Below are 56157 nucleotides of genomic sequence, written 5' to 3' on the forward strand. Positions count from 1 at the left end.
TTTTTTTGGGGGGGCGGCGGGCGGGGGGGGGGGGGGGGCGGGCGGGGGGGCCGCGGCGCCCCCCCCCCCCCCCCCGGCGGGGGGGCCCCCCCCCCCCCCCCCCCCCCCCCCCCCCCACCTCTCCCCGCAAAGAGCGGGGAGAGGTTAAGGGCGCTCGCGGCGTCCCGTTGAAGTTCGATGGGCCCATGAAGTGAGGGACACACTGCTCGTGCACTCCCTCGCCCCGTTCTTACGGGGAGAGGGTGGGGTGAGGGGCTCTCTCCGCGAACTCGCTTTTAGACGCGTTCGATCTGGCACCGCCAAAACTATTGTGGCATAGACCATCGCGCATCACGGGTGGGGCGCTCTCTCTGCTCGCATCACATTCATCGCCGGAGATATTCATGCGCCGTTCACTCCTCCTCGCCGGGCTTGCCGTTGCGAGCTTCGTTGCCTCCGTTGCGGGCGCCAGCGCGCAGTCCCGGATGGTGCAGGTGGGCGTGCTCGAATGCCGCGGCGGCGCCAGCGTAGGCTTCATCGTGGGATCGGTAACCAATCTCGGCTGCGTGCTGCGCGTCGATGGTTTGCCGGACGACCGTTACGTCGCGACGATCCGCAAGGTGGGCCTCGACCTCGGCATCACCCAGGAAACGGCACTCGCCTGGGGCGTGTTCGCGCCGGTGAACCGGCTCGGCCCGGGCGACCTCGCCGGCACCTACGCCGGTGCGCAGGGCAGCGCATCGGTCGGCGTCGGCCTCGGCGGCAACGTGCTGGTCGGCGGCTCCAATAATTCGATCGCGCTCCAGCCACTCAGCGTGCAGGGCCAGGTCGGCCTCAACGTCGCCGCCGGCCTCGAGAGTCTGGAACTCCACCCGGGCCGTTGACAACTCCCGTGTGCGAATCGCGTCGCTCCGACGCGATTCCGGCAACGACGCACCGCAGCGACGTTTGATGCTTGCCAAATCTCGGGGACGGGCAGAGCATCGGCGTTTGCCGACCCAATCATGGGCCGAGCTCCACACCAAGGAGGCGGCGAATGGGACAAGACGTCAGAAGTCCCCGAGGTCCACGGTGCATCGCGCTGGTGGGCCCTTTCCAAAGCGGTAAAACCACACTTCTCGAAGCCATCCTGGCGCGAACCGGCGCAATCCCGCGCGCCGGCAGCGTCGACGCCGGAACCTCCGTCGGCGACGCCGCGCCAGAGGCCCGTCATCACAAGATGACCGTCGGGCTGACTGCCGTCACCACGAGTTTCATGGGCGACAGCTACACCTTCCTCGATTGTCCCGGTTCCGTCGAATTTGCCCACGACATGCGCGCCGCGCTGCCCGCGGTCGATGCCGCAATCGTGGTCTGCGAAGCCGACGAGAAGAAGCTGCCGCAGCTTCAGATCATTCTGCGCGAGCTGGAAGAACTGAAGATCCCGCGTTTCCTGTTCCTCAACAAGATCGACCGCGCCAACAAGCGCATCCGCGAGACGCTCGAGATACTCCAGCCCGCCTCGCGCGTGCCGCTGGTGCTGCGCCAGATCCCGATCTGGAAGGACGAGCTGATCGAGGGCTTCGTCGATCTCGCGCTGGAGCGTGCGTTCATTTACCGCGAGCACAAGGCCTCCGAAGTCGTCGCGCTCCAAGGCGGCGATCTCGATCGCGAGAAGGAGGCCCGCTTCTCGATGCTGGAGAAGCTCGCCGATCATGACGATGCGCTGATGGAGCAGCTGCTCGAGGACATCCAGCCGCCGCGCGACGCCGTGTTCGACGATCTCGCGCGCGAATTGCGCGACGGGCTGATCTGCCCCGTGCTGCTGGGCGCCGCCGCACGCGAAAACGGCGTGCTGCGTTTGATGAAAGCGCTGCGCCACGAGGCGCCCGGTATCGCGGAGACCGCAAAGCGTCTCGGCGTTCCCGAGACCAGAGACGTCCTCGGCTTCGTCTTCAAGACTCTGCATTCGCAGCACGGCGGCAAGCTCTCGCTGACGCGGATGCTCGCGGGCCATCTCGACGACGGTGCTACGCTGCAATCCTCCTCCGGCGGGGTCAGCCGCATCTCCGGCATCCTCGCCGTCACCGGGGCCTACGACACCAAGCGTGCCGCGGCGGAAGCCGGCGACACGGTGGCGCTCGCTAAGCTCGACCCGATCAAGACCGGCGACACGGTTTCGAACGGCAAGACCCCGCCGGCAGCGCTTGCCGCCAGCGAGCCCACTCCGCCGGTGCTCGCGATCTCGGTTGCGGCCACCGACCGCAAGGACGATGTCAAGCTCGGCCAGGCGCTGATGCGGCTGCACGAGGAGGATCCCTCGCTCGTCTTCGTGATGAACGCCCAGACCCACGACACCGTGCTGTGGGGTCAGGGCGAGATGCACTTGCGCGTCGCGAGCGAGCGGCTGCGCGATCGTTTCGGCGTCAAGGTCGCCTCGCATCCGCCTGCGATCGGCTATCAGGAAACCATCCGCAAGCCGATCGTCCAGCGCGGCCGCCACAAGAAACAGTCCGGCGGGCATGGCCAGTTCGGTGACGTCGTGCTCGACATCAGGCCGCTGCCGCGCGGCGAGGGCTTCAAGTTCGCCGAGAAGGTGGTCGGCGGCGCGGTGCCGCGCAACTACATCGGCGCGGTGGAAGAGGGCGTCGTCGACGGGCTCGCCCGCGGCCCGCTCGGTTTCCCGGTCACCGATTTGCAGGTGACGCTGACCGACGGCTCCTATCACAGCGTCGATTCCTCCGACCTCGCCTTCCGCACGGCGGCGCGGGTCGGGCTCACCGAGGGCCTGCCGCAATGCCAGTCGGTGCTGCTGGAGCCGATCCACGTGGTCGAGATCGTCTGCCCGACCGACGCCACCGCCAAGATCAACGCAATCCTATCGGCACGGCGCGGCCAGATCCTCGGCTTCGACACCCGCGACGGCTGGAGCGGATGGGACTGCGTCCGCGCCATGATGCCGGAAGCCGAGATCGGCGAGTTGATCGTCGAACTGCGCTCGGCCACGGCAGGCGCCGGCAGCTTCACCCGCCAGTTCGACCACATGGCCGAAGTCACGGGGCGCGCCGCCGACCAGATCATCGCCGCGCATCAACACGCGGCGTGATCGGTCTGCCGAAGTAAGGGACGCATCACTCTCTCGCACCCTCTGCCCGTCCTTTACGGGGAGAGGGTGGGGTGAGGGGCTGCCTCCGCGAGTGCGATCTAAATCGTAGACTTGACCAGTCGGATGGACATTCGCCGGTAGCGCCACCGTGGCCTGCCCCTCATCCGGATCGCACCGGACGATGCTTCGCATCGCCGGGGCGATCCGACCTCTCCCCGCGAAAAGGCGGGGAGAGGTTAAGGGCTTGCGCACGGCCTTGAATGATGTATTTTACATCATTGTACATGCTTCAGATATTACTTATAAAGGCTGAAACGTGAGGCCAAGGTGATCACGTCGTTCCAGATGCGGGCAGCGCGCGCGCTGCTCGGCATTGACCAGAGGGCCTTGGCGGAGCTCGCAGGCGTTTCGCTGCCGACCATTCAGCGGATGGAGGCGAGCACCGGCAACGTCCGCGGCGTGGTCGAGACCTTGATGAAGGTGGTCGAAGCCTTTGATCGGGCCGGCGTCGAGCTGATCGGCGAACAGGTGCGCAGCGAAGGCGGCGGACGCGGCGTTCGGCTCAAGGAGCCGGGGCCGCCGCGTCGGGTGGGAGCATGATCCCGCAATGATCATGCTCGGAAGCAGTCTTGACTAACGCACCGTCGCGCCCCGATACGCGGCCGCACGATGCATCGGAGCGTTGTGGGCAGCGGAGCATTTTGCTGAAATGAGCATCACTGGCGAACACGCAGGCAAGCTGCACCAGCTTCGTCGGCCGACCTTTACCGAACTCTATTTGCCAAAGCTCGTCACCGTATGGCGCGAGGGCTACGGCCTAGCGGATTTCCGCGCTGATGTGTTCGCGGGCCTCACGGTCGCGATCGTCGCGCTGCCGCTGTCGATGGCCATCGCGATCGCCTCGGGCGTGACGCCGGACCGCGGACTCTACACCGCCGTCGTCGGCGGCTTCATTGCCTCACTGCTCGGCGGCAGCCGATTCCAGATCGGCGGTCCCGCCGGCGCCTTCATTGTGCTGGTTGCGGCGACCGCCGACCGTCACGGGGTTGATGGCGTGATCCTGGCCACGCTGATGGCGGGCCTGTTCCTGATCGCTGCGGGCTTCCTGCGGGTCGGCACTTATATCAAGTTCATTCCGTATCCTGTGACGGTCGGCTTCACGGCCGGCATCGCCGTCATCATCTTCGCCAGCCAGCTGCGCGATCTCGGCGGGATCACGCTCCTCGCGAAGGAGCCGAGCGAGTTCGTTCCGAAACTGGTCGCGCTCGCCGGGGGCCTGCACACCGTCAATCCGTCGGCCGTCGCGGTCGCGATCGTCAGCATTGCCATCATCGCGGGCCTGCGACGCTGGCTGCCGTCCTGGCCGGGTATCCTGATCGCGGTCGTGCTCGCGGCGGTCGCATGTGCCGTGCTGTCGCTGCCGGTCGAGACCGTCGGCTCGCGCTTCGGCGGCATTCCGCGCGAACTGCCCTCGCCGGCCTTGCCTGCGTTCTCGCTCGCGAAGGCGACCGCCGTGCTGCCGGATGCGATCTCCTTCGCGCTGCTCGCCGCCATCGAATCGCTGCTGTCGGCGGTGGTGGCCGACGGCATGACCGGGCGCCGTCACCGCTCCAATTGCGAGCTGGTGGCGCAAGGCGCCGCCAATGTCGGCGCGGCGCTGTTCGGCGGCATCTGCGTCACCGGGCTGATCGCGCGCACCGCGACCAACATCCGCGCCGGCGCGCGGGGGCCGCTCGCGGGCATGCTGCATTCGGTCTTCCTGCTGCTGTTCATGCTGATCGCAGCGCCGCTCGCGAGCTACATCCCGCTGGCCGCGCTCGCCGCTGTGCTCGTCGTGGTGGCCTGGACCATGGCGGAGAAGCACGAATTCGCGACGCTGCTGCGCTCGTCATGGGGCGATGCCGTCGTGCTGCTCGCAACCTTCCTGCTCACCATCTTCCGCGATCTGACCGAAGGCATTTTGGTCGGCTTCGCGCTTGGCGCGGTCCTGTTCATCCATCGCATGGCGGAAATGACCGGCATCGAGGAACGTTCGCCGCTGGTGGCCGCCGATCGTCCCGACGACGATAATGGCGGGCGCGTGCCCTACGACCCCGCCCTCGCGGTCGATCGCGACGTGCTGGTCTATCGCATCACCGGCGCATTCTTTTTCGGTGCAGCCTCGGCGATCGGCGGCGTGCTCGACGGCATCGCCGACAAGCGCAAGGGATTCGTGGTCGATTTCGCCGCGGTGCCGTTCCTGGATTCGACCGCGGCCAACGTGCTCGGCCGCGTCGCCGCCAAGGCCCACCGCCAGGGCATCCGGCTGTTCATCACGGGGGCATCGCCAACGGTTCGCCGCGCGCTGCTCACCCATGGCGTCACGCCGCCACGCGCCCGCTATCGCGAGACCATCGCGCGTGCGGTCGCCGACATCAAGGGCGGCGCGGCGCACCCCGCGGCCGGTGAGGCGGGCACGACCTGACGCCGAGCCTCTCCCGAGACGCCCGCGCGCTTGACAGGGCCTGCGGGACGCGAAATGGATCGCCTCCGAAACGAACCCAGGGGAGGACGACCGTGACCAAGGCTCCCGCAGCCTGTCTGATCGGATGGCCGGCTGCGCATTCGCGCTCGCCGCTGATCCATCGTTACTGGCTGCGCACGCTCGGGATCGAGGGCGGCTATGTCATCGAGGCGGTTCCACCCGATAATTTGCGCGACTTCGTGCTGCGGCTGTCGCTGCGCGGCTTCGTCGGCGCCAACGTCACCATCCCGCACAAGGAGGGCGTGCTTGAGCTCTCGACGCCCGATGCCCGCGCGCGGGCGGTCGGTGCGGCCAACACGCTGTGGTTTGCGGACGGCGAGCTGCGCTCGACCAACACCGACGTCGAGGGCTTTATCGGCAATCTCGATGCCAGCGCGCCCGGCTGGGACGCAGCCGAAGAGGCGCTGGTGCTCGGCGCCGGCGGCTCCTCGCGCGCCATCGTGTTCGGGTTGCTCGAACGCGGCATCAGCCGCGTGCATCTCGCCAACCGCACCATCGCCCGGGCCGAGATGCTTGCACGCGAGTTCGGGCCGAAGGTGCATCCTGTTGCCTGGGACGGGATCGATGACATCCTGTCGCGTGCAAGACTTCTCGTGAACACGACCTCGCTCGGCATGCACGGTCAGCCTTCACTCGACCTTGACGTGGCGCGCCTGCCGGATGGCGCCGTGATCGCCGATCTCGTCTATGTCCCGCTGGCGACGCCGCTGCTCGCGGCCGCAAAGGCGCGCGGGCTGAAGACCGCCGACGGGCTCGGCATGCTGCTGCATCAGGCGGTCCGCGGCTTCGAGCTGTGGTTCGGCCAGCGGCCGCAGGTCACGGCCGAGCTGCGTGCGCTGGTCGAGGCCGATCTCACAAAGACTTGAGAGAATAGCGCGTAACCTCCGGAGTTCTATGTCCGTAAGGGGACAATAGGGACAATCGGAGACCGTCATGTCTGTTCAACGTGCAACTTTCACACGTCCGCTCATTGCCGTCGCGATGGTGGCCGTCTCGACCCTCTCGGCACTTGCGCAAAGGGCGCCGGTGCCGACGCGCGTCCGCGGCACGATCGAAAGCGTCAATGGCGACACGATGCAGGTCAAGGCGCGCAGCGGCGAGGATGTCAAGCTGCACATCGCCTCCGACGTGAACGTGTCAGGCATTACCAGGATTTCACTTGCCGACATCAAGCCCGGCTCCTTCGTCGGCGCCACCACCGTGCCGGGACCGGACGGCGGCGCGAACGCGGTCGAGGTCCACGTGTTTCCGGAGAGCATGCGCGGCACCGGCGAGGGCTCGCGACCTTATGACCTCAAGCCCAACTCCAGCATGACCAATGCGACCGTGTCGGAGAGCGTGGTCGGCAATGACGGCCATACGCTGCTGGTCAAGTACAAGGACGGCGAGAAGAAGGTGTTCGTCGCCGACAATACGCCGGTGGTGACCTTCGTGCCCGGCGACAAATCCGATCTGAAGGCCGGCGCCAAGGTGATCGCCTTCATGAAGCAGCTGCCGGACGGCTCGTTCGAAACCAACCGCGTCAGCGTCGGCCGCGACGGCCTGACGCCGCCAATGTAAATGGAGACTAACAACATGTCGAAGAGAAGCTGGATATCACGCGTCGGCGCGGCCGCATTCGCCGCCTGCATCGTCACGTCATCCGCCCTGGCGCAGCAGACGCCGACGGTCCGGATCCGCGGCACCATCGAGAGCGTCGACGGCAACACGCTCGGCATCAAGACCCGCGAAGGCAGCGACGTGAAGGTGCGCATGACCGACAACGTCGCCGTCTTCGCGGTGGTGAAGACGTCGTTGTCGGAGATCAAGGACGGCTCCTATATCGGCGTCACCGGCCTGCCCGAGCCCGACGGCACCCAGAAGGCGATCGCGGTGCACATCTTCCCCGAAAACCAGCGCGGCGCGGCCGAAGGTTTTCGTCCCTGGGACGCGCGCGCCAACTCGACCATGACCAACGCCACCGTGGCGCAGACGGTGAAGGGCACCGATGGCCAGAACATCACGGTCAAGTACAAGGACGGCGAGAAGAAAGTCGTGGTGCCTCCGGACACGCCGATCGTCACCTTCGTCGCCAGCGACAAATCCGAGCTCAAGCCCGGCGCCAAGCTGATCATTTTCGGCGCGGTGAAGAAGGACGATGGTTCGCTGGAAGCCAACCGGGTGAACGTCGGTCGCGATGGGGTGACGCCGCCGATGTGAGGAGCGCGCCAAGCGGAGATTTGTAGGGTGGGTTAGGCGAAGCCGTAACCCACCATGCTTCCGCAAATGCGGACCGAAGTTGGTGGGTTACGCTCAGCGACCGCGCTTCGCGCAGCCGCAGAGCTAACCCACCCTACAGCACTGCCGCTGCGGTTCACATCGCAATGATATGTTCGTCGATCTCGTCAATCCTGTTGACGCCGCACAGGCCCATGGTGGTGAGCAGCTCCTTCTGGATGATGTCGATCGCCTTGGCGACGCCGGCCTGGCCGCCGGCGCCCAGGCCATAGGCGTAAGCGCGGCCGATCATGCAGGACTTTGCGCCGAGCGCGAGCGCGCGCATCACGTCTTGACCGGAGCGGATGCCGCCGTCGAACATGATCTCCATCCTGTCACCGACCGCCTCGGCGATCTCGGGCAGCACCTCGATCGATGACGGCGCGCCGTCGAGCTGACGGCCGCCGTGGTTCGATACGACGAGAGCCTGCGCGCCGGTCTTGGCGGCTTCCTCCGCGTCCTCGACGTCCAGAATGCCCTTGATGATCAGCTTGCCCGGCCAGATGCTGCGGACCCACTCGACGTCCTTCCAGTTCAACGACGTGTCGAACTGCGACGCCGTCCACTCGGCGAGGCGATTGAGATCCCCGGTGTTCTTCACATGTCCGGCGATGTTACCGAAGGTGCGGCGCTTGCCCCGGAGCACGCCCGACACCCAGGTCGGCTTGGTGGCAAAGTCGATCAGCTTCGAGAGCGACCATTCCGGCGGAACCGTCATGCCGTTCTTGATGTCGGCGTGGCGCTGGCCGATGACCTGGAGATCGACTGTCAGCACCAGCGCGGAGCATTTCGCCGCGATCGCGCGCTGGATCAGTTCCTTGATGAAGCCGCGGTCCTTCATCACGTAGAGCTGGAACCAGAACGGCTTCTCGACACTGGCCGCGATGTCTTCGATCGAGCAGATCGACATCGTCGACTGCGTGAACGGGATACCGGCGGCTTGCGCGGCGCGGCAGGCATGGATCTCGCCATCGCCATGCTGCATGCCGAGCAGGCCTACCGGCGCGAGTATCAGCGGCATGGTCGAGGGCTCGCCGAGGATCGTGGTCGCGGTGTCGCGTTTGGAGACGTCGACCAGGATGCGCTGGCGGAACTTGATGGCCTGCATGTCATCGCGGTTGGCGCGCAGCGTTTCCTCGGCGTAGGAGCCGCGGTCGCAATAATCGAAAAACGCCTTCGGCACGCGGCGCTGATGCAGTGTGCGAAGATCGTCGATACAGGTGATGTGCTTCATGAACGTTTCCCCGGCCCGTCTTCTATCAAGAGTCTTGTACTGGAAGACTCTTGCATCGGAAGATCGAGGGGTCATCTAGCATGGTTGGATGCACAGCCAAATCGTTTGAAAATCTTTTGGAGGAGGGCGCCATGACCAGGCCGCACACCGGACCGACGCCGGAGGAGATCAAGGAGAAGCATGATCTCGAGGAGGCGCTGGAAGAAGGTCTGGAAGAGACCTTTCCGGGCTCCGATCCCGTCAATGTCACCCAGCCGGCGCCGAGCCGCGGGGACGGCCATGTGAAGCGCTCGGACTAGGCGCGGTTCCGCCCTGTTCCGGCGTCCTCACCGGAAATATAACGTTAACAAGGCGTTATCGGGGCCGGGGTACGTCCGGTTCCGTAATGATTCATCATATTTTTTGAAGCCAAGTTAGCCGCGATGGCTTTATAAGACCTCAGCAAATCAGGGATGCGGGTCCCGCCAGGGCACCCGCAGGTTGTCTTGGGATCCCTGGTTGTCGCGTGGGGGACGATATGAGCCGCAAATATTTCGGGACGGACGGGATCCGGGGCCGCGCCAACGGGCTGATCACGCCGGAGCTCGCGCTCAAGGTCGGCCAAGCCGCAGGCCTGGCGTTTCAGCGCGGTGACCACCGCCACAGGGTCGTGATCGGCAAGGACACCCGCTTGTCCGGCTACATGATCGAATACGCCATGGTTGCGGGCTTCACCTCGGTCGGCATGGATGTGCTGCTGGTCGGCCCGATGCCGACACCGGCGGTCGCGATGCTGACCAAGTCGATGCGCGCCGATCTCGGCGTGATGATCTCCGCGTCGCACAACCTGTTCGAGGACAACGGCATCAAGCTGTTCGGCCCGCAGGGCTTCAAGCTCTCCGACGACGTCGAGAAGCAGATCGAGCAGCTGCTCGACGAGCCCATCGACAAGCGTCTTGCCCAGAGCGCCAGCCTCGGCCGCGCCCGCCGCATCGATGGCGTGCATGATCGCTACATCGAATTCGCCAAGCGCACGCTGCCGCGCGATCTGTCGCTCGACGGCCTGCGCGTCGTGGTCGATTGCGCCAACGGCGCCGCCTACAAGGTGGTACCGGAAGCGCTGTGGGAGCTGGGCGCCGACGTGATTGCGATCGGAGTCGAGCCCGACGGCTTCAACATCAACAAGGAATGCGGCTCCACCTCGCCGGAAGCGCTGTCGAAGAAGGTGCGCGAGATGCGCGCCGACATCGGCATCGCGCTCGACGGTGACGCCGATCGCGTCATCCTGGTCGACGAGCGCGGCCACATCGTCGATGGCGACCAGCTGCTCGCGGTGATCGCGCAGAGCTGGAAGGAAGACGGCCGGCTGTCGCGATCGGGCATCGTCGCCACCGTGATGTCGAACCTCGGGCTCGAGCGCTTCCTCAATGCGCAGGGGCTCGATCTCGTGCGCACGCCGGTCGGCGATCGCTACGTGCTCGAGCAGATGCTGAACGGCGGCTACAATCTCGGCGGCGAGCAGTCCGGCCACATCATCCTGTCCGACTACGCCACCACCGGCGACGGCTTCGTGGCCGCATTGCAGGTGCTTGCCGTGGTGCAGAAGCTGCGCCGGCCGGTGTCGGAAGTCTGCCACCGCTTCGATCCGCTGCCGCAGATTCTGAAGAACGTCCGTCACAAGGGCGGCAAGCCGCTCGACAATTCCGACGTCAAATCGGCGATCTCCGACGGCGAGCAGCGGCTCAACGGCCACGGCCGCCTGCTGATCCGCTCCTCCGGCACCGAGCCGGTGATCCGCGTCATGGGCGAGGGCGAGGATCGCATCCTGGTCGAGGACGTCGTCGACACCATCGTTTCCGCACTCGGGCAGGCCGCGGCCTGAGGCGCATCGCGAAGCACGATCGTAGCCCGGATGGAGCGCAGCGAAATCCGGGATTCGTGCAACGGGCGAACGGCCCCGGATTGCGCTGCGCTCCATCCGGGCTACGAACTCCCTCAGGCGGGAAGAGCGAAGCGCATCCCAGCCATCGACGATTGGCGGTGGATCGCTCGCCGCGCGCAGCGTAACTAGCTTGTCGCGGCAATCTGCCGCGCCGGCCGGGATGCTCCATTGAACAAGCCAGTCGTCGTCTCAGAGGAAGCGCTGACCGAGCCCGTCATCGTCAGCGACGTCGCGCCCGCCGCCAAAAGTGCCGCAGGGCCGGCCTATGTCGTACTTGCCGGCATCAGCTTCTCGCACTTTCTCAACGACACCATGCAGTCGCTGATCGCTTCCGTGTATCCGATCCTGAAGGACACCTACGCACTCGACTTCGCGCAGATCGGCATGATCACGCTGGCCTTCCAGTTCACGGCCTCGCTGCTCCAGCCGGTGGTCGGCCACTACACCGACAAGAAGGCGCAGCCCTATTCGCTGTCGATCGGCATGGCCTCGACCTTCTTCGGTCTGTTGCTGCTCAGTGCCGCCCACCAATATCTCGTCATCCTCGTCGCCGCCGCGCTGGTCGGCCTCGGCTCGGCGGTGTTTCACCCGGAATCGGCGCGCATCGCGCGGCTCGCCTCCGGCGGCCGCTACGGTTTTGCGCAATCGGTGTTCCAGCTCGGCGGCAGTTTTGGCACCTCGATGGGACCGGTGCTCGCCGCGCTCATCGTCGTGCCGTTCGGGCAGGGCAGCATCGCCTGGTTCTCCTCGATCGCCTTCCTCGCGATCCTCATCCTCTGGCGCATCGGCCGCTGGTACGAACCGCAGATCAAGGCGAAGAAGACCGCGGTCGCTCAAGCCCATCCCGACGCGCCGAGCTCGCGTCGCGTCGTCGTTGCGCTCCTCGTGCTGGTCGCGCTGCTGTTCTCGAAACAGCTCTACGTCTCGAGCCTGTCGAGCTACTACATCTTTTATCTGATCGACCGCTTCGGCGTGTCGACGCAAGCCGCGCAGATGTATCTCTTCATTTTCCTCGCCGCGAACGCGGTCGGCGCTTTTCTCGGTGGTCCCCTGGGCGATCGCTTCGGCCGCAAGATCGTGATCTGGATCTCGATCCTGGGGGCGCTGCCGTTCACGCTGGCGCTGCCCTATGCCGGGCTCTATGCGAGCGCGGTGCTATCAGTGATCATCGGCCTGATCATCTCCTCGACGACGTCATCGATCATCGTGTTCGCGCAGGAGCTGGTGCCGCATCGCTTCGGCATGATCTCCGGCGTGTTCTTCGGTGTCGCCTTCGGCATCGGCGGCTTGGGCGCCGCCGTGCTCGGCAAGCTCGCCGACCACACCTCGATCGCGTTCGTCTACCAGGTCTGCGCTTACCTCCCGGCGATCGGCCTGCTTGCGGTGTTCCTGCCCAAGCTGCCGCGGCACGCCCGTTAACATATCCTGTCTTGCTGCAACGCGGCTTCATACATCGTTAGGAAATGCGGCCACGGCGTCGTATTTGCGCTGCATTTTTGCAACGCTCGCGCCGCACGCGCGTGTGCAGTTAGAAAAAATCAACCTTAAAAATTAGGGTTAAGTGGCGCTTAAACATTTGCTGGCATCGTCCGGGCCGTGAGTTTCCAGAACGTGAGGCGCCGTATTTGCCTCACCGGCCAAAAGGACGAAGCCAATGCGTAGCGTTAAGTCTCTCCTTGCCGCGGGTGCGGCAACCCTGATCTCATCGATGGCGTTCGCCGCCGACATGCCGATCGCGGCGCCCCCTCCGATGTACGCGCCCCCGGCTCCGCCCGCCGATTTCGGTGGCTGGTATCTGCGCGGCGACGTCGGCTTCAGCAATCAGAAGACAAGCGATCTCCACTACGGTCGCGAGTCCGCCTATTCGCAGCTCACCTCGTTCAATCAGCAGGCGTCGTTCGACACGGCCGGCATCTTTGGGCTCGGCGCGGGTTACCGGTTCAACAATTGGTTCCGCGCGGACGTGACCGGGCAGTATCGCGGCAATTCGAATTTCAAGGGAACGGATCGTTTCACCGGAACCGCGGGCGGCGTGCCCTACAGCGGGATCGACAATTACAGTGCATCCAAGTCCGAATGGCTGGTGTTGGCGAACGCGTATGTCGACCTGGGCACCTGGTGGTGCATCACGCCGTTCATCGGCGCGGGCGTTGGCGGCGCACGCGTCTCCATCTCGAACTTCACCGACACCGGCATCAACGATCTTGCGTTCTCGACCGCGAGCTTCTCGAGCGCACCGACCGGTTCGAAGTGGAACTTGGCGTGGGCTGCCCACGCGGGTCTCGCATACAAGGTCAATCCCAACCTCGTCCTCGAACTTGCCTATAGCTATGTCGATATGGGTGAGGGGCAAACCGGTGTTTTGTCGACCTACACCGGGGGAACCACGGGCAACGTCTTCAAGTTCAAGGACATCACCTCGCACGACCTGAAGCTCGGCGTGCGCTGGAATCTCGACAGCCCGCCGGCCTACATGCCGCCGCTCGTCACCAAGGGCTGATCGTCAGCCTGATCGGTTAGGATTTCTTAACGGCGCGGGATCATCCCGCGCCGTTTTGCTTTGCGTATTTTTCATGGCGAACGGCGACGAAAGGCTCCGACGCAACCATTGGTTAAGGTTAACGAGCCATGATCACGAGCGAAAGTTCGAGTTCGATGGAGCGTTCGATGCGTAGGCTTTTGTTGGCGGCGGCGATGTTGGGGACGATCTCTGCGGCGCACGCGGCTGATCTCTCTGACCTGCCGATCCTGCGCGGCGGCTTCACAGACGGCTTGAGCAACTCCAACGTCAACTGGCAAGGAAGCTATATCGGCGCCCAGGGAAGCTACGGGACATCCGATATGAATTTCACCGGTTCTACTAGAACTGTTGCGGCTGCCTTGCTTGCCAATACTTCGATCGAAGCCGGTGGACAGGTATCGAGCTGGCCAGTGGGCGGCGGCAAGGTGTCATCACATGGTCATGGCTATGGCGCCTTCGCCGGTTACAACGGGCAATGGGACGATGTCGTGCTCGGCGTCGAGGTCAATTACATACATGGCAAGTTCGGCGGCTCGGCGACCGGCACCATGGGGCGCTCCTTTGTCGATCCTCTGAGTTTTCTGGACGACATCACGTACAAAAGCACGAGCTCGATAGCGATCTCCGATATGGGAACGCTCCGCATTCGCGGCGGCTACGCCGTCGGCTCTTTCTTGCCTTATCTGTTCGGAGGCATTGCACTTGGGCAAGCCAACATCACCAAGACTGCCGAGATCACCGGGACTCAGTTCAACCAGTCGGCGCCCTTTCAAACAATCAATGTCAATCTGTCCGCCACAGATGGTCTCTATAGTCACCTGATCTATGGCTACTCCACCGGTATTGGTGTCGATGCGATGCTGTGTGCAGGCCTGTTTCTGCGGGCGGAGTGGGAATACGTTCGCTTCACGTCATCGGTCGACACCAGCATCAATACCGTCCGCGCCGGTCTCGGCTACAAGTTCTGACGCGCGTGCGCGCCGCCGATTGACAGGCCGCCTCCGTCCTGATGCTCTGTCGCCGAACGCGGGGGCAGCGATGCGGATCTACGGCGATACCAATTCCGGCAATTGTCTGAAGGTGAAGTGGGTCTGCGATAAGCTCGCGCTGCCCTATCAGTGGATCGAGATCGACACTCGCAAGGGCGAAAGCCGCACGCCGCAATTCCTGAGGATGAATGGCGCCGGCCAGGTGCCGACGGTGGCCTTCGACGAAGGTCGCACGCTGGCGCAATCCAATGCCATCATCCGCTATCTCGCGCGCGACAGTGCGCTCATTCCGCGCGATGCCTTCACTGCCGCGAAGATGGACGAATGGCTGTTCTGGGAACAATACAGCCACGAGCCCTATATCGCGGTGTGCCGCTTCCAGCTCGTCTATCTCGGCAGGGACGCCTCCGAGCTCGACCCTGAAAAGGTCAAGCGCGGCTATGCGGCGCTCGATCGCATGGAGCAGCATCTGGCGGCAAGCCGCTTCTTCGCCGGCGATGCAGTTTCGCTCGCCGACGTCTCGCTGCTTGCCTATACGCGCGTCGCGCATGAAGGCGGCTTCGATCTCGGTCGTTATGCCGCCATCCGCCGCTGGATCGGCGAAGCCGAGACCTTTCTCGGGCTTCCCAAGGTGCGTTAGGCGCGCTGAGGCAGGAGTAACTCAATGAACACCGAATCCGTTTCCATTCGTCCCGCGCGCCGTGAGGATGTTGCTGCGATCGTGGCGATGCTCGCCGACGATCATCTCGGGAGCGCACGCGAGCGCGTGGAAGACCCGTTGCCTGCGTCCTATTACGAGGCATTCGCGCGGATCGAGCGCGATCAAAATATCCAGCTCGTAGTTGCCGAGAGCGAGGGCAGGGTGGTCGGCTGCCTGCAGCTCGCGATCCTGCCGGGTCTCAGCTCGCAAGGCGGCTTGCGCGGTTTGCTCGAAGACGTCCGCGTTGCTTCCGATTGCCGCAGCCGCGGCATCGGCGAGCAATTGGCGCAATGGGCGATGACGGAAGCGAAAGCGCGCGGCTGCAATCTCGTCGAACTGCTGACGCATCAGACGCGAACAGATGCGCAGCGCTTCTACAAGCGGCTTGGGTTCACGGCGAGTCACGTCGGCATGACTGTCCGCTTTTGACGCAGCACGCCAATGAGCGTTGCGCGATCAGTGAAATCGGATCGCGCATACGTTCATGTTAAGAGCTGATAAACTACCCGTTCGACGTTCACGTGGAACCAGGAACGAACGGTGCTACGCGAGCGTCTGAAACCGGGCTCGGTCGGTTCGGGGATTTCGATGACAAGCTATTCGATGATCAAGGTCGGCAACGACTACGTCGTGCAGGCCAATGACAAATGCATTTTGAAAGTCGGCAGCCGGCGCCGCGCCGCGCAATTGATCAACGATGCCACGGACTTGTTGAACGCGCTGGCCGTGGTCGAATCCCCTAAAATCGCACCGGAGGCGCCATCATTCGCGCGTGAGGTCCCGGAACTTCCTTGACTGGTCTTCCCGATTCCCGTATCAGCCGCGGCGGGACACCTCCCCCCAACGGGAGGCTTACTATCTGGAAGGGTAGACGATGACTGTAGCGAAGCCCGCTTCGCGGCCGAACGTGCCGCATTTTTCCTCCGGCCCCTGCGCCAAGCGCCCCGGATGGAATGCCCAAAACCTCAAGGACGCAGCGCTCGGCCGTTCGCATCGCGCGAAGGTCGGCAAGACCAAGCTCAAGCTCGCGATCGATTTGACGCGCGAGGTGCTCGAAGTGCCCGCCGATTATCGCATCGGCATCGTGCCGGCGTCCGATACCGGCGCGGTCGAGATGGCACTGTGGTCGATGCTGGGTGCGCGGCCCGTCACCACGCTCGCTTGGGAATCCTTCGGCGAGGGCTGGGTCAGCGACATCGTCAAGGAATTGAAGCTCAAGGACGTCACCAAGCTCAACGCGGCTTACGGTGAACTCCCGGATCTCTCCAAGGTCGATCCGAAGTCCGACGTCGTCTTCACCTGGAACGGCACCACCTCGGGCGTGCGCGTGCCGAACGCCGACTGGATCAGCGCGACCCGCGAAGGCCTGACCATTTGCGACGCCACCTCGGCCGCGTTCGCACAACCCCTCGACTGGGCCAAGCTCGACGTCGTCACCTTCTCCTGGCAGAAGGCGCTCGGCGGCGAAGCCGCGCATGGCATGCTGATCCTGTCGCCCCGCGCGGTGGAGCGGCTCGAAACCTACAAGCCGGCCTGGCCGCTTCCGAAGATTTTCCGCATGACCAAGGGCGGCAAGATCAACGAAGGCATTTTCGTCGGCGAGACCATCAACACGCCGTCGATGCTCTGCGTCGAGGATTATCTCGACGCGCTGACCTGGGCCAAGTCGATCGGCGGCCTGAAGGCGCTGATCGCGCGCGCCGACGCCAACACCAAGGTACTCGCCGACTGGAAGGCGAAGACGCCCTGGATCGACTTCCTCGCCAAGAACGCCGCGATCCGCTCCAACACTTCGGTGTGCCTGAAGTTCACCGATCCCGCGATCACCTCGCTCTCCGAGGACGCGCAGGCCGACTTCTCCAAGAAGCTGGTGGCGCTGGTCGAGAAGGAAGGCGCGGGCTACGACTTCGCCTACTACCGCGATGCGCCCGCCGGCCTGCGGATCTGGTGCGGCGCCACCGTCGAGGCCAGCGATGTCGCGCTGCTGACCCAGTGGATCGACTGGGCTTTTGCCGAGACCAAGGCCGCGCTCGCCAAGGCGGCGTAGGTTTCTTTCTTCGCTTCTCCCCGTAAGAACGGGGGGAGGGAGAAGTGCTCCGAGACATTCATCCAATCCGGTCTAAGGCCCTTCCCTTGAGGAAGGCAGAGGACACATTCCCATGACCAAACCCAAAGTTCTCATTTCCGACGCGCTCTCTCCCGCCGCCGTACAGATCTTCAAAGACCGCGGTGTCGAGGTCGACTTCCAGCCCAACCTCGGCAAGGACAAGGACAAGCTCGCCGAGATCATCGGCAATTACGACGGCCTCGCGATCCGCTCGGCGACCAAGGCGACCGCGAAGATCCTCGAGAAGGCGACCAACCTCAAGGTGATCGGCCGCGCCGGCATCGGCGTCGACAACGTCGAGATTCCCGCCGCCACGGCCAAGGGCATCATCGTGATGAACACGCCGTTCGGCAATTCGATCACGACCGCCGAGCACGCCATCACCCTGATGCTGGCGCTGGCGCGCGAGATTCCGCAGGCGGACGCTTCGACCCAGGCCGGCAAATGGGAGAAGAACCGCTTCATGGGCGTCGAGATCACCGGCAAGGTGCTCGGCGTCGTCGGCTGCGGCAACATCGGCTCGATCGTCGCCGACCGCGCGCTCGGCCTGCGCATGAAGGTGATCGCGTTCGATCCGTTCCTGTCGCCGGAACGCGCCAGGGACATCGGCGTTGAGAAGGTCGAGCTCGACGATCTCTTGAAGCGTGCCGACTTCATCACGCTGCACACCCCGCTGACCGAGAAGACCAAGAACATCATCGACGCATCCGCGATCGCCAAGATGAAGAAGGGCGTGCGCCTGATCAACTGCGCCCGCGGCGGCCTCGTCGACGAGCAGGCCGTGGTCGACGCTTTGAATTCCAAGCACATCGCAGGTGCCGCCTTCGACGTCTTTGTCGAGGAGCCCGCCACCGCGAACGTGCTGTTCGGTCATCCCAACGTGATCTGCACGCCGCATCTCGGCGCGTCCACCACCGAGGCGCAGGAGAACGTCGCACTTCAGGTCGCCGAGCAGATGTCGGATTACCTGCTCACCGGCGCGATCTCGAATGCCGTCAACTTCCCCTCGATCACGGCGGAAGAGGCCCCGAAGCTGAAGCCGTTCATCGCGCTCGCCGAAAAGCTCGGCTCGTTCGCCGGACAGCTGACCGAGAGCGGCATCCTCAAGGTGGAGATCACCTATGAGGGCCACGTCGCCGAGATGAAGATCAAGGCGATCACCTCCGCCGTGCTGTCCGGCCTGCTGCGGCCGATGCTGGGCGAGGTCAACGTCGTCTCCGCGCCCGTCGTCGCCAAGGAGCGCGGCATGGTGGTGGACGAGATCGTCCGCGCCGCCCAGAGCGACTATGAAAGCCTGATCACCGTCACGGTCACCACCGAGCGGCAGGAGCGGTCGGTCTCGGGCACGGTCTATGCCGACGGCAAGCCGCGCCTGGTCGACATCAAGGGCATCCGCGTCGACGCTGAATTTGGCAAGTCGATGATCTACGTGACCAACGAGGACAAGCCGGGCTTCATCGGCAAGTTCGCGAGCCTGCTCGGCGATGCCAAGATCAACATCGCGACCTTCCATCTCGGCCGCGTCGCGCCGGGCTCCGATGCCATCGCACTGATCGAGGTCGACGGTGCCGTGCCGGCGGATCTGCTCGCCAAGGTGCAGGCCCTGCCGCAGGTCAAGCAGGTCAAGGCGCTGACGTTCTGATACGCCGACATATTCCGACCCGCGGAACAACGCCGCCCTCTCGCGAGGGCGGCGTTTTTATTTCTCCCGCGACCGCTGGACATTGTGTACCAATGGCGCCGAGAAGACGTCGACCGACGCTCCGTTCAAAATCGTTCGAAAAGGGAGAAAACAATGCGTGAAGCCGTCATCGTTTCCTATGCACGCACGGGCCTCGCGAAATCCGGCCGCGGCGGGTTCAACATCACCCCGCCGATGTCGCTCGCGGCCCACGCCATCCACCACGCGGTCGACCGCGCCGGCGTCGAGAAGGACTATGTCGAGGATTGCTATCTCGGCAATTGCGCTCATGGCGCGCCGAACATCGGCCGCCAGGCCGCGCTGCTGGCAGGAATGCCGAAATCGACCGGGGGCGTCTCGGTGAACCGGTTCTGCTCGTCCGGTCTCCAGACCATCGCGATGGCCGCCAACTCGATTCGTTCGGACGGTTCCGACTGCATCGTCGCAGGCGGCGTCGAGAGCATCTCGATGCCGGGCGGCGGCACGCCGAAGGAATCGATCGATCCCGAGCTGCTCAAGACGGCGCCGGCGATCTTCATGGCGATGATCGACACCGCCGACATCGTCGCCGAGCGCTACAATCTCAGCCGTGAATATCAGGACGAGTATTCGCTGGAATCGCAGCGCCGCATGGCCGCCGCGCAGCAGGCGGGCAAGTTCAAGGACGAGATCGTTCCGATGAAGACCAAGATGAAAGTGGTCGACAAGGCGACCAAAGCGGAGTCGATCGTCGATTACGTCGTCGACCGCGACGAGTGCAACCGGCCCGAGACCACGCTGGAAGGTCTCGCCAAGCTCGAGCCCGTCAGGGGTCCCGGCAAGTTCGTCACGGCGGGCAACGCCAGCCAGCTGTCGGACGGCGCCGCGGCCGTGGTGCTGATGGAAGCCAAGGACGCGGAGAAGCGCGGCCTCAATCCCATGGGCCGCTTCGTCGCCTGGGCGGCGGCGGGTTGCGAGCCGGACGAGATGGGCATCGGCCCGATCTTTGCCGTGCCGAAGCTGTTGAAGCGTCATGGCCTGAAGATCGACGACATCGATCTGTGGGAGCTCAACGAAGCCTTCGCCAGCCAGTGTCTCTATTCGCGCGACAAGCTCGGCATCGATCCCGACAAGTACAACGTCAACGGCGGCTCGATCGCGATCGGCCACCCGTTCGGCATGACCGGTGCACGTCTCACCGGCCATATCCTCCAGGAAGGCAAGCGCCGCAAGGCCAAATGGGGCGTCGTGACCATGTGCATCGGCGGCGGCCAGGGCGGCGCGGGACTGTTCGAGATTTATAGCTGAGACAGACGACAGGACTGCGAAGGGCACGGCGCCGCAAGCGCCGTGCCCTTTTGTTTGGGCGATTTGTGCTTGTGGGCTCTCTCAACGCGGGTCGTCCCGGGCCTTCGCCGGGACGACGATGTGGCGAAGGCTAAGCCTGCGCCAGCGCCGGTGCGAACACCACCTCGATCAGCGAGCCGGAGTTCGCCGCGCTCTTGATGTTGAACCGGGCGCGGTTGGCTTCGACCAGGGCCTTGGTCAGCGACAGGCTCAGCGCCGAACTGTCCTCGGCGTCGCCGGGCGGTGGCGTCCGGAACGGCTCCATCGCGGCGGCGACTTCGCGCTCGGTAAGGCCATGGCCGGTGTCGCGGATCCGAAGTGCGACCTCGCCGCGGTCGGTGAGGGCGGTCGAGACGATGACCTGGCCGCCGGCGCTGGCGAGCCGGATCGAGTTGGAGATCAGGTTCATGGTGATCTGCCGCATCGCGCGCGCATCCGCGCTCACCTGCGGCAGCGCATGGCCGAGCGAGGTGCGGATGATGATGCGCTCGCGATTGGCCTGCGGCTGCATCACGACCACGCAGGCCTCGACCAGATCGTTGAGGTTGAGGTTGGCGAAGGTGAGGTCGAGCTTGCCGGTCTCGATCCGCGACAGCTCGAGCAGGTCGTCGATGATGGCGATGACGCGCTCGCCGGAGGCGCGGATGTCCTTCATGTACTCGCCGTAGCGCTCGTTGCCGAGCGTGCCGAAGCGTTCCGAAATCATCACCTCCGAAAAGCCGATGATGGCGTTGAGCGGCGTGCGGATCTCGTGGCTGATCCGCGCCAGCATGTCGGCCTTGGCATTGGCCGCGCCGTCGACCAGGCGTCGCGCCTGCGTCAGCTCGCTCTCGCCCTGCTTGCTCTGCGAGAGATCGCGGAACACGGCGAAGAAGTTCGGGCCGTCGGGCCGGGTGCGGCCCATGATCATCGCGAGCGGAATGACGCCGCCCTTCTTCTCGCGCCCCAGCACCTCGCGGCCGTGGTCGAGCAGGCTCGCGATGTCCTGGCTCTTGAGGTTTTCCAGATAGTCGATGACGACATGCTGGCTCTCCGGCGCGAACAGCGTCACCAGATTCTGCTGCATCAGCGTCTCGCCGTCATAGCCGAACAGCGCCTCGGCGCTGCGGTTGCAGGCGTGGATGTTGCCTTCGGCATCGAACATCACGATGCCCTCGGCCGTGGTGTCGAGGATCGCGGCGAGATCTTCCGCGTCCGCCTCGCCGACGTCGGGCTCGGGCGGGAAGGTCTCGGGGACAATGGTCTCTGCGATCACGGTCTCCGCAACGACGGGCGCAGCGGGTGCTGCTTGCGGCAGCGCGCAGATCAGCGCGTGCGCGCTCTCGCCGTCCCAGTCGATCGCGTGCAGATGCGCTTCGGTGGTCGGCAGCGGCGCCTCGCCATTGGCGAGCGTCGCGCTGATCGTGACAGGCGTGCCTGCTTGCGACGTGCTGCTGGCCGCGGAGACACCCGGCTCGACATAGAGCGCATCGAGCCCGCCGGCGTTCTCCAGGGCGCTCAGGCTGGCATAGCCCATGCGCGCGAGAAACGCGGGGTTGGCGTAGAGCAGGCGGTCGAGCCGGTAGATCAGGATGCCTGATGGCAGCAGGTCGAGCAGCGCGCGGTCGCGCGGGCTGTGGCCGTGCGCCGGCGGCGCGGGCGCGCTCAGCCATTCGGCTGGCGTGTGCGGCGTCTCAGACTTGGGCTCGGGCTCCGGCGTCGGCGCTTCGGGCGTGATCTCGGCATCCGGCGGTTCAGCCGATGCCGCGATGGTTTCCTTGTCGCGTTCGAGCCGCTCGGACAATTGCCGGGCAAGCTCGTTGAACGCACTGTTCTCGACCGGCGTCAGCGTCGGCGATCGCGTGTCGCCGGGCGCGCGGAACGGCAGGACATTGGGAGGCGTTTCCACTGGCGTTTCCGGATCGGTTGGATGTGAATTCGCGTCGGTTGCGGGTTCGGGCAGTTCAGCTTCAGGCTCAGGCTCAGGTGCGGGCGGCTCGATCGGCGGAGGCGGCGCCTCTGGCTCGGGTTCGACCATATCGGCGGACAGGCTTTGCGGCGCCTGCGGTTCGGCCAGCAGCTCAAAACGCCTGAGCGCATCGAGCCGGTTGAGGCCATCGAGATCGCGGCAGACGCCAAATCCCCTGAAGCCCGCGAAATTGCGCTCGCCGTCATAAACCGGAAGTCCGGCAAGCTCGACCGGCAGATGCTCGCCGCAATCGACCGGCCAGTTCACGGTGATCCCGGCCCAGGTGTCCTTGCTCGCAAGCGCCTGCGCCACGCGGCTTTCAGGGTCGAGCGCGAATGCGTCGGCGATCTCGTGCCAGGGGCGGTCGAAGCCGGCGGCCGTGCGCGGGCCGATCAGGCGGATGAATTCGTCGGACAGAAGCACAAAGCGGCCCTCTGCATCCACCTTCCAGAGGAAGCGCAGCGGATGCTGACGCGGTGCGGGCGGCTCTTCGTGGCCCGACGGCGGCTCGACCATGCCTGTTACGGTCGGCGCGGCCTGCGGCGACACCATGGCTTCGGCCGAGTTTTCAACCGGAGTTTCTGGCGCGGCCTCGGCCGCTTGCTCGACGGCTTGCTGGATCGAGACGATCTCCGTCACCGGCTCGCGCGCGGGCGGTTCGTGCGCAATCGCCCCGGTGGCTTCCGGCGCGTCCTCGGCAAAGGCGTCGAACAGCGCGATTTCGGATGGCGCATCGTGCGACGGCGCGGCTTGCACATGCTCCGGCACGGCGGCGGGAGCAGGGGGCGGCGCAGGCTCAGGCTGAGCGATGTCTTCGCGCGCCGTGTCTTCAGCAGCCTCGGGTTCGACGTCCACGCTCGCAGCCGCCGCCTGCTGCACCGCAGGCTCGATCAGCGCGACCAGCCCGACATCGGCCCCACTGCCGACCCGCTGCAGCACCATCTGGCCGATGCCGATCGGCGTCTCGGCGCGACCCTGGCGAAGCGCGTCGCTGCGCGCCCGGTCGAGGCCGGCTTCGCCGAGATCGCGGAAGCCGAGCAGGGTGCGGGCCGTTTCGCTGGCGCCGACGAACAGGCCATCGGGCGCGAACGCCGCCATCGGCGTCTTGGCGCCGTCGACGAGACGAAGCAGGCGCTCGACCAGCGGCATGGTGCGCAAGCCCGGGTCCATCGCGGTAACGAGCACAGCGCGGCCGCCATCGGCGAAGTCCAGCCGGGCACAGGCGCAGGTCATCAGCGTGCCGAGCCGCGCGCCGAAGCCGCGCAGCCGTTCGAGCCGGATCGCGCCGTTCGCAGGCAGCCGGCCGGCAAGCCGGATGATCTGGCGGCGGTGGCTGTCGGCGGGGCCGAAAATCTTCTCCGCCAGCGCCGTGGCATTGGCCGCGCCGAACAGTCTTGCCCCGACCGGATTGGCCCAGAGCACGCGCGTGCCGTCGATCGACCAGAGCCAGGCGGGCAGCGGCGAGGTCGCGTGCACGGCCAGCCGGGGATCGCCCACGCCTCGCAACTGGAAATCCGAACTCGTCATCCGACCGGCTTCGCGTCCCGCTTGTGCGCATGGCTGCCGGGAATGGCAGCCTTAAGAAAGGGTTAGTATCGCCCGCAGCCGCGGGCAGGTCCACGTCCCAAGCCTAGGCGCCAAGGCCTAAAGCCGCGATAACCTTAATGTCCCCGACCCCGCAAGGCGTGCCAGCGCTGCATCCGCAGGATTCGCGCGTGGCAAATGGTCAGTCGCATCAACCCGAACTCGCGCCCCACCCAAGCTGCGTTCCCTCCCCCCTTGTGGGGGAGGGCTAGGGAGAGAGGTAAGCCCAGCAAAAGGTGTCAGTCGTAGCCCCGAGGCCCAGAGCGCGACGGACAGAATCCCCGTGTGGCACCCCCCTCCCTGACCCTCCTCCACAAGGGGGAGGGAACGGAGAGAGCGCTGCTGGCCGTCGCAAACCCCCTCAACCACCGGTTCCCCTGCCCGGGAACCTCATCCTCCCCGAGATTAAATTTTGCAATGCACCCTCCAAACCCGTTGCGTTGCACAATGTTGACATTTTAGGCAGCCATGGTCCCCGCGCTGGGCGAGCCATCATTCGTTTCGTGTTTCCAGTCTTCGCACCCGTCACCCGGTTGGCCGGCGGGCGCGCCTGAAGGCTCACTCCGTTTTTTCATTAGTGTGAGGGACAAACCATGACAGGTGCGACTGATCCGTTTTCTGCCTCGATCATTCCGTTCGAGGTCCCCGAGCAGATGCGTGCGTTCGCCGAAAAGGGCGTGTCGCAGGCCCGCGAGAACTACGCCAAGTTCAAGGACGCCGCCGAGACCCACAACGGCACCGTCGAGGCCGTGTTCTCTTCCGCCCACAAGGGCGTGAGCGAATACACCGCCAAGCTGATGGAGTTCGCGAAGGCCAACACCAAGGCCCATCTCGACTTCACCCAGGAGCTGTTCAGCGTGAAGGCGCCGCAGGATGCGTTCGCGCTGTGGACCAACCATTCCAAGGCGCAGCTCGAGACCTTCCAGGCCCAGGCCCGGGAGCTCGCCGAGATCGCCCAGCGCGCTGCCACCGCGGCCGCCGAGCCGATCAAGGCCTCCGCCGCAAAGCTCTACCCCGCCGCCTGATCCGGCGCGGCCGTCTCAATTAAGAAACCCGGGCCTAGAGCCCGGGTTTTGCTTTGGAAATAACCTCGTTCGCGGGACGTTTTGAGGGTGTTGCGGCCTTGCCAAAAACGCCCGTTGCACCTAGTTTCCGCCCCGTCCAGCCCCCCTCGGTGACCGGCCCTATCAAGGGCGCCCCTCGGGCGGCTCGCAAGGATGCAGTTGTAGCTCAGTTGGTTAGAGCGCCTGTCTGTGGAACAGGAGGTCGGTGGTTCGAGCCCACCCAACTGTACCAATGATTCCAACGAACTAGAAGCAGTCACGGTCTGTTCGGATCGCTTTGGGAAGCGATTTTAGGTCGCGCGCACATCCTACATCACCGATCGCCCTACGACTCACGGTAGGATCATCGAGGAGTTGCGCGCATGGGTCCCATTTCCCTTTTTGATAAGTCATTCTTGCAATCCATCAGTCTAGATGAGGCGGTTTGGTTCGATCGATTCTTTTTGCCGGTCGCGTGCCCGATCTTCTTCGTCGAAACGCTGGCCGATCTCGGTAAGGACGCATCCAAGCGGGGGTCCGCCGAATTCTCGGTTGTGAAAGACATCGCTCAAAAGTTTCCTGAAATGGGCGGTTCGCCGTGCGCTTTCCATGTGGACATCGCGACGCAAGATTTGCTTGGCAATCACACACCGTTGGATGGTCGCATCCCTCGATCGGGTGGCCGCCCCGTGCAGAAGGGCGTCGTCTACGAGCTCGGACCAGAAGAACGCGCGTTCAATCGCTGGCAGAAGGGCGAGTTTTTCGATGTTGAGAGGATTGCGGCTGCGGATTGGCGTAAATCACTTTCTGAACTCGATCTCAACAAGGTCGCGAGCGAACTGCGTTCAACCGGCGTCAATGGAAAATCGTGCAAGTCGTTGAATCAAGCACGTGACATGGCGCTGGCGGTAGTCTCGGAGAAGGCGAACGCAATGTCCGTTCTTGCTCTCTCCGCCGCTTTTCTGCACGTGCCACAACATCTTCATCGACCCATAATCGACGCTTGGAAGCGGGACGGGCGACGTCCGTTGAATGTCTATGCGCCCTACGCGGCACACGTTGTTGCCGTAGAGGTGTTTTTTCAGTTCGCGCTCGCTGCGCATCTTATCGACAGCAACAGACCGTCAAACCGTACGGATATCGCCTATCTATTCTATCTTCCTTTCTGCACGCTGTTTATATCTTCCGACAATCTGCATCGCCGAACTGCAGGGCTCTTCATGCGAGACGATCAGGAATTCGTTTGGGGCGTGGACCTCAAGGCAAGTCTTAAGGCTGTGAACTCGCACTTTTTAAAGCTTCCCGAGGGTGTCCGAGAGCAGGGAGTGATGAGCTTCGCGCACGCCCCTCCCGATGGCAACATCGTGGCGGAGCTTTGGGATAGGCATCTGCGTCCAGGCATTCGGACCGAGGTCAAGGAGCCAAGAGAGCCAGATGCGGAGCGTGACGCAGAGCTCGTTAAGCGACTCAAAGAATTCAGCAAACAGCCGACGTTGCCATCTCATCAGGCGACGCACGAAGATGACATGGAGATGATGCCTATCGCGCATTCGGTCCGTCGCAAGCGGGGCAGTTGGTGGCAGGTCCCGAAAAATATGCCGGATCCGGAAGACAACGGATAACTGTAGGAATTACGGTGACAGTGCGGAGTTACGGTGACAGTGCAACTCCGCCTTCGATCTGTCGAGCGTGCCTCCGTTGGCGCCCGGCAACATGATTTGGTGCAGCGTTACCGAAATCACGGAGCTACCTTCCCACTATCCATATTCATTACGTTCTTTGGAATTCCGGCTTGCGTCGCAACCAGACGCCACTTTCTTCTGAATTCGGCCGGGGACCACGGCAATCCATTTGTGTCGCAAATAACTAGCGGGCCCCGATCAGGAAGTTGAGCCCGACTCAGCCTGTCTACAGTGGTATCGGCATAAACAGCCAGCTCCTCCATAATCATCGGGGCACCCTTCAAATCAAATCTGCGCTCCCGCCCGCGCCTGTCGACGGAATGCAGGATGATTTCTTCATCTATATCGGACCAAAGCAAACCTCCCTGCCAGCTTTGTTCGAGCCCCTCGACTGTGCGCCGTACGCACCCCGCGCCGGCTTGCCCAGTGGGTAACCATTCTCCTATGACGGCCTTCTGGTTCAGTCGCAGCTCGAATTGAAAGGCTTGAGCGAGGGCGATCGAATACCAGCCGAAATGTTCGCGTGCACTGGTTCGGACTAGTTCCGCCTGCTCAGGTGACAATGCGGTGCTGCGTGCAGTAGATCTCTCGAATTGCATTTCACTCAATGCATTAGACAGTCGGCGGCATTCTCCGTCTTCAAGAATAATTGCGCCGAAGCGAAATATCACCCGTAGTCGACTGATCAGTGAATGAGCCTTGGCGATCTTACCATTACCAAGCCAGGCCTCATGCCATGCTAACAGGTCGCGAGAACGAATCTTCTTCAAGGAGCAAGTCCCGTGTTCACGCGTGATCTGCGACAGTAGACGTTCGTGCCTTAAGCGCACGCCGTGGCTCAACTTGAGAAAAGAAGATTGCCGATCAGTGCGGTAAGATTCGGTCAGTTCACTTAGTGTGTTCATCATCTGGATGCTCAAGTTCTAAAATAGACTGATAGAACAACTGCGATGATAACGGTCGCCGCAAGAATTCCAAGAACGCCTTCAGCGCGGATTTGAGTACCAAAAAACGTTATGTCGAGTCGTTGCGGATGCCGCATGATGTTTCCTCAATGGGTGTGGGAGTCGAGCGATGCGTCTGATTGGCGGCATTGTTCGGCTGACACGCAACGAAGATTGACGATGAAAATGAATGACAGCAAATTCAATTACTTATGACCACCCGCACACTTGCGCACTCTATGCAGGAGAGCGCTGAAGCACTTCTTGTTCATTTGCTATACTGGTACTGCTTTGAGAAACCTGCAGAATCACCGCGCGGCTTTATTCGCAAGCTGATTTAGTAGCTGACGTTCAGCTACACGCCGCATTCGACCATGTGATAAGTCAATGAGTTAGGATCATGCACGCTCTCTACCGTAGAGCGCGGATGACTGACCAAGCCGGGCGAAAAACATCGTGAGTTTCTTCGAGCGTCTGAAGACAGCAGCATCCGTTGAGTGGCGGGCCTACACCGAGCATCCCTTTACGAGCGGATTGGCAGACGGCTCGCTTCCCGAAGCGGCGTTTCGTCACTACCTCGTTCAGGACTATTTGTTCCTCATCGAGTTTGCTCGCGCCTACGCGCTCGCGGTCTACAAGTCGCCAAAACTCGCCGACATGCGTGAAGCAGCGGCCGGACTTTCGGCCATCCTTGACGTCGAGATGAACCTCCATGTGAAGCTCTGTGCCGATTGGGGTCTGTCCCCGGCCGATCTTGAACAGGCGCCTCCGGCGGCCGAGATGCTGGCCTATACACGCTACGTGCTCGACGCGGGAATGCGCGGCGATCTGCTGGCTCTCAAGGTGGCGCTCGCCCCCTGCGTGATCGGGTACGCGGAGATCGCGACGCGGCTCGCCTCGCTCCCCCTCGCGGACGCTGCGACGAACGCCTACCGCGTCTGGATCGCCGAGTACGCGGGCGCGCCGTACCAGGAGGTCGCTGCCAGAGCGCGGGCGCACATGGAGCATCTCGCCGATCTCTACGCCACGCCGGCCCGCGAGGCGGAGCTGATTGCGATCTTCAAGGAAGCCACCCGACTCGAGGCAGACTTCTGGGAGATGGCCTGGCGCGCGGGCCAGCGTGTTCAATAGCTCTTTCAGGCATTGTCTGAGCTTCCCGGCATGAGGTCGCGAGAGCACCGCCGCGCTTGAATCCGGCAGCCCATGTGCTTAAATGCCACTTGGCTGTATTTTTCAGGCATTTGGCATTACGGCGGACCAATGGCAAAGAACGAGCGGACTGGCAAAGGCGTTGGTTCAACTTCCCGCGGGCTTCGTGCCCCCGGCTCGCTGACCAACAAACAGATCAAGACGATCGCGGCGGCAGCCCTGACCCAGCGACCTGACCGCAAGCCATCATCGAAGCCGACGCACAAATCTCCTCCCGACAAATCGCGCGGGGGGGCGGCAATTGAACGCTTGTTCGCCTCCGAGCAGGACCACACCTATCAACCGCAAGCCGGCGCCATTGTCGTGCAGGGGCATTTCGATGCGGTCACGGGGCTCTCCACCGTCACCGACGCGCCTTCGCTCGGGCTGGGCAGGGGCGGGACGGATGAATCGCAGCCGTCGGCCGAGCTGTTCAATGTCGTTATCGACGCCAACAGCCTGTTTCGCATCGAACCTGCCGCGCTCAAGCGCCTCGCCAATTACAGCGACGACGAAATTCACGCGCTTGTCGTGCCGAAGCGCACACTGGCGCGGCGGCTGTCGGAGGGCGAGCCGCTGACGGTCGAGGAGACCGACAAAGCCGTGCGGCTGGCGCGGGTTGACCGATTGGCCGCCAACGTGTTCGGCGAGCCTGCGAAGGCGCACCGCTGGTTGCGCAAGCCCAAGAAGTTGCTTCGCGGGGAAACGCCACTTGCTTACCTCGCGACGGAGGCGGGCGCGCGCGTCGTCGAAGAGATGCTGCACCGGATCGATCACGCCATCCTTGCGTAAGGATTTGGCGTGAGGATCTGGCGGATCTCCAACTTCGACGATCTGTCTGGCGTGGGCGGCCTCAAGGCCGACGGCCGCTGGCATGATCGCGGCCGGCACGCGGTCTACGCAGCGGATCATCCGGCGTCGGCACTGCTCGAAGTGATGGTGCATCTGGAAATCGATTTCGAGGACCTGCCGACGAGCTACCAACTGCTCGGCATCGACGTGCCGGACGACCTCGCCGTCGAGACGGTGAGCCGGGCCGACATCGAGAGCATATCGCCGGATTGGGCTGACGATCCCAGGGTGAGCCGCGACGTGTTGCGGACCTGGTTCACTGAGGTGCGCACGGCGATGGTGTCCGTGCCATCGGTCATCGTGCCATTCGCGCAAAACTACCTCATCAATCCCAGGCACAAGGACGCGGCGCGCATCCGCGTGGCGCATGTCGCGCGCTATCCCCATGACCTCAGGCTGTTCGGCCAGTGGCCGGCCAACGCTACCTAACCCCCACCGCCACCCACACCACCACCGGCAACGTCACCGCCGCCAGCAGCGTCCCCAGCGCCACCGCGCCCGATACCGGGTTCACCAGCCGCTGGTACTGCACCGCGAAGATGTATGCATTCGCGCCGGTCGGCATGGCCGCGAACAGCACGACGACGCCGGCTGCGAGCGGCGGCAGGTCGAGCAGCTTTGCCAGCACGAAGGCGGCCGCCGGCATCGCCAGCAGTTTGAGCGCGCTCATGGCGAGGATGCCGAGCTTCTCGCCCTTGACCTCGAAACGAAAGAGATTGATGCCGAGCGCGATCAGGGCAGCGGGCGATCCCGCCTGGGCCAAGAGCTCGACGGTCCTGTCGACGACGGGATGCAGGCCGAGGCCGGTGAGGCGCCAGACGAGGCCGAAGCCGATCGCGAGCATGATCGGGTTGCGGGCGAGATCGCGCAGCACCGGCAGGATCAGCGATGCGGCCGACGCGGTCTGCTTGCGGTCGACCAGCTCCATCTGCAGCGTGCCGCAGAGCCAGAGCAACGGCGTGTTCACCGACAAGATCAGCGCCATCGGGCCTGCGGCCTCATTGCCCAGCGCCGAGAGCGTGAGGGGAATGCCGAGCATCACGATGTTGCCGTAGACCGATCCGATCGCGAACACGACGCCGTCCTCGCGATCCTCGCGCCGTTGCCGCAGCAGCGCCGAGAGGATGAGCGCGGCGATCCAGGTCAGCGCGAGCGCGCCATAGTAGGCGCCCCACATCCGCCACGGGCTGACGCCGGAAAATTCCGAGACGACGATGGTGCGGAACAGCAGCGCGGGAATCGCGATGCTGAAGGCGAACTCGCTGATGCCCTTGTGCGCGGTCTCGGAGACGAAGCGAAACAGCACCGCGGCATAGCCGGCCGCGATCAGCGCGAACACCGGCGCGACGATCAGCACGGTGGCCATGCGCCGCTACGACCCCATCTCGATGATCCTGCGCGCCATCCGAACATTGGCATAGTCGATCATCTTGCCGTCGAGTGTCACCGCGCCCTGGCCCTGCGCCTCGGCCTGCTCCATGGCCTCGACGACCCGCCGCGCGTGCGCCAGTTCGGTGTCGGACGGGACGAACGCCCGCAGCGTCGGTTCGATCTGGTCGGGATGGATCACCTGCTTGCCGTCAAAGCCCATCGCGGCGGCCTTGAGCGCGCTGCTTTCCGTCAGTCTGGCATCGCGGAACGCGCCGCACGGACCGTCGATGGCGCGCAGGCCAAACGCGCGCGCGGCCACCAGCAGGCGCATCATCGGATAGGCGAACAGGTCGAGCGGAGCGGAGGCATAGCCGCTCTGGGCGGAGCCCACGTGCCGGTAGCCGTCCGGCGAGGCGCCGATTTCCGAAGAGCGGGCGCCGATCGAGGCGGCGAAATCGCCGACACCGAGATGAAGGGCGGCGACGCTTTGGTGCGCGGCGGCGAGCGCGTCGACATTGACGAGACCAAGCGCGGTCTCGATCAGCAGTTCGAGGGCCACAGGCGAGGGGCGACCAGGCGCGGCCGCGCGCAGCTGATCGGCAATGGCGGCGATGTCGCTCGCGCGCTCCGCCTTCGGCACGATCACCGAATCCAGCCTGGGGAGCGCTGCGAGCTTGCGGATTTCCTGCGCGATGAAGGGGCTGTCGACGGCGTTGATCCTGACGGCGACGACCTTGTTTGCCCAATCCAGCGAGGACAACGCTTCCGCGGCTTCCTCCAGCGCCGCGCTCTTCTCGGATGGCGGCACGGCATCTTCGAGGTCCATGAACACCGCGTCCGCAGCCGAGGCAGCGGCCTTGGCGACGAGACGGGAGCGATGTGCGGGAACGGCCAGATAGACCCGCGTCGGCCGCTGAGGGGCCATCGTCATGTCTCCTTTGCGAGACCGAACTCGCTGAGGATAGATTGGTTGTGCTGGCCGACGTCAGGCACCGGATCCATCCGGGGCGACAGGCCGGGAATGGTGAGAGCCGGCAGGAAGCTCATCACCGGGCCGCAACGAGTGCCCACCGTTTGCACCCGGGATCGGGCGCGGAGCTGCTCGTGCTCCAGGAACGCCTCGACCGAATTCAGATGTGCGTTGGCGATCGAGGCCTCGTCGAGCAGCCGCAGCACCTCGTCACTGGTCATCGCCGCAAAACGCTGCTCGATATGGACCTGCAGATCGTCCCTGTTCTGCATGCGCAGCGGATTGGTGCGGAAGCGGGGATGGTCGGCAAAGGCGGCCTCGCCAAGCACAATGGCGCACAGCGATCGCCATTCCCGGTCGTTCTGGATGCCGAAGAAGATCGTGTTGCCGTCGCCGACGCGGAAAGGGCCATACGGCGCTATCGTTGCATGCCTTGCCCCGGTTCGCGGCAGCGGGCGGCCCGTACTCTGCGTGTAGAAGGCGGGATAGCTCATCCAGTCCGTAATGGAATCGAACAGCGAGGCCTGGAAGGCGGTGCCCTTGCCGGTGCGCTCGCGGCGATACAGCGCCATCAGCACGCCGTTGAGGATGTACATGCCGGTGGCGATATCGACCACGGAAAGTCCGACCTTGGCGGGCTCCGCCTCGGTGCCGTTGATGGCGAGGACGCCGGCCTCGCACTGCACCAAGAGATCGTAAGCCTTCTTGTTGCTGTAGGGTCCGCCCGTACCATAGCCCGAAACGTCGCAGGCGATGATCCGGGGATACTTCCGCAGCAGCGATGCGGCATCGAGGCCCAGCCGCTCCGCCGCGCCGGGCGCCAGGTTCTGGATGAAGACGTCGGCCTGCGGCAGCAGGGCGTCGAGCACCTCCTGGCCTTCAGGACTTTTGATGTCGATGGCGAGGCTCTCCTTCGACCTGTTGGTCCAGACGAACTGGCTCGACATCCCGTTCATCACATGATCGTAGTCGCGGCAAAAATCGCCATCGCCCGGCCGCTCGATCTTGATGACCCGCGCGCCCCAATCCGCAAGATGCCGGCTGGCAAGAGGAGCCGCGATCGCCTGCTCGAGCGAGACCACCGTCACGCCCGACAGCGGCAGCTCCGCCTCATGTCGCTCCATGCAATCGTCTCCGCTCCCGCTCACGCTTTTGTCCAGCGCAGGAGACAAGCCGACCAGCCCACGCACGTTCTGTGATGATGGCATCATGCTCCTGTTTTGCCCGACGAGTCAAATCCAATTTCGTAAAATCCGCAAATCGCGATCCGCAAAGTTCAATTGCCACATGGACTTGGCTACTGTGCATGGGGTTGTTTTCGCGTTTTTTGTTTTATAGGCCCTGTTGCCGAGACCGCACACGTCGCGGCTTTCGCATCTCGCCTCGGTTGCCAACGAACGACCGTTCACCCACTATCGCCTCCGACTCGACATTTGGGGGGATCGATGCCGGCGTTCCGCTTTAAGAAATCTTTCGCTGCTGCGATCACGGGGATCGCCCTGGCCGTCCTGATCCACCCGGGTGAAGGCTTTGCCTACTCCCAGGAGGAGCAGCAGGCCTGCACCCCTGATGCGATGCGGCTGTGCGGCGAGTTCGTTCCGAACGTCGACGCCATCACCGCCTGCATGATCCAGAAGAAGTCGCAGCTCTCGCCGCAGTGCCGGGTGTTCTTCCGGCCGGGGCCGGAGCCGGGCATGGCGGCCGCGCCCCGCGCCGGCAAGCCGACCAGCATCGCGCCCAAGAGCTCGGCCCGGACGGCGAAGAAGAGCACCAAGCCGGCCAAGAAGAAGAAATCCAGCGAAGGCTGAACGCGGACACCGCGTTCCCTCTTTGAAACTCGATCATGCCCGGGCCAAAGCGCGCAGTGCGTTTGAAGTCCCGGGCATTTGCGTGTCCGGCTCCTCGTTCGCTGTCCCCTTGAGTCAAACCGACCAGGGCATCAGCCCCACACCAGCCACCGGACTCCTTTTGTTCGCCTCCGATTGCGGACGCTTGCGACAAGGCGGGATGGAAACGGTTAGCGAAGCGGATTGCGCGGCGAGGTTGCATTCCGCTTCGTCCCGCGGCGCTGCTCAAAAAACGCACGATTGCTGGCGTGAAGCGGTCGTCGCACGCAGCAGTGTGACTCAAAAGCCAACGCGCTTTGTTATTTCATGGCGTCAGCATAACTTATGATAAATTTTTCTTTCCCGAATCACCGCGGTGATTCATTTTCGCCGCCTGGGGTCAATGTGGAGGCAGAGGTATGAACGTTATTGTTTTTGCATCGCGTAAAGGTGGCTCAGGCAAGAGTACGCTGGCCGCGCATCTCGCCGCGCAGATCAAGGCGACCAAGCCGATCCTGCTCGTCGATGCGGATCCGCAAGGCTCGCTCACGCTGTGGCACAAGCTGCGTGGCACCAACGAACCGCCGATCAAGTCCGCGGTGAACTCGGTCAGCGGCATCGTCTCCGCTGCCAAGCGCGACGGTTATGAATGGGTGTTGATCGACACGCCGCCGAACCTCTCGGCCGTCGTCGACGACGCCATCCGCAATGCCACCATGGTGGTGATCCCCGCCCGTCCCGGCGTGTTCGACGTCAACGCGGTGCAGGAAACCATCCAGATGTGCCGTGCGGCGCGCAAGCCCTACGCGGTCGTGCTCAACGGTGCGCCGGCGCGCCGCGACGAGTCCGAAAGCCCGATCGTCACCATTGCCCGCGAGGCACTGGCGAAGTTCCGTGCTCCGGTGTGGGGCGGCCAGATCACCAACCGTTCGGATCTGCTGATGGCGCTGAGCCACGGCGAGGGCGCGCGGGAATATCAGGCCGAGAGTCGTGCGGCTCAGGAAATCGCAAGGCTGTGGGCGGCAATCGAACGTTCGGTGAAGGCTATTCGCGGCACGGCGTCGGCGTCCGGCGCAATGCACAAGCAGGCGGCGTAATTTTTCATAAATCATTCCCCGGACGAAAAACGCGCGGACATCCGCGCGTTTTGCGTTTCTGGAGATCGCTGTGGAGGCTATGCCACCATCAGCATGTAGAACACGATCACCGGCGACAAAGTGAGGATCACCGACCAGATGCCGGCGGCCCAGAGAATGTCCTCGGTGGTGAAGCCCTGCTGTCCAGCGTCGTAATGCGACGCCATCTCGTTATGACTATTCACAAACGCCCCCGCGATTTCTTCGCTTATGGGCATGAACGCTACACGGGATGATTTAAAAATCCGGGTCGCAGTTTCGCGCGCTTTCGAACACAAGTGCTACCACGGGTTAACCATCCGGACCTGCACCGGCATCACGCCAGCCAGACTCGAAACACCAGCACCGGCATCAGGCCGAGCATCACCGCCCAGAAGCCGAACGACGACACCACCAGAATTCCCCGCATGAAATCAGCCGACGCGAACATGTCTGCGGCCGTCGGGCGGATGCGCTGCCCCATGATCATTCCCCCATTTGAAAAGACTTTGAATGAAGACGATAGGCGCGATTGCGTAAACGAGCCGTGGATGCGCCATGCGGCAGCAGCGAAGGCCGTTGGCGCGCGGTTAACCAAGCACTCCGCTCTCTCACTCCCTCTCCCCGTTCTTACGGGGAGAGGGTGGGGTGAGGGGCTATCAGCTACGCCGCGACTTGCGTCCGCCGTTCGATCTCGCGGTCGAGCTGGACGGCGAGTTCGCTGCCGATCTCGACCATCGGCAGGCGCACTTCGGGGCTGTCGATCAGGCCCGTGCGCCACAGCCAGTATTTTGCCGGTGCGGGACTGGGCTCGGTGAACAACAGCCGCGTCAGGTCCGCGACCTCCTGCCAGCGCGCCAGCGCCGCATCGTGATTGCCGCGCTTCAGCTCGGCATGGACAGCCGCAAATGTCGCGGTCTCGAGATGGGCTGACAGCACGATGCCGCCGTCGGCGCCGTCGCTGAGCGCCTCGAAATAATTCGCATCCTCGCCGGTCAGCACGCGAAAGTCCGCAGGGCGGTCGCGCAGCAGCGCGATGGATTGCTCGCGGCTCGCGCCGCAATCCTTCAGGCCGATGATGTTCGGATGCCCGGCAAGCCGCAGCAGCGTCTGGTTGGTGATGTTGACCGAGGTGCGATAGGGGATGTTGTAGAGCGCGAGCGGCCAGGCGGCGTGATCGGCGAGCGCTTCGAAATGCGCCAGCAACCCACGCTGCGACGGCCGCACATAATACGGGCTCGCGATCAGATAACCGTCGATCGGCCAGTCCGCGGTCGCGTCGAGACGCTCCTTCAGCCGCGAGGTGTCCGCGCCTGAGAGTCCGAGGCAGATCGGAAGCTTGCTGTGGGCGGTGGCCAGCTCGTCGCGCACGATGGCGACGAGGCGTTCGAGCTCGGCGTCGCGCAGCGTCATGCCTTCACCGGAGGTCGCTCCCAGGATGAAGCCGTCGACAGCCTGTCCGCTGTAATGCCGTGTCAACCGGCGCAGCGACCTCTCGTCGAGGGCGCCGTCGCGAAACGGCGTCACCAGCGGCAGCCAGAGCCCGTGCAATTGTTCCTGTAGTCCGGTCATGTTCCATCTCCTTCTCGGGAAAAGTCCTGAGACGAGGGCACATGAAAAAACCCCGTCCAGGCGGCGGGGTTTTCGAAGTTTCGGCTCGCGATGACGAAGGCTGTGTTAGCGCGTGCAAAAATCCTAGGTCCCCAGATGGGGGCCTTTTTTCGAGGCGATTGCCTGCGACGAGCTTACGCACGACTTCGTGATCATTTGCAAATCATGCGGGGTAAGCATGGAACTGTCAATACACGTGGAGGGCGAAGGCCGAATCCGCCAAAAAAAAGCCGGGCTCGATCGAGCCCGGCTTAAGGTATTGGCCACGTGAGGCCGACACAATCACCTTCCAAGAGGGATTACTGAACTCCCGCGCCACTGGAGGAGGGGGACAAATGCGCAACGCGAAGGCTCAGCGTGAAAAGATTATGGGCTAGCTTCGCGCCATGCATCAAGCGTCCAAGCCGCATGTCAGACATGCGGAAATCAGGACGGCCAGCGCTGCGCCTTGCTCACCACGAAGTCGCGGAACACTTGCACGCGCGCGACCGTCTTCAGCTCTTCCGGATAAACAAAATACGTATCGAGCTGGATCGAATCCGATTCGCCGAACAGCTGCACGAGGCGGCTCTGTTCTTCGATCAGATAGTCCGGCAGCGCGGCGATGCCGAGGCCCTGCTGACAGGCGCGGACGAGGCCGAGAATGTTGTTGACCCTGAAATAGGCTTCGCGCGGACCCGAGCCGTTGCGCCCGGCTTCGACCAGCCAGTTGCGGTTCTGAAGATGCGGCGCGAAGTTGCCGTCGGAGAGCGTGATGATGCGATGGGAGTCGAGCTCCTCCAGCGTGCGCGGCGTGCCGAAGCGCTTGATGTAATCGGGCGAGCAATAGGCGTGGAAGCCCATCGCGAACAGCTTGCGCTGGATGAGATCCGGCTGCGTAGGCTTGCGGGTGCGGATCGCGACGTCGGCCTCGCGCATGGAGAGATCAAGCTCCTCGTCGGTGACGATCAGCGAGATCCGGATTTCCGGATAGAGCGCGGTGAATTCGCCGAGCCTGGGGATCAGCCAGTTGATGCCGACGCCGGGGGTAGTGGTGATCTTGAGATCGCCGCTCGGCCGCTCGCGGCTGTCGGTCAGTTTGGCGCGCGCCGCCTGCAGCTGCATGAACACGTCATGCGCGGTGCGGAACAGGAGGTCGCCCTGTTCGGTGAGGATCAGGCCGCGGGCGTGGCGGTGGAACAGCGAGACCGAGAGCTCCTGCTCCAGTGCCGAGACCTGGCGTGACACCGCTGATTGCGACAGGCCGAGCTGCTCGCCCGCGTGCGTGAAGCTGCCCGCTTCCGCCGCGGCGTGAAACACCTTCAGCTTGTCCCAGTCCATATCCGTAAATCCGTCGCGTGTTCTTGCCATGATGTCTATTCCGCTGCCGCGCGCTCGCTGGCGCGCAGGGCCAAAAATCGTTCCGCCTCGAGCGCTGCCATGCAGCCGAGGCCGGCCGCCGTGACCGCTTGACGATAGGTCTCGTCGGCGACGTCGCCGGCGGCGAACAGGCCGGGGACCGAGGTGGCGGTCGAGTTCGGGGCGACCTCGACATAGCCCGACGGTTTCAGCTTGATCTGGCCGGCCACGAGCTCGGTCGCCGGGGCATGCCCGATGGCGACGAAGACGCCGTCGGTCGGCACATCGGTCAAGGCGCCGGTCTTGACGTTCTTCAGTCGCACATGGGTGACCTTGTTCGGGTTCTCGGTGCCGCAGATCTCGTCGACGGCTGAGTCCCAGACCACCTTGATCTTCGGGTGCTTGAACAGACGCTCCTGCAGGATGCGTTCGGCGCGGAAGTGATCGCGACGATGCACGATGGTGACCTGCGAGGCATGGTTGGTGAGGTACAGGGCTTCCTCGACCGCGGTATTGCCGCCGCCGACCACCACGACTTCCTTGTTGCGATAGAAAAAGCCGTCACAGGTGGCACAGGCCGACACGCCGCCGCCCTGGAATTTCGCTTCGGACGGCAGCCCGAGCCAGCGCGCCTGGGCGCCGGTGGCGAGGATCACGGTGTCGGCGAGATAGACGTCACCGCTATCGCAGGTCAGGCGAAAGGGGCGCTGCGAGGTGTCGAGCTTGGTCACCAGATCGGTCTTGATCTGGGTGCCCACATGCAGCGCCTGCTTCTCCATCTGCTCCATCAGCCAGGGGCCCTGGATCACGTCGGCGAAACCGGGATAGTTCTCGACGTCGGTGGTGATGGTCAGCTGGCCGCCCGCCTGGATGCCCTGGATCAGGATCGGCTCGAGCATCGCGCGCGCGGCGTAGATCGCCGCCGTGTAGCCGGCGGGGCCGGAGCCGATGATGACGACCTTTGCATGGACAGCGGCGGACATTTCGACAGATGCCTTTCACGGGGGACTGCAGCGCGGGCGCGGAACGTGCCGGGAGGCCTCGCGGAGGCGCTGAAATATCAGAGGTAATCTAAGCCTTCTGGTGAGCTATGCAAGAATTGCATTCCCTGTCGGCGGATTTTTCCAACAGGGAACAAAAGTCGATTGCGCTGCACGCGCAATAAAATTGCGCCGAGTGCGCGGTCTGCGCTATGAGGATTGCGACAGACCCACCAATACCGCCGCAAAGGCCAGGAGTTCCAATCACGTGTCGCGGAACCTAGACGAGATCGACCTGAAAATTCTCACCGAGATTCAGGCCGACGGTCGAATCACGAATGTCGAGCTGGCCAAGCGGGTCGGCATTTCGCCCCCGCCCTGCCTGCGCCGAGTCCGGGCGCTGGAGGAGGAGGGGTATATCCACGGCTACCGCGGGCTTCTGGACGCACGCAAGCTCGGCTTCGACGTCACGGTATTTGCCGCAGTGCACCTCTCCAGCCAGGCCGAGGCGGATTTACGCGCCTTCGAGGAGTTCGTCCGCGCCGAGCCGCTGGTGCGCGAGTGCTGGATGTTGTCCGGCGAGGTCGATTTCATCCTGAAATGCGTCGCGCCCGACATGGCCACCTTCCAGGATTTCGTCACCCATTTGACTGCCGCTCCACACGTCCGCAACGTGCGAACCTCGCTGGTGCTGCACAATTCGAAATACGAGGCGGCCGTGCCGCTGGACGTGAGGGGACGAAGGTAGCGCCTCCTCCGTCACTGCCGGCAACACGCAGCAACAAAAAAGGCCGCGCAGTGCGCGGCCTTTTTCAAATCACACGCAACGGCAAATCGCTACCGCCACTCCACCTTGGTGATCTCATAAGCCTTGGCGCCGCCGGGTGCATTGACCTCGACGGTTGAGCCCTTCTTCTTGCCGATCAGCGCGCGCGCGAGCGGCGAGGTGATAGAGATGCGGCCCTTCTTGGCGTCGGCCTCGACCTCGCCGACGATCTGCCACACCGTCTTCTTCTCGGTGTCCTCGTCGACCAGTGTCACGGTGGCGCCGAACTTGATGGTGTCACCGGACAGCTTCGAGATGTCGATGATGTCGGCGCGCGCGAGCTTGTCCTCGAGCTCGGCGATGCGGCCTTCATTGTGGGACTGCTCTTCCTTCGCGGCGTGGTATTCCGCGTTCTCCGACAAGTCTCCGTGCGAGCGCGCCTCGGCGATATGCTCGATGATCCGCGGACGGTCCTCCGACTGGCGCTTCTTCAGTTCTTCCCCGAGCGCGGCAAAGCCGCCCGCTGTCATCGGTACCTTTTCCATCTCTTCTCTCGTCCTTCGGTCGCGCGCGCCCTGACATGTCAGCGCGCACGCAACTTGATTCGTCAGTTCTGTCCGGGGGCTCAACGCGCGTGCCGCCGAACGTTCATATGGGCTTGGCGCCGGAACAGAACAACCATATGGCCGGACAGTTCCTCCGGCCATAGTGGCTTCATCGCCAATCACTTAGCGGGAGATTGGGCCTCCCGCTCGCGATCAGGTTTCCGAAAAGTAGCTCTGCAGGGTCCGAACCTCAAGGTCCCCGCCCAGATAGGCGCGGATGCCCTGCGCGGCCGCCACGGCCCCGGAAAGAGTGGTGTAATACGGCACTTTATGCAAGAGGGCCGCGCGCCGAAGAGAACGGCTGTCGGCGAGCGCCTGCGGGCCTTCGGTGGTGTTGAAGACGAGCTGGACGTCGCCATTGGTAATGGCGTCGACGATGTGCGGCCTGCCCTCCAGCACCTTGTTCACCTTCTCGGTCGGGATGCCCTGGTCGGTCAGGAAGCGGGCCGTGCCCGACGTCGCCAGCACCTTGAAGCCGAGCGAATGCAGCTCGCGAACGGCCTCGGTGATGCGCGTCTTGTCGCTCTCGCGAACCGAGACGAACACCGTGCCCTTGCGCGGCACTCGTGTGCCGCCGCCGAGCTGGCTCTTGGCGAACGCCACCGCGAAGGAGCGGTCGATGCCCATGACCTCGCCGGTCGAGCGCATCTCGGGGCCGAGCACGGTATCGACGCCGGGGAAGCGGGCGAACGGAAACACCGATTCCTTCACGCCGACATGATCGAAGTTCGCCTTCTTCAGCTTGAAATCGGCAAGCTTCTCGCCGGCCATGATACGCGCCGCGATCTTCGCGACCGGCGTACCGACCACCTTGGCGACAAAGGGCACCGTGCGCGAGGCGCGCGGATTGACTTCGAGCACGTAGATCTCGCCGTCCTTGATGGCGTATTGCACATTCATCAGGCCGACGACGTCGAGGCCGAGCGCCAGCTCGCGGGTCTGCCGCTCCAGCTCCCCGATCATCTTGTCGTCCAGCGAGTGCGGCGGCAGCGAGCAGGCGCTGTCGCCGGAATGGATGCCGGCTTCCTCGATGTGCTCCATGATGCCGACGATGAAGGTGTCCTTGCCGTCGCAGAGGCAGTCGACGTCGATCTCGGTCGCATCGGACAGATAGCGGTCGAACAGCAGCGGGTTCTTGCCGAGCACGGTGTTGATCTGGCCGGTCTTGTCGTTCGGGTAGCGCGCCTTGACGTCCCCCGGCACCAGCTCCGGCAGCGTGCCGAGCAGGTAATCGCTGAGCTGGTTCTCCTCGCGGATGATTTGCATCGCGCGGCCGCCGAGCACGTAGGACGGGCGCACCACCAGCGGCAGACCGAGATCGGTTGCGACCAGGCGCGCTTGCTCGACCGAATAGGCGATGCCGTTCTTGGGCTGCTTCAGCCGCAGCTTGTCGAGCACCCGCTTGAAGCGGTCGCGGTCTTCCGCAAGATCGATGGCATCGGGCGAGGTGCCGAGAATCGGCACTTCAGCGGCTTCCAGCGCGCGCGCGAGCTTGAGCGGGGTCTGGCCGCCGAACTGCACGATCACGCCGTGCAGCGTGCCGTTCGTGCGTTCCTTCGCGATGATCTCCAGCACGTCCTCGGCGGTGAGCGGCTCGAAATAGAGCCGGTCGGCCGTGTCGTAGTCGGTCGACACCGTCTCCGGGTTGCAGTTGACCATGATGGATTCGTAGCCGGCGTCGTGCAGCGCGAAGCAGGCGTGACAGCAGCAATAGTCGAATTCGATGCCCTGGCCGATGCGGTTCGGTCCGCCGCCGAGGATGATGACCTTCTTCTTGTCGGACGGCGAGCTCTCGTCCGCAGGCGTGCCCGCGAACGGCGCCTCATAGGTCGAGTACATGTAGGCGGTGGGCGAGGCGAACTCGGCCGCGCAGGTGTCGATGCGCTTGTAGACCGGGCGAACGCCGAGCGCGTGGCGCTTCGCCGTGACCTCGGCCTCCGTCGTCTCCGCGATCACCGCGAGCCGGGCATCGGAGAAGCCCATGGCCTTGAGCGTGCGCATGCCGAAGGCGTTGCCCGGCAGGCCGTTCTTGCGGACCTTCGCTTCCATGTCGACGATGCCGCGCATCTCGCTGAGGAACCACGGATCGATCTTGCAGGAATTGAAGATCTCCTCGTCCGACCAGCCGAGCCGCATCGCCTGGGCGACCTGGAGCAGCCGGTTCGGCGTCGGCGTGCCTAGCGCAGCGCGGATCGCATTCTTGTCGTCGTCGCGACCGAGACCTTCGATCTCGATCTCGTCGAGGCCGGTGAGTCCGGTCTCGAGCCCGCGCAAGGCCTTCTGAAGGCTTTCCTGGAAGGTGCGGCCGATCGCCATGACTTCGCCGACCGACTTCATCGACGTGGTCAGCGTGGTGGAGGCACCGGGGAATTTCTCGAAGGCGAAACGCGGCACCTTGGTGACGACGTAGTCGATCGTCGGCTCGAACGAGGCCGGCGTGGCGCCGCCGGTGATGTCGTTGGCGATTTCGTCGAGCGTGTAGCCGACCGCAAGCTTGGCGGCGACCTTTGCGATCGGAAAGCCGGTGGCTTTCGAAGCCAGGGCGGAGGAACGCGACACGCGCGGATTCATCTCGATGACGACCATGCGGCCGTCTTCCGGGTTGACGCCGAACTGCACGTTGGAGCCGCCGGTCTCGACCCCGATCTCGCGCAGCACCGCAAGCGAGGCGTCGCGCATGATCTGGTATTCCTTGTCGGTCAGCGTCAGCGCCGGCGCCACCGTGATGGAATCGCCGGTGTGCACGCCCATCGGATCGAGATTCTCGATCGAGCAGACGATGATGCAATTGTCTTTCTTGTCGCGCACCACCTCCATCTCGTACTCTTTCCAGCCGAGCACGGATTCTTCGATCAGCACTTCGTTGGTAGGAGACGCATCCAGGCCGCGCTCGATGATGTCGAGGAACTCTTCCTTGTTATAGGCAATGCCGCCGCCGGTGCCGCCCATGGTGAAGGAGGGGCGGATGATCGCGGGCAGGCCGATCTCGGACAACGCCATCAGCGCCTGGCCGAGCGCATATTCCTGGTAGCGCTTGCGACGGTCGCTCTCGCCGAGCGTCCACTGCCGCTCGAGCTCTGCGAGCGCCGCGCCCGAGGCCTTCGCGCGATCGGCCTGGTACTTGTCGCGGAAGGACTTCTTCAGGGCGGAGGCGTTGGCGAGCCGCGACTTCGGTGTCTCGAGCCCGATCTTGGTCATGGCCTCGCGGAACAGCTGGCGGTCTTCGGCCTTGTCGATCGCGTCTGCGGTGGCGCCGATCATCTCGACGTCGAACTTTTCCAGCGTGCCTTGCTGGCGCAGCGACAGCGCGCAGTTCAGCGCGGTCTGTCCGCCCATGGTCGGCAGCAGCGCGAAGCCGCCGGGAATGACGTGACGTTCCTTCTCGATGATTTTCGCGACGATCTCGGGCGTGATCGGCTCGATATAGGTCGCATCGGCCAATTCCGGGTCGGTCATGATGGTGGCCGGATTGGAATTGACGAGGACGATGCGATAGCCCTCTTCCTTCAGCGTCTTCACCGCCTGGGTGCCCGAATAGTCGAACTCGCAGGCTTGGCCGATCACGATGGGACCGGCGCCGATGATCAGGATGGTGGTGATGTCTGTACGTTTGGGCATCAACTCTCGCCGAAGTGGAATTTGGGCACAAAAAAAGGGCGCGCCTGCTGCGCGTCCCTTTGGCCGAGAGCGCGGTGGTCCCCCCTCGCGCGCGGGGTGGGTCTTAGACCAGTTTTCGGGGCGGCGAAACCCCGAAAAACGCCCATCAACCGGCAATTTTGACCGGTTTTGGCCGGGCCTGCCAGCCCCGGGCGAGATGGACCAGAAGAGCCGCCGAAACGCTCAATCCGCCGACCCAGCCGAGATCGGCCGGGCTCCACGCCGCAAGCACGGCGCCGCCCAAGGCACCGCCGATCGCAAAGCCGAGATACATGGCCGAGGCGTTGAGCGAGAGCGCGATCATCGAGGCCTGCGGCTCGATCCGGATGATGCTGGCGACCTGGGCCGGGTAGAACGCCCATCCCGAGATGCCCCAGAGGAAGATCGCGCCCAGCACCGCATAATGGGCCTGTCCCGGCATCAGCTTCAGGACCAGCGAATGCAGGATCAGCGCGCTGGCCATGCCGGCAAGCCCGAGACCTGCTGTGGCGAGCGTGCCGAGCCGGTCGGCCAGGACGCCGCCGAGCATGTTCCCGATCGCGGCGGCGCCGCCGAACACCAGCAGCGCGAGGCTGATCTGCGACGCATCAAATCCAAGACCGCGCAGCGGGACCGCGAAATAGGTGAACACTGTGAAGCCGCCGAGCGCCCATAAGATCGTGATCAGAAGCGCCGTCAGGACATTGCGGTGACGCGCCACCGCCAGCCGATCGCTGAGCGAGGCCGTGTTGCGGGGCAGGCCGCGGGGCAGGCCGAGCAGGAGGCCGGCGAGCGCAACGGCACCGATCAGGGCGACCATGGCAAAGGTCGCGCGCCAGCCGAGCATGCTGCCGACGAGATTGCCGAGGGGAACGCCGATGACGGTCGCAACCGTGAGGCCCGAGGTGACGAGTGCCACCGCGCGGCCGCGTCGCTCCGGCGCGGCGACGGCCACGGATACGGCCAGCGCGGTCGGCATGCACAGCCCGGAGCCCAGCGCCATCAGCATGCGCGAGGCCAGCAGCAGGGCGTAGTTGGACGCCACCATCGCCGCGAGGTTTCCGGCGATGAAGGTCGATAGCGCCAGGGCCAGCACGGTGCGGCGGTCGATATTGTTCAGCGTCACCGCCAGGATCGGGGAGCCGACCGCATAGGTGAGAGCATAGGCCGTGACCAACTGGCCGGCGGCGGGGACTGAAATCGCCAGGTCGGTGGCGATCGACGGCAAAAGCCCTGCAATGACAAAGCCTTCCGTGCCGATCGCAAAGGCCGCCAAGGCCAACCAGAATACGCTCATCCGAGAAATCCCGATGTTCAACGTTTATTGAACTATCGATGGGACGGGGTCAGGAGTCAATTGGTTCAAGAACTATTGAACATCGAGGCGATTTCGCTATGATCCTCAGACCATGAGCCGCACGCCTTCCCACCCCACCCGCGAGCAGATCGAACTGCCGATGGTTCTGGATTGCCTGAGCGACCCGATCAGGTTGGCGATTGTGTATCAGCTCGCGCAGCAGGAACGTGTCAGCGGCGAGCTGTGCTGCGGCGATTTCAACGGGCTCAGCGGCAAGTCGAATCTCGCCTATCATTTCGCCAAGCTACGCGAATGCGGCCTGATGCAGACCCGCGTCGCCGGCACCAACCGCTTCGTACGGCTGCGCCGCGAGGATCTGGACGCACGTTTTCCGGGCCTGCTCGATGCCGTCATCGCCTCCGCGGCAAAGGATGCCGACCGGCTGCGACTCTTGCCTGAATGTGAAGTGGTCGAGGCGGAGTGAGGATTGGTCGGCCAGTCCGTCTACGCATGCGCTTCGCTCCAGCTACGCCGGACACGCTTCGCCCTTCGGGCTTCGCGTGGCGGCGCCACGCGTAGCCCCCGCAGGGGCGAAGCGTGGAGACCCGGCCTGGATTTGAACCAGGATAAAGAGCGATGCATCGCCCTCGCGTAGACACTTCCGCCACCGGGCCGCGGCGATCATTGCCGATCAGGGTGCGACAAGCCACCTCAGGCAGACGTTATGCTTAACGAACCCAGGAAACTCACCGAACCCAAGAAACTTACCGAACCAACGGCGGCCGCGCGACGAACGTCATGCGCCAGCGATTGTGGCCGATATTGCGGTGAGCGCGCTGGACCGCGAAGCCGGCTATCTTGAGCTTGGCGGTGATCTCCTCCTCACTGTAGCGCTGCAGCCCGATGCGCGTGCGCAGATGACGGTAATCCGACAGTGCGGTGCTGATCAGCCCGATCAGCGCATCTTTCAAAAAGCCGTGACGCAGACCGAAGCTGAGCAGCGCCGTGACGTCCCTGAACATGCCGACATTGGGCTGGAGGATGTCGCCGAGCACGAGCTTGCCGGAGGGCTTTAGGATACGCCGGAAGTTGAGGAGCGCGGCATCGAGCTCGTCCGGCGTCATGTATTGCGCGACCGAGTTCATCACGGCGAGATCGATCGACTGCTCCTGCATGTTGTGGACGTCGTCGAGCGAGCGGACGCGGATTTTCGTGTTCGGGGCAAAGCGCGCGATCAACCGGCCGCGCACGCCGGGCGCGGGCTCGGCGAGGATCAGCTTTCCACAGGCCGCAGCGACCTCGCTCGCCGACAGCGCCTCGCCGCAGGCATAGTCGAGCACGGTCGCCTCGGGCGAAGAGATGTAGCCGATAATGTCCCGCGCGATGATCTGGAAGTGCAAGTCGCGATGCAGCTTGCTGACATAGATCGTGTGCGTCGAGTCGTAATAGTCGATCCAATCGTCCATGGTCGTCGAGGGTCCCGGCCAAACGGTTCCGATGCAGGAACCGGCGCTGCCCGCCTGCGTTAGGGGTGCGGCGGCGCGCCGTCAATGTCCGCGTCCTAACAGGAAGGTTTCCCGTGAGCAAAGCCCCACAAAAGGTCTCGCCCGACCTCGACACACCCACCGATCTGTCGTCCCAGGCGGTCAACAAGGTTTCGGAGGCGCTTAACGTGCTTCTGGCCGATGCGTTCGCGCTGTATCTGAAGACCAAGAATTTCCACTGGCATATCAGCGGCCGGCATTTCCGCGACTATCATTTGCTGCTCGACGAACAGTCCGACCAGATTTTCGCCACCACCGACCAACTCGCCGAGCGCGTCCGCAAGATCGGCGGTACCACGCTGAAATCGATCGGGCAGATCGCCAAGCTCCAGACCATCAAGGACAACAACGAAGACTATGTCCCGCCGCGCGAGATGCTGCGCGAGCTGATGCAGGACAACAAGCATGTCGCCGCGGCAATGCGCAAGGCACACGAGGTCTGCGACGACGCCGGTGACGTCGCCAGCGCCAGCATCCTCGAAAACTTCATCGACGAGACCGAGCGCCGCACCTGGTTCCTGTTCGAAGCCACGAGACAGGAAGGTGCGAACGAGGCGTAGGATAGGTCGTAGGGTGGATTAGCCGCAGGCGTAATCCACCACCTCTGCCTCCGCGGAAACAGAAGAGGTGGGTTACGCTTCGCTAACCCACCCTACTGCAACGTCTTTGTAGCTACCGCCACAACCGCATCAGCGCGCCATTCTTGCCCGTCACCGGATCGGCCGGCGGCAGCACGACCTTCGGAATCGTCTTCAGCGCCTTGGCGTGGTTCTCCGGCGTTGCGCGGGTGACCTCCATCTTCGCACCCCGCGGATAGGCGCCGATCACACAGAAATCCGCGCTGGCCTTGATGCGTTGGTGACCTGTGCCGGCGGGCAGGATCGCGACGTCTCCGGCCTTGATCTCCAGCTCCTGGCCGTGGTCGCCGCCGAAGCGGACGCGCGCGCTGCCACGGGCAACGCCGAGCACCTCGTGCACCGTCGCGTGATAATGCAGATAGTCAAAGACGCCATTGCGCCACGTGCCGCCCCAACCGTTCGCTTCGAACAAGCGTTCGATTGTCTCTTCCGGCTGTCTGGAATCAAGCTTCACTGCGGCCTGGTAGACCAGGAAGGGGAGGATATTGTTCGGCACGAGCCCGTCATCCTCAAACACGATGGCGAGCGGCTCGGCATTGTCGCGGACGACGGACATAAGGGGCTCCTGCGTGAGCGTAGCAGGGATCAACGACAGGAATTGAGCGGCGTTCCTCGTTCCGCTGTCATTCCGGGTTCGCGCTGCGCTGCGCCCCAGAACGACAAAAGCCCGGGAGAAGACCCGGGCTCGATGTCGTCATAGCAGTTGCAGGAGAGCGCGCGCCTTACGCGCTCTTGTTCTGCCGCATCAGGTCCGCAAACCGCTGGAACAGATAGTGCGAGTCGCGCGGACCCGGTGAGGCCTCGGGGTGGTACTGCACCGAGAACACCGGCTTGCCGTCGAGCTGGATGCCGCAATTGGAGCCGTCGAACAGCGAGATGTGGGTCTGCGTCGCGCCCGTCGGCAGGGTGCTCTCGTCCACGGCAAAGCCGTGGTTCATCGACGTGATCTCGACCTTGCCGGTGGTCTCGTCCTTGACGGGATGATTGGCGCCGTGATGGCCCTGGTGCATCTTCTTCGTCTTGGCGCCGACGGCGAGGCCGAGCATCTGATGGCCGAGACAAATTCCGAATGTCGGCGTGCCGGACTTGATCACGTCCTGGATCACGGGCACGGCATATTTGCCGGTCGCGGCCGGATCGCCGGGACCGTTCGACAGGAACACGCCATCCGGCTTCATCGCCAGGATATCCTCGGATGACGTCGTTGCCGGCACCACCGTCACCTTGCAGCCGACGCCGGCGAGCAGGCGCAGAATGTTACGCTTGATGCCGTAATCGATGGCAACGACGTTGAACTCAGGCTTGTCCTGACGGCCAAAGCCCTTCTCCCAGAGCCAGGGCGTCTCGTCCCAGGTGAAGCGCTGGCCGGAGGTGACCATCGGCACGAGGTCCATGCCCTCGAGGCCCGGCCATTCGCGCGCTTCTTCCTTGAGGCCGTGCAGGTCGAACTCGCCGTCTTTGGCGTGCGCGATCACGGCGTTGGGCATGCCCTTGTTGCGGATCAGCGCGGTCAGCGCGCGGGTGTCGATGCCGGAGAGGCCGATGATGCCGCGGGCCTTCAGCCACTGGTCGAGATGCTTGGTGGCGCGGTAGTTCGAGGGATCGGTGATCGCGGTGCGCAGGATCACGCCGCGCGCGCCGGGCGTCGCGGCCATGTTCACCGTCTCGATGTCGTCGTCGTTGGTACCGACATTGCCGATATGCGGGAAGGTGAAGGTGATGAGCTGACCGGCATAGGAGGGATCGGTGAGGATCTCCTCATAGCCGGTCATCGCGGTGTTGAAGCAGACCTCACCGACGGCTTGGCCTTCGGCGCCGAGGCCAAAGCCTTCGAGCACCGTGCCGTCGGCAAGCACCAACAGCGCGGTCGGTTTGTGGTCCGGCCAGGCGGGATCGTTATCATGTTGTGTCATGAGCCCGGTTCATAGTCTCCGCGGGCGCCGGCGTCAAAGCGGAGATGCAGCGATTCACATGCGTTTTTGCATATTTGACAGGTCGCCTTGGGCCCCTAAGCTCCGCGGCATAATTTCCGGCAAATTCCGGGGCTTGGGAGGCAATAATGGACCAGACGATGCCGATTTTGCTGGTTCCGGGATTAGCCTCCTCGTCCCGGATCTATGCGCCGGTGATCCCGGCGCTCTGGCGGTTCGGCCCGGTGATGGTCGCCAACCATGTTCGCGACGACAGCATGGCGGCAATCGCCCGACGGGTGCTGAGCGAGGCGCCGCCGCGCTTCGCGCTCGCCGGCCATTCCATGGGCGGCTACATCGCCCTCGAGATCATGCGCCAGGCGCCCGAGCGGGTGACGAAGCTGGCGCTGATCAACACCCAGGCGCGGCCCGACACGGAGGAGGCGACCGCGCGCCGCCGCGGCCTGATGGAGCGGGCCAGGCGCGGCGAGCTGCGTGCCGCGCGCGAAGAGGTGTTTCCCGAACTGGTGCATCCCTCGCGCCGCGACGATTCCGGCATTCGCCAGCTCGTACACGAGCAGGGCGAGGACGTCGGCGTCGAAGGCTATCTGCGACAGCAAACCGCGATCATCGCGCGGGTGGATTCGCGGCCGACGCTTGCGACGATCAAATGCCCGACATTGGTGCTGACGGGCGATCAGGACAACACGATTCCCAACGCATTCTCGAAGGAGATGGCGGAGGGCATTGCCGGCGCAAGGCTCGTCGTTCTGGAGAATTGCGGACACCTGCCGCAGCCGGAGCAGCCTGCGGCGACGGTGCGGGCGCTGGTCGAATGGCTGGAAACCCCCGTTGTCTCAGGGCCGCGAACGGCCTAGATCAGGCGTCGGATATTCTAGGGGAGCACGATCATGCTGCGCGACGACATCAACAATGCGGTCAAGGAGGCCATGAAGGCCAAGGAAGAGCGCAAGCTGTCCACGCTACGTATGGTCAACTCGACCATCAAGAACGCCGACATCGAGGCGCGCGGCAGCGGCAAGCCGCCGCTCTCGGACGCGGACCTGCTCGGCGTGTTTCAGAAGATGATCAAGCAGCGCCAGGAGTCGGTCGAGCTCTACGAGAAGGGCGGCCGTGCCGAACTCGCCGCGCAGGAGCGCGACGAGATCGCGGTGATCTCGGCGTATCTGCCGAAGCAGATGTCGGACGACGACGTGAAGAAGGCGATCTCTGACGCGGTCGCCGAGACCGGCGCCGCCGGCATGAAGGACATGGGCAAGGTGATTGCCGTGTTGAAGACGAAGTATGCCGGCCAGATGGATTTCGGCAAGGCGTCCGGTTTGGTGAAGGCTGCTCTGACGGGCTAGGCCGTCATTCCGGGGCGACGCATAGCGTCGAGCTATGATGCGCAATTGCGCATCTGAGAATCCATCGCGCCGCCGACTCTGTTGATCGATGGATTCCGGGCTCGTGCTCCGCACGCCCCGGAATGACAAGAAAAATGGGGAGGCAACCGATGACCGCCATCAAGCCGTTTCGCATCGCCATCAGCGACGATATCCTCACCGACCTCAAGTCGCGCCTCGCTCGCACGCGCTGGCCGGAGGCGGAGCTGGTCGACGACTGGAGCCAGGGTGCGCCGCTGACATGGATCCAGGAGATCTGCACCTATTGGGCCGACGGCTACGACTGGCGCGCGCGTGAGGCCCAGCTCAACCGCTTCGAGCAGTTCACCACCGAGATCGACGGGCTCGACATCCACTTCCTGCATGCGCCCTCGAAGGAGCCGACGGCGCTGCCGCTGATCATCACTCATGGTTGGCCCGGCTCGATCGTCGAATTCCAGAAGGTAATCGCGCCGCTGGTCGATCCTGTCGCGCATGGCGGCAACCCCGCCGATGCCTTCCACGTCGTCTGTCCGTCGCTGCCGGGCTTTGGGTTCTCGGGCAAGCCGAACACCACCGGCTGGGGCGTCGATCGTATCGCCGCGACCTGGGCCAGGCTGATGGACCGGCTCGGCTACGCGCGTTATGGCGCGCAGGGCGGCGACTGGGGCTCGGCGGTGACGACCTCGCTTGGCATGCAGGACGGCGAGCATTGCGCCGGCATCCACATCACGCTCGCCTTCAACGCCGCGCCGAAAGTCGAGGGCGAACCGACACCGGAAGAGAAGCGCGCGCTCGCCGGCCTCAAGCATTACGTCGACCTCGACTCCGGCTATTCGAAGCAGCAATCGACGCGGCCGCAGACACTCGGCTATGGCTTGACGGATTCGCCGAGCGGGCAGGCGGCCTGGATTTTGGAAAAATTCTGGGCCTGGACCGATTGCAACGGTCATCCCGAAAACATCTTCACCAAGGACGAGCTGCTCGACAACGTCATGCTCTACTGGGCGACGGAGACGGCGACCTCGTCTGCGCGGCTCTATTGGGAAAGCTTCGGCAAGCGCCGGACCACGCCGGTCGTCAAGGTGCCGACGGGCGTCGCTGTCTTTCCCAAGGAGATCATCACGCCGGTGCGGCGCTGGATGGAGCCGAACTTCCACAACATCACGCATTGGAGCGAGATGGAGAAGGGCGGGCATTTCGCCGCATTCGAGCAGCCGGAGCTCTATGTCGACGAGGTCAGAAAGTTCTTCCGGACGGTGCGCTGAGACGCATTCTCCGTCTTGCCCGGGCTTGTCCCGGGCATCCACGTCCTTAAACTGAGGCCAAACAAGAACGTGGATGGCCGGAACAAGTCCGGCCATGACGACGCGGCCGGGAAACGACCATGCTCACCCAAGCCAGCACCTACGACGAACTCTACAGCAATTTCCGCTGGGAGATCCCGGCGCGCTTCAACATGGCGGAGGCCTGCTGCGATCGCCACGCCGACGGTACCGGCCGGCTGGCGCTGGTCTATCTCGACGAGAACGGCGCCATCACGCGCACATCCTTCGACGAGGTCGCGGAGATGTCGCGCCGCTTGGCCAATGTGCTGAAGGCGGATGGTCTTGCCCGCGGCGACCGCGTCGCGGTGTTCCTGTCGCAGTCGCTGGAACTGCCGATCGCGCACATGGCCGCGTTCCGATCGGCGATGATCTCCATTCCGCTGTTCGCATTGTTCGGCGAAGACGCGCTGGAATTCCGTCTGTCGAACTCGCAGGCCAAGGCGATCTTCACCGACGCGGGCGGCTGGGAGAAGCTTTCGAAGATTCGCGACCGTCTGCCGGAGCTTAAGAATATCTACATCGTTGGCGAACGAACGCCGGCGGGCACGACATCGTTCTGGGATTCGGTCAAGGCTGCATCGCCCGACTTCACGCTGGTGGAGACGTCTGCGGACGATCCCGCGCTGATCATCTACACTTCGGGCACGACAGGCAATCCGAAGGGCGCGCTGCACGCGCACCGCGTCGTGCTCGGACATCTCCCCAATGTCGAGATGTGCCACAACTTCCTGCCGCGTCCCGGCGATCTGATGTGGACGCCGGCTGACTGGGCCTGGATCGGCGGCCTCATCAACGGCCTGTTCGCGTTCTGGTATCACGGCATTCCCCTGGTCGGTCACCGCGCGCGAAAGTTCGAGCCGCAGGCGGCGATGCAGATGATGGCCGATCTCGGCGTGCGCAATGTCTTCCTGCCGCCGACCGCGCTGAAGCTGATGCGGCAGGCCGGGGTGACGCATCCGGGCGTCAGGCTGCGCAGCATCTTTACCGGCGGCGAGTCCCTTGGTGGCGAGTTGCTCGGCTGGGTGCGCGAGACTTTCGGCATCGACGCGCATGAGGTGTTTGGCCAGACCGAATGCAATCTCGTGATCGGCAGCAACGCGAATCTGTTTCCGATTCGCCCCGGTTCGATGGGCAAGGCGACGCCGGGTTTCGATGTTCGCATCGTCAACGACAGAGGCGAGGAGCAGCCACGTGGCCAGCGCGGCATCATCGGCGTGCGCCAACCCTGTCCTTGCACGATGCTCGAATACTGGCGCAATCCGGACGCGACGGCGAAGAAATATGCCGGCGAGTTCCTGCTCACCGGCGATCTCGGTATCCAGGACGAGGACGGTTACTTCTGGTACATCAGCCGCGAGGACGACGTCATCACCACGGCCGGTTATCGCGTCGGCCCATCCGAGATCGAGCACACGCTGATGAAGCATCCGGCGGTGGCGATGGCGGCGGTGGTCGGCATTCCCGATCCGATCCGCACCGAATCGATCAAGGCCTGGATCGTGCTGCGCCCGGGCTTCGCCGCCGGCGACGCACTCGCACGCGAGATCCAGGAGTTCGTCAAGGTGCAACTCGCCGCCCACGAATACCCGCGCTTCGTGGAGTTCGCGGAGACACTGCCGATGACCGCCACCGGAAAGGTGCTGCGGCGCGAGTTGCGAGCGCTCGGGTAGAGCACATCGTCATCTCACCGCTGCGGCGTCGACAGCGCGGACCGCAGCATCGCGGCGAGGTCTCGCCGCCGGAACGGCTTGGTCAGGATGCGGGCATCGCCAATCCCGTCGGGGGCCTTGACCGGATTTTGGCTGTAGCCGGAGGTGAAGAGCACCTTGAGCCCGGGCCGCAGCTGGATTGCTTGCCTGGCAAGCTCCGGCCCGAACATGCCGCCGGGCATCACGACGTCGGTGAACAGCAGGTCGATGTCCCCGGACTGGTGCAACAGGTCGAGCGCAGCCGGGCCGCTCGCGGCTGTGATGACGCGATAGCCGAGCGTCTTCAGCTCGCTTTCGACATAGGTCCGAACCATGTCGTTGTCCTCGACGACGAGAATGGTCTCGCTTCCTTCGCGCGCGACGATCCCTTCGGCGGGTGAGGCGTCCTCGTTTGGCGGCGTGGCCAGGCGGGGAAAGAACAGCCTGACTGCGCTGCCTTGCCTCGGCGCAGACTGCATCTGCACCAATCCGCCGGACTGCCGCACAAACCCGTAGACCATGCTCAGGCCAAGCCCGGTCCCCTTGCCGACCTCCTTCGTGGTGAAGAACGGCTCGAACGCCCGGCTCGCTACCTCGGCGGTCATGCCGCTGCCGGTGTCGGTCACGGCCACCATGACATAGTCGCCTGGTCGCGGTTCGCCATTGATGTCCAAGTCGGATTCGCCGAGCGAGACGTTGCGCGCCTCGATGGTCAGCCTGCCGCCCAACTGCATGACATCGCGCGCGTTGAGCACGAGATTGAGCAGCGCAGTCGTTAGCTGGCCGGGATCGACGCTGATCAACCACAGGTCCGGTGCGAGCGCGAAGGTGCATTCGATGTGCTCGCCCAAGGGGCGGCGCAACAAGTGCTCCATCTCTTGAATCTTCTCACCGATCTCAATGTCTCGCGGCCTCAGGGGCTGCTTGCGCGCGAAGGCGAGCAGGCTGCGCGTCAGGTCGGAGCCGCGTTCGGCGGCTGTCGCGATGTCGCCGGCGATCCGGTGCAATTCCTTGTTTCCCGTCAGCCTGTCGGCAAGGTGCTCCGAATTGCCGAGAATGACGGTGAGGAGGTTGTTGAAGTCATGCGCCACGCCGCCGGTGAGCTGGCCCATGGCCTCCATCTTCTGGGATTGGCTGAGCCTCTGGTTGAGGTCCGCGATGGCCGCGCGTTGCTGCTCAAGCGACTCGGCGGTGCCATTGAGCAGGGTCATCAATCCGCCCAGCTCGCCGCGCGGATGGGGAGGAGGAATTCGCGCGCTGAGATCGCCGAGCCCGAGTCTCTTCGCCATGTTGGCGAGCCGCCCGACCTGGCGCCCGACGCTCACGGTCGCGAGGATCCATACACCGGCGAGCAGCAGCAGCAAGGCCACCGCGAGGATCGCCATGTCCTCGTAGAGCCGGCGATTCGCCGCCGCGACCAATCCGTCCTTGGAGCGTCCGACCAGGATGTAGAGGCCGGCATCACGGATCGAAGGTGAGTGGGCGACGGCCCAGACTTGCGTGCGGCCGTCGCGATCGGTCACTTCCTGAAATGCTTTTTGATCGGGAGCCGCCGCGAAGCGGAGCAGATCGGATCCCGCAATCGACGCGCCCACGGGCGCGGTCCAGCCGTCTCCCGAGGGGGCGACAAGAACGGTGCCCTTGCCGTCGATGAGCAGGATATCCTTCTCGGCGAGCAGCCGCTTGTGGTGATACTCGGCGAATTTGCGCAGGTTGAACGAGGCGAGCAGCACCAGCTTCAGCGCACCCGCCTCCGATCGCACCGGATATGCGATCTGGAGCACCGATGTTCCGGTCAGCCGGCCGAATACCGGCTCAACCACGACGCTGCGCGAGACCAGGGCCTGCTTGAAATAGGCGCGATCCCTCAGATCGAGGGTGCGGTTGGTCCGCAGCGAGTCGCAGAACAGGCTGCCGTCCGGGTCGATCGTCAGGATTCCCGTGAACTGAGGGTATTCCTCGCGCACGTCCGACAGAAACGCCGAGCATGCCGCCTTGTCGCGCGTGTCGATGTCGCGCGCTCGGGCCAGACCGTAGTGAAGCTGCGCGGTTCCTTGAATCTTCTCACTCAGATCGCTGGCAATGTCGTCGGCCGACGCCGCCAGATTGGCCAGGGCGGCGTTGATCTCACTGCTCCGGTTCTGCACGAAACGCAGCCCGACGAGGCTCGCCGGCACCAGCATGGCCGCGATGACGAGTATCAGTAGCCGGGTACGCAAGCTCATCGGTCGGACGGTCCACTCTGGTCATCGCAGGTGCTCGTTCAAGGACCCAATTTGCGGCACCATCCTCCGCTCAGTCCATAGGCAACGGGCCGAAAAAGTCCTCGGCGGGAAAGATTCAGAGCCGCGTGCAGCACGGATGAGCTCCCCGAACGGAGCGCCGCCGCCGGCGCGACGGCTTTCCTCGGTCTGCGCCGGCGGCGTCGGGATACCGTCGTGCAGCAATCCAACTCGCGCGTGCGCGCTGGCCGCGGGGACGCTAAGATCAAGGTCAATCCGCGCGCGACGGAGATCGCGCCGGCCAACGAGGAGGTAGCTGATGTCCATTTCGGGCAAAGTCGATCCGGTGGTGCGTCCCGTCGC

50 protein-coding genes, 1 tRNA gene and 1 pseudogene (1 of these 52 running past the window's edge) are annotated in these 56157 nt (G+C 64.0%); 34 read left to right on the forward strand and 18 right to left on the reverse strand.

Going from position 1 to position 56157, the window contains the following annotated elements:
• Positions 1–383 precede the first annotated feature (383 nt).
• The 7 genes from AC0L3K_RS23830 to AC0L3K_RS23860 all read left to right on the forward strand — a co-directional run bounded on the left by AC0L3K_RS23830 (position 384) and on the right by AC0L3K_RS23860 (position 7787).
• Positions 384–863: a DUF992 domain-containing protein gene (locus AC0L3K_RS23830; protein ID WP_354169286.1), complete on the forward strand. Its 480-nt coding sequence runs from the start codon at positions 384–386 to the stop codon at positions 861–863.
• A gap of 152 nt (positions 864–1015) precedes the next feature.
• Positions 1016–3064 carry an elongation factor G gene (locus AC0L3K_RS23835; RefSeq protein WP_007596743.1) on the forward strand — a complete coding sequence of 683 codons (2049 nt, stop codon included), beginning with the start codon at positions 1016–1018 and terminating at the stop codon, positions 3062–3064.
• A 327-nt stretch (positions 3065–3391) separates the two neighbouring features.
• Complete coding sequence (locus tag AC0L3K_RS23840; protein WP_007596742.1) at positions 3392–3664, forward strand: helix-turn-helix domain-containing protein; 273 nt, start codon at positions 3392–3394, stop codon at positions 3662–3664.
• Positions 3665–3773: 109 nt separating this feature from the next.
• On the forward strand, positions 3774–5528 hold the full coding sequence (locus AC0L3K_RS23845; protein ID WP_473367008.1) for a SulP family inorganic anion transporter: 1755 nt from the start codon (positions 3774–3776) through the stop codon (positions 5526–5528).
• A 92-nt stretch (positions 5529–5620) separates the two neighbouring features.
• Positions 5621–6454, forward strand: a complete 834-nt coding sequence (locus AC0L3K_RS23850; protein WP_354169290.1) for a shikimate dehydrogenase — start codon at positions 5621–5623, stop codon at positions 6452–6454.
• A gap of 67 nt (positions 6455–6521) precedes the next feature.
• On the forward strand, positions 6522–7148 hold the full coding sequence (locus AC0L3K_RS23855) for a hypothetical protein (RefSeq protein WP_007596731.1): 627 nt from the start codon (positions 6522–6524) through the stop codon (positions 7146–7148).
• A 15-nt stretch (positions 7149–7163) separates the two neighbouring features.
• Positions 7164–7787 carry a single stranded DNA-binding domain-containing protein gene (locus AC0L3K_RS23860; protein WP_354202444.1) on the forward strand — a complete coding sequence of 208 codons (624 nt, stop codon included), beginning with the start codon at positions 7164–7166 and terminating at the stop codon, positions 7785–7787.
• A 154-nt stretch (positions 7788–7941) separates the two neighbouring features.
• On the opposite strand, the gene AC0L3K_RS23865 is transcribed toward AC0L3K_RS23860, so the two are convergent.
• On the reverse strand, positions 7942–9078 hold the full coding sequence (locus AC0L3K_RS23865) for an alpha-hydroxy acid oxidase (RefSeq protein ID WP_007596727.1): 1137 nt from the start codon (positions 9076–9078) through the stop codon (positions 7942–7944).
• Between the two features lie 131 nt (positions 9079–9209).
• Here AC0L3K_RS23865 and AC0L3K_RS23870 point away from each other — a divergent pair, with 131 nt between their 5' ends.
• From AC0L3K_RS23870 to AC0L3K_RS23920, 11 genes are all read left to right on the forward strand, one after another.
• The gene (locus AC0L3K_RS23870; RefSeq protein ID WP_007596725.1) at positions 9210–9377 is read left to right on the forward strand and encodes a hypothetical protein; all 168 of its coding nucleotides are present in this window, start codon (positions 9210–9212) and stop codon (positions 9375–9377) included.
• 218 nt (positions 9378–9595) lie between these two features.
• The gene (glmM, locus tag AC0L3K_RS23875) at positions 9596–10939 is read left to right on the forward strand and encodes a phosphoglucosamine mutase (RefSeq protein ID WP_007596723.1); all 1344 of its coding nucleotides are present in this window, start codon (positions 9596–9598) and stop codon (positions 10937–10939) included.
• A gap of 228 nt (positions 10940–11167) precedes the next feature.
• Positions 11168–12418 carry an MFS transporter gene (locus tag AC0L3K_RS23880; protein WP_473367009.1) on the forward strand — a complete coding sequence of 417 codons (1251 nt, stop codon included), beginning with the start codon at positions 11168–11170 and terminating at the stop codon, positions 12416–12418.
• A gap of 235 nt (positions 12419–12653) precedes the next feature.
• The gene (locus AC0L3K_RS23885; protein WP_007596720.1) at positions 12654–13499 is read left to right on the forward strand and encodes an outer membrane protein; all 846 of its coding nucleotides are present in this window, start codon (positions 12654–12656) and stop codon (positions 13497–13499) included.
• Positions 13500–13666: 167 nt separating this feature from the next.
• Positions 13667–14488 carry an outer membrane protein gene (locus AC0L3K_RS23890; protein ID WP_007596719.1) on the forward strand — a complete coding sequence of 274 codons (822 nt, stop codon included), beginning with the start codon at positions 13667–13669 and terminating at the stop codon, positions 14486–14488.
• Positions 14489–14558: 70 nt separating this feature from the next.
• Positions 14559–15149, forward strand: coding sequence for a glutathione S-transferase family protein (locus tag AC0L3K_RS23895; RefSeq protein WP_007596718.1), 591 nt, complete (start codon positions 14559–14561; stop codon positions 15147–15149).
• A 24-nt stretch (positions 15150–15173) separates the two neighbouring features.
• On the forward strand, positions 15174–15638 hold the full coding sequence (locus AC0L3K_RS23900) for a GNAT family N-acetyltransferase (RefSeq protein WP_473367010.1): 465 nt from the start codon (positions 15174–15176) through the stop codon (positions 15636–15638).
• Positions 15639–15812: 174 nt separating this feature from the next.
• A complete protein-coding gene (locus AC0L3K_RS23905) occupies positions 15813–16004 on the forward strand; it encodes a hypothetical protein (protein ID WP_246649176.1) in 192 nt (63 codons plus the stop codon).
• A 79-nt stretch (positions 16005–16083) separates the two neighbouring features.
• Complete coding sequence (locus tag AC0L3K_RS23910; protein ID WP_473367011.1) at positions 16084–17256, forward strand: phosphoserine transaminase; 1173 nt, start codon at positions 16084–16086, stop codon at positions 17254–17256.
• A 112-nt stretch (positions 17257–17368) separates the two neighbouring features.
• Complete coding sequence (serA, locus tag AC0L3K_RS23915; RefSeq protein WP_204512347.1) at positions 17369–18958, forward strand: phosphoglycerate dehydrogenase; 1590 nt, start codon at positions 17369–17371, stop codon at positions 18956–18958.
• A gap of 153 nt (positions 18959–19111) precedes the next feature.
• The gene (locus AC0L3K_RS23920) at positions 19112–20284 is read left to right on the forward strand and encodes a thiolase family protein (protein ID WP_275172497.1); all 1173 of its coding nucleotides are present in this window, start codon (positions 19112–19114) and stop codon (positions 20282–20284) included.
• A gap of 130 nt (positions 20285–20414) precedes the next feature.
• Here the strand turns inward: AC0L3K_RS23920 and AC0L3K_RS23925 are convergent, their stop codons facing one another.
• A complete protein-coding gene (locus AC0L3K_RS23925) occupies positions 20415–23798 on the reverse strand; it encodes a PAS domain-containing protein (protein ID WP_473367012.1) in 3384 nt (1127 codons plus the stop codon).
• A 650-nt stretch (positions 23799–24448) separates the two neighbouring features.
• Here AC0L3K_RS23925 and AC0L3K_RS23930 point away from each other — a divergent pair.
• The 3 genes from AC0L3K_RS23930 (at position 24449) to AC0L3K_RS23940 (ending at position 26520) form a co-directional block, all read left to right on the forward strand.
• On the forward strand, positions 24449–24880 hold the full coding sequence (locus AC0L3K_RS23930; RefSeq protein WP_007596705.1) for a phasin: 432 nt from the start codon (positions 24449–24451) through the stop codon (positions 24878–24880).
• Positions 24881–25074: 194 nt separating this feature from the next.
• Positions 25075–25151 (forward strand) — tRNA-His (locus AC0L3K_RS23935).
• 130 nt (positions 25152–25281) lie between these two features.
• On the forward strand, positions 25282–26520 hold the full coding sequence (locus tag AC0L3K_RS23940) for a hypothetical protein (protein WP_473367013.1): 1239 nt from the start codon (positions 25282–25284) through the stop codon (positions 26518–26520).
• A 116-nt stretch (positions 26521–26636) separates the two neighbouring features.
• Here the strand turns inward: AC0L3K_RS23940 and AC0L3K_RS23945 are convergent, their stop codons facing one another.
• Complete coding sequence (locus AC0L3K_RS23945) at positions 26637–27488, reverse strand: hypothetical protein (RefSeq protein WP_473367014.1); 852 nt, start codon at positions 27486–27488, stop codon at positions 26637–26639.
• 492 nt (positions 27489–27980) lie between these two features.
• Here AC0L3K_RS23945 and tenA point away from each other — a divergent pair, with 492 nt between their 5' ends.
• The 3 genes from tenA (at position 27981) to AC0L3K_RS23960 (ending at position 29993) form a co-directional block, all read left to right on the forward strand.
• Positions 27981–28655, forward strand: a complete 675-nt coding sequence (gene tenA, locus AC0L3K_RS23950) for a thiaminase II (RefSeq protein ID WP_473367015.1) — start codon at positions 27981–27983, stop codon at positions 28653–28655.
• Between the two features lie 129 nt (positions 28656–28784).
• Complete coding sequence (gene parS, locus AC0L3K_RS23955) at positions 28785–29504, forward strand: type II RES/Xre toxin-antitoxin system antitoxin (RefSeq protein ID WP_473367016.1); 720 nt, start codon at positions 28785–28787, stop codon at positions 29502–29504.
• Between the two features lie 9 nt (positions 29505–29513).
• Positions 29514–29993 (forward strand): RES family NAD+ phosphorylase, encoded by a 480-nt coding sequence (locus AC0L3K_RS23960; protein WP_219683703.1) that lies wholly within the window; start codon positions 29514–29516, stop codon positions 29991–29993.
• On the opposite strand, the gene AC0L3K_RS23965 is transcribed toward AC0L3K_RS23960, so the two are convergent.
• Genes AC0L3K_RS23965 through AC0L3K_RS23975 form a run of 3 tightly spaced genes read right to left on the reverse strand, consistent with a single transcriptional unit; the run spans position 29986 to position 33029 of the window.
• The gene (locus tag AC0L3K_RS23965) at positions 29986–30930 is read right to left on the reverse strand and encodes an AEC family transporter (RefSeq protein WP_473367017.1); all 945 of its coding nucleotides are present in this window, start codon (positions 30928–30930) and stop codon (positions 29986–29988) included. The two genes, AC0L3K_RS23960 and AC0L3K_RS23965, sit on opposite strands and share 8 nt — an antisense overlap.
• Before the next feature lie 6 nt (positions 30931–30936).
• Entirely contained in the window at positions 30937–31866 is a 930-nt protein-coding gene (locus tag AC0L3K_RS23970) for an HpcH/HpaI aldolase/citrate lyase family protein (protein WP_473367018.1), read from the reverse strand.
• Positions 31863–33029 carry a CaiB/BaiF CoA transferase family protein gene (locus tag AC0L3K_RS23975; RefSeq protein WP_473367019.1) on the reverse strand — a complete coding sequence of 389 codons (1167 nt, stop codon included), beginning with the start codon at positions 33027–33029 and terminating at the stop codon, positions 31863–31865. The genes AC0L3K_RS23970 and AC0L3K_RS23975 overlap by 4 nt, the downstream gene beginning before the upstream one ends.
• Before the next feature lie 321 nt (positions 33030–33350).
• On the opposite strand from AC0L3K_RS23975, the gene AC0L3K_RS23980 reads away from it, so the two are divergent.
• Complete coding sequence (locus tag AC0L3K_RS23980; RefSeq protein ID WP_007596686.1) at positions 33351–33713, forward strand: hypothetical protein; 363 nt, start codon at positions 33351–33353, stop codon at positions 33711–33713.
• 437 nt (positions 33714–34150) lie between these two features.
• Positions 34151–34828, forward strand: a complete 678-nt coding sequence (locus tag AC0L3K_RS23985; protein ID WP_007596685.1) for a ParA family protein — start codon at positions 34151–34153, stop codon at positions 34826–34828.
• Positions 34829–34905: 77 nt separating this feature from the next.
• Here the strand turns inward: AC0L3K_RS23985 and AC0L3K_RS23990 are convergent, their stop codons facing one another.
• From AC0L3K_RS23990 to trxB, 5 genes are all read right to left on the reverse strand, one after another.
• On the reverse strand, positions 34906–35085 hold the full coding sequence (locus AC0L3K_RS23990; protein ID WP_007596684.1) for a hypothetical protein: 180 nt from the start codon (positions 35083–35085) through the stop codon (positions 34906–34908).
• Positions 35086–35183: 98 nt separating this feature from the next.
• Positions 35184–35330, reverse strand: a complete 147-nt coding sequence (locus tag AC0L3K_RS23995) for a hypothetical protein (protein WP_473255684.1) — start codon at positions 35328–35330, stop codon at positions 35184–35186.
• 179 nt (positions 35331–35509) lie between these two features.
• Positions 35510–36418, reverse strand: a complete 909-nt coding sequence (locus AC0L3K_RS24000) for a 4-hydroxy-tetrahydrodipicolinate synthase family protein (protein WP_473367020.1) — start codon at positions 36416–36418, stop codon at positions 35510–35512.
• 465 nt (positions 36419–36883) lie between these two features.
• The gene (locus AC0L3K_RS24005; protein WP_007614700.1) at positions 36884–37807 is read right to left on the reverse strand and encodes a LysR family transcriptional regulator; all 924 of its coding nucleotides are present in this window, start codon (positions 37805–37807) and stop codon (positions 36884–36886) included.
• A gap of 5 nt (positions 37808–37812) precedes the next feature.
• On the reverse strand, positions 37813–38778 hold the full coding sequence (gene trxB / locus AC0L3K_RS24010; RefSeq protein ID WP_007596678.1) for a thioredoxin-disulfide reductase: 966 nt from the start codon (positions 38776–38778) through the stop codon (positions 37813–37815).
• Positions 38779–39043: 265 nt separating this feature from the next.
• On the opposite strand from trxB, the gene AC0L3K_RS24015 reads away from it, so the two are divergent.
• Positions 39044–39523 carry an Lrp/AsnC family transcriptional regulator gene (locus AC0L3K_RS24015; protein WP_007596676.1) on the forward strand — a complete coding sequence of 160 codons (480 nt, stop codon included), beginning with the start codon at positions 39044–39046 and terminating at the stop codon, positions 39521–39523.
• Between the two features lie 89 nt (positions 39524–39612).
• On the opposite strand, the gene greA is transcribed toward AC0L3K_RS24015, so the two are convergent.
• From greA to AC0L3K_RS24030, 3 genes are all read right to left on the reverse strand, one after another.
• Positions 39613–40086 (reverse strand): transcription elongation factor GreA, encoded by a 474-nt coding sequence (gene greA, locus AC0L3K_RS24020; protein ID WP_007596674.1) that lies wholly within the window; start codon positions 40084–40086, stop codon positions 39613–39615.
• 213 nt (positions 40087–40299) lie between these two features.
• The gene (gene carB, locus AC0L3K_RS24025) at positions 40300–43764 is read right to left on the reverse strand and encodes a carbamoyl-phosphate synthase large subunit (protein ID WP_473367021.1); all 3465 of its coding nucleotides are present in this window, start codon (positions 43762–43764) and stop codon (positions 40300–40302) included.
• A gap of 145 nt (positions 43765–43909) precedes the next feature.
• On the reverse strand, positions 43910–45079 hold the full coding sequence (locus AC0L3K_RS24030) for an MFS transporter (RefSeq protein ID WP_007596670.1): 1170 nt from the start codon (positions 45077–45079) through the stop codon (positions 43910–43912).
• Between the two features lie 112 nt (positions 45080–45191).
• Between AC0L3K_RS24030 and AC0L3K_RS24035 the strand changes: the two genes are divergently transcribed.
• Positions 45192–45563, forward strand: coding sequence for an ArsR/SmtB family transcription factor (locus AC0L3K_RS24035; RefSeq protein WP_473367022.1), 372 nt, complete (start codon positions 45192–45194; stop codon positions 45561–45563).
• A gap of 280 nt (positions 45564–45843) precedes the next feature.
• Here AC0L3K_RS24035 and AC0L3K_RS24040 read toward each other — a convergent pair whose 3' ends face one another.
• The gene (locus tag AC0L3K_RS24040) at positions 45844–46545 is read right to left on the reverse strand and encodes a class I SAM-dependent methyltransferase (RefSeq protein WP_473367023.1); all 702 of its coding nucleotides are present in this window, start codon (positions 46543–46545) and stop codon (positions 45844–45846) included.
• A gap of 113 nt (positions 46546–46658) precedes the next feature.
• Here AC0L3K_RS24040 and AC0L3K_RS24045 point away from each other — a divergent pair, with 113 nt between their 5' ends.
• Entirely contained in the window at positions 46659–47183 is a 525-nt protein-coding gene (locus AC0L3K_RS24045) for a Dps family protein (RefSeq protein ID WP_007596666.1), read from the forward strand.
• Between the two features lie 112 nt (positions 47184–47295).
• Here AC0L3K_RS24045 and AC0L3K_RS24050 read toward each other — a convergent pair whose 3' ends face one another.
• Together AC0L3K_RS24050 and carA are read right to left on the reverse strand one after the other, a co-directional pair.
• Positions 47296–47817 carry a hypothetical protein gene (locus tag AC0L3K_RS24050; protein WP_473367024.1) on the reverse strand — a complete coding sequence of 174 codons (522 nt, stop codon included), beginning with the start codon at positions 47815–47817 and terminating at the stop codon, positions 47296–47298.
• Positions 47818–47983: 166 nt separating this feature from the next.
• Positions 47984–49174 carry a glutamine-hydrolyzing carbamoyl-phosphate synthase small subunit gene (gene carA, locus AC0L3K_RS24055; RefSeq protein ID WP_354202463.1) on the reverse strand — a complete coding sequence of 397 codons (1191 nt, stop codon included), beginning with the start codon at positions 49172–49174 and terminating at the stop codon, positions 47984–47986.
• A gap of 134 nt (positions 49175–49308) precedes the next feature.
• Here carA and AC0L3K_RS24060 point away from each other — a divergent pair.
• The 4 genes and pseudogenes from AC0L3K_RS24060 to AC0L3K_RS24075 form a co-directional block, all read left to right on the forward strand.
• Positions 49309–50049 (forward strand): annotated as a pseudogene (locus AC0L3K_RS24060) (alpha/beta fold hydrolase); the annotation flags it as partial.
• Between the two features lie 33 nt (positions 50050–50082).
• Positions 50083–50538: a GatB/YqeY domain-containing protein gene (locus AC0L3K_RS24065; RefSeq protein WP_007596662.1), complete on the forward strand. Its 456-nt coding sequence runs from the start codon at positions 50083–50085 to the stop codon at positions 50536–50538.
• A gap of 149 nt (positions 50539–50687) precedes the next feature.
• On the forward strand, positions 50688–51824 hold the full coding sequence (locus AC0L3K_RS24070) for an epoxide hydrolase family protein (RefSeq protein WP_354202466.1): 1137 nt from the start codon (positions 50688–50690) through the stop codon (positions 51822–51824).
• A gap of 119 nt (positions 51825–51943) precedes the next feature.
• Positions 51944–53554, forward strand: a complete 1611-nt coding sequence (locus AC0L3K_RS24075) for an acyl-CoA synthetase (protein WP_473367025.1) — start codon at positions 51944–51946, stop codon at positions 53552–53554.
• Positions 53555–53568: 14 nt separating this feature from the next.
• On the opposite strand, the gene AC0L3K_RS24080 is transcribed toward AC0L3K_RS24075, so the two are convergent.
• Positions 53569–55797 (reverse strand): ATP-binding protein, encoded by a 2229-nt coding sequence (locus tag AC0L3K_RS24080; RefSeq protein WP_473367026.1) that lies wholly within the window; start codon positions 55795–55797, stop codon positions 53569–53571.
• Between the two features lie 316 nt (positions 55798–56113).
• Between AC0L3K_RS24080 and AC0L3K_RS24085 the strand changes: the two genes are divergently transcribed.
• Positions 56114–56157, forward strand: the 5' portion of a protein-coding gene (locus AC0L3K_RS24085) for a DUF2189 domain-containing protein (protein WP_007596654.1). 730 nt of this gene lie beyond the right edge of the window; the window shows 44 of its 774 coding nt (coding positions 1–44); its start codon is at positions 56114–56116; its stop codon lies beyond the right edge, outside the window.

It is taken from the genome of Bradyrhizobium sp. MI1.10, from assembly GCF_055811035.1.

Excerpts from the sequence above, each read along its gene's own strand:
- AC0L3K_RS23830 (WP_354169286.1), top strand. The coding sequence starts at position 384 with ATGCGCCGTTCACTCCTCCTCGCCGGGCTTGCCGTTGCGAGCTTCGTT.
- AC0L3K_RS23835 (WP_007596743.1), top strand. The coding sequence starts at position 1,016 with ATGGGACAAGACGTCAGAAGTCCCCGAGGTCCACGGTGCATCGCGCTG.
- AC0L3K_RS23845 (WP_473367008.1), top strand. The coding sequence starts at position 3,774 with ATGAGCATCACTGGCGAACACGCAGGCAAGCTGCACCAGCTTCGTCGG.
- AC0L3K_RS23855 (WP_007596731.1), top strand. The coding sequence starts at position 6,522 with ATGTCTGTTCAACGTGCAACTTTCACACGTCCGCTCATTGCCGTCGCG.
- AC0L3K_RS23860 (WP_354202444.1), top strand. The coding sequence starts at position 7,164 with ATGTCGAAGAGAAGCTGGATATCACGCGTCGGCGCGGCCGCATTCGCC.
- AC0L3K_RS23865 (WP_007596727.1), bottom strand. The coding sequence starts at position 9,078 with ATGAAGCACATCACCTGTATCGACGATCTTCGCACACTGCATCAGCGC.
- AC0L3K_RS23870 (WP_007596725.1), top strand. The coding sequence starts at position 9,210 with ATGACCAGGCCGCACACCGGACCGACGCCGGAGGAGATCAAGGAGAAG.
- glmM (WP_007596723.1), top strand. The coding sequence starts at position 9,596 with ATGAGCCGCAAATATTTCGGGACGGACGGGATCCGGGGCCGCGCCAAC.
- AC0L3K_RS23885 (WP_007596720.1), top strand. The coding sequence starts at position 12,654 with ATGCGTAGCGTTAAGTCTCTCCTTGCCGCGGGTGCGGCAACCCTGATC.
- AC0L3K_RS23890 (WP_007596719.1), top strand. The coding sequence starts at position 13,667 with ATGCGTAGGCTTTTGTTGGCGGCGGCGATGTTGGGGACGATCTCTGCG.
- AC0L3K_RS23895 (WP_007596718.1), top strand. The coding sequence starts at position 14,559 with ATGCGGATCTACGGCGATACCAATTCCGGCAATTGTCTGAAGGTGAAG.
- AC0L3K_RS23900 (WP_473367010.1), top strand. The coding sequence starts at position 15,174 with ATGAACACCGAATCCGTTTCCATTCGTCCCGCGCGCCGTGAGGATGTT.
- AC0L3K_RS23905 (WP_246649176.1), top strand. The coding sequence starts at position 15,813 with ATGATCAAGGTCGGCAACGACTACGTCGTGCAGGCCAATGACAAATGC.
- AC0L3K_RS23910 (WP_473367011.1), top strand. The coding sequence starts at position 16,084 with ATGACTGTAGCGAAGCCCGCTTCGCGGCCGAACGTGCCGCATTTTTCC.
- serA (WP_204512347.1), top strand. The coding sequence starts at position 17,369 with ATGACCAAACCCAAAGTTCTCATTTCCGACGCGCTCTCTCCCGCCGCC.
- AC0L3K_RS23920 (WP_275172497.1), top strand. The coding sequence starts at position 19,112 with ATGCGTGAAGCCGTCATCGTTTCCTATGCACGCACGGGCCTCGCGAAA.
- AC0L3K_RS23925 (WP_473367012.1), bottom strand. The coding sequence starts at position 23,798 with ATGACGAGTTCGGATTTCCAGTTGCGAGGCGTGGGCGATCCCCGGCTG.
- AC0L3K_RS23930 (WP_007596705.1), top strand. The coding sequence starts at position 24,449 with ATGACAGGTGCGACTGATCCGTTTTCTGCCTCGATCATTCCGTTCGAG.
- AC0L3K_RS23940 (WP_473367013.1), top strand. The coding sequence starts at position 25,282 with ATGGGTCCCATTTCCCTTTTTGATAAGTCATTCTTGCAATCCATCAGT.
- AC0L3K_RS23945 (WP_473367014.1), bottom strand. The coding sequence starts at position 27,488 with ATGATGAACACACTAAGTGAACTGACCGAATCTTACCGCACTGATCGG.
- parS (WP_473367016.1), top strand. The coding sequence starts at position 28,785 with ATGGCAAAGAACGAGCGGACTGGCAAAGGCGTTGGTTCAACTTCCCGC.
- AC0L3K_RS23965 (WP_473367017.1), bottom strand. The coding sequence starts at position 30,930 with ATGGCCACCGTGCTGATCGTCGCGCCGGTGTTCGCGCTGATCGCGGCC.
- AC0L3K_RS23970 (WP_473367018.1), bottom strand. The coding sequence starts at position 31,866 with ATGACGATGGCCCCTCAGCGGCCGACGCGGGTCTATCTGGCCGTTCCC.
- AC0L3K_RS23975 (WP_473367019.1), bottom strand. The coding sequence starts at position 33,029 with ATGGAGCGACATGAGGCGGAGCTGCCGCTGTCGGGCGTGACGGTGGTC.
- AC0L3K_RS23980 (WP_007596686.1), top strand. The coding sequence starts at position 33,351 with ATGCCGGCGTTCCGCTTTAAGAAATCTTTCGCTGCTGCGATCACGGGG.
- AC0L3K_RS23985 (WP_007596685.1), top strand. The coding sequence starts at position 34,151 with ATGAACGTTATTGTTTTTGCATCGCGTAAAGGTGGCTCAGGCAAGAGT.
- AC0L3K_RS23990 (WP_007596684.1), bottom strand. The coding sequence starts at position 35,085 with ATGCCCATAAGCGAAGAAATCGCGGGGGCGTTTGTGAATAGTCATAAC.
- AC0L3K_RS23995 (WP_473255684.1), bottom strand. The coding sequence starts at position 35,330 with ATGGGGCAGCGCATCCGCCCGACGGCCGCAGACATGTTCGCGTCGGCT.
- AC0L3K_RS24000 (WP_473367020.1), bottom strand. The coding sequence starts at position 36,418 with ATGACCGGACTACAGGAACAATTGCACGGGCTCTGGCTGCCGCTGGTG.
- AC0L3K_RS24005 (WP_007614700.1), bottom strand. The coding sequence starts at position 37,807 with ATGGCAAGAACACGCGACGGATTTACGGATATGGACTGGGACAAGCTG.
- trxB (WP_007596678.1), bottom strand. The coding sequence starts at position 38,778 with ATGTCCGCCGCTGTCCATGCAAAGGTCGTCATCATCGGCTCCGGCCCC.
- greA (WP_007596674.1), bottom strand. The coding sequence starts at position 40,086 with ATGGAAAAGGTACCGATGACAGCGGGCGGCTTTGCCGCGCTCGGGGAA.
- carB (WP_473367021.1), bottom strand. The coding sequence starts at position 43,764 with ATGCCCAAACGTACAGACATCACCACCATCCTGATCATCGGCGCCGGT.
- AC0L3K_RS24030 (WP_007596670.1), bottom strand. The coding sequence starts at position 45,079 with ATGAGCGTATTCTGGTTGGCCTTGGCGGCCTTTGCGATCGGCACGGAA.
- AC0L3K_RS24035 (WP_473367022.1), top strand. The coding sequence starts at position 45,192 with ATGAGCCGCACGCCTTCCCACCCCACCCGCGAGCAGATCGAACTGCCG.
- AC0L3K_RS24040 (WP_473367023.1), bottom strand. The coding sequence starts at position 46,545 with ATGGACGATTGGATCGACTATTACGACTCGACGCACACGATCTATGTC.
- AC0L3K_RS24050 (WP_473367024.1), bottom strand. The coding sequence starts at position 47,817 with ATGTCCGTCGTCCGCGACAATGCCGAGCCGCTCGCCATCGTGTTTGAG.
- carA (WP_354202463.1), bottom strand. The coding sequence starts at position 49,174 with ATGACACAACATGATAACGATCCCGCCTGGCCGGACCACAAACCGACC.
- AC0L3K_RS24065 (WP_007596662.1), top strand. The coding sequence starts at position 50,083 with ATGCTGCGCGACGACATCAACAATGCGGTCAAGGAGGCCATGAAGGCC.
- AC0L3K_RS24070 (WP_354202466.1), top strand. The coding sequence starts at position 50,688 with ATGACCGCCATCAAGCCGTTTCGCATCGCCATCAGCGACGATATCCTC.
- AC0L3K_RS24075 (WP_473367025.1), top strand. The coding sequence starts at position 51,944 with ATGCTCACCCAAGCCAGCACCTACGACGAACTCTACAGCAATTTCCGC.
- AC0L3K_RS24080 (WP_473367026.1), bottom strand. The coding sequence starts at position 55,797 with ATGAGCTTGCGTACCCGGCTACTGATACTCGTCATCGCGGCCATGCTG.